Annotated in this window: 50 protein-coding genes and 1 tRNA gene (1 of these 51 running past the window's edge); 28 read left to right on the forward strand and 23 right to left on the reverse strand. The window is 41.0% G+C overall.

What is annotated here, in order from left to right; all coding sequences use genetic code 11:
• The 27 genes from HMPREF9193_RS11230 to HMPREF9193_RS00170 form a co-directional block, all read left to right on the forward strand.
• Nucleotides 1–840 (forward strand): hypothetical protein (locus tag HMPREF9193_RS11230; RefSeq protein ID WP_021685981.1); only part of this gene is annotated, 840 nt, incomplete at its 5' end.
• 14 nt (nucleotides 841–854) lie between these two features.
• Nucleotides 855–2,120, forward strand: coding sequence for an ABC transporter ATP-binding protein (locus HMPREF9193_RS10975; RefSeq protein ID WP_021685982.1), 1,266 nt, complete (start codon nucleotides 855–857; stop codon nucleotides 2,118–2,120).
• Between the two features lie 18 nt (nucleotides 2,121–2,138).
• Nucleotides 2,139–3,164: a polysaccharide biosynthesis protein gene (locus HMPREF9193_RS00050; RefSeq protein WP_021685983.1), complete on the forward strand. Its 1,026-nt coding sequence runs from the start codon at nucleotides 2,139–2,141 to the stop codon at nucleotides 3,162–3,164.
• Nucleotides 3,161–4,030 (forward strand): dTDP-4-dehydrorhamnose reductase family protein, encoded by an 870-nt coding sequence (locus tag HMPREF9193_RS00055; protein ID WP_021685984.1) that lies wholly within the window; start codon nucleotides 3,161–3,163, stop codon nucleotides 4,028–4,030. The genes HMPREF9193_RS00050 and HMPREF9193_RS00055 overlap by 4 nt, the downstream gene beginning before the upstream one ends.
• Nucleotides 4,027–5,169: a non-hydrolyzing UDP-N-acetylglucosamine 2-epimerase gene (gene wecB / locus HMPREF9193_RS00060; protein ID WP_021685985.1), complete on the forward strand. Its 1,143-nt coding sequence runs from the start codon at nucleotides 4,027–4,029 to the stop codon at nucleotides 5,167–5,169. The genes HMPREF9193_RS00055 and wecB overlap by 4 nt, the downstream gene beginning before the upstream one ends.
• Entirely contained in the window at nucleotides 5,151–6,086 is a 936-nt protein-coding gene (locus HMPREF9193_RS10610; protein ID WP_021685986.1) for a glycosyltransferase family 17 protein, read from the forward strand. The genes wecB and HMPREF9193_RS10610 overlap by 19 nt, the downstream gene beginning before the upstream one ends.
• On the forward strand, nucleotides 6,087–7,139 hold the full coding sequence (locus HMPREF9193_RS00070; protein WP_021685987.1) for a glycosyltransferase: 1,053 nt from the start codon (nucleotides 6,087–6,089) through the stop codon (nucleotides 7,137–7,139).
• A complete protein-coding gene (locus HMPREF9193_RS00075; protein ID WP_021685988.1) occupies nucleotides 7,120–8,379 on the forward strand; it encodes a glycosyltransferase in 1,260 nt (419 codons plus the stop codon). Before HMPREF9193_RS00070 ends, HMPREF9193_RS00075 begins: the two co-directional genes overlap by 20 nt.
• A 4-nt stretch (nucleotides 8,380–8,383) precedes the next feature.
• A complete protein-coding gene (locus tag HMPREF9193_RS00080) occupies nucleotides 8,384–9,715 on the forward strand; it encodes a UDP-glucose dehydrogenase family protein (protein WP_021685989.1) in 1,332 nt (443 codons plus the stop codon).
• A gap of 106 nt (nucleotides 9,716–9,821) precedes the next feature.
• Entirely contained in the window at nucleotides 9,822–10,691 is an 870-nt protein-coding gene (locus HMPREF9193_RS00085; RefSeq protein ID WP_169720440.1) for a glycosyltransferase family 10 domain-containing protein, read from the forward strand.
• A gap of 19 nt (nucleotides 10,692–10,710) precedes the next feature.
• Entirely contained in the window at nucleotides 10,711–11,661 is a 951-nt protein-coding gene (locus HMPREF9193_RS00090; RefSeq protein ID WP_040847106.1) for a UDP-glucuronic acid decarboxylase family protein, read from the forward strand.
• A 7-nt stretch (nucleotides 11,662–11,668) separates the two neighbouring features.
• Complete coding sequence (locus tag HMPREF9193_RS00095) at nucleotides 11,669–12,427, forward strand: glycosyltransferase family 2 protein (RefSeq protein ID WP_021685992.1); 759 nt, start codon at nucleotides 11,669–11,671, stop codon at nucleotides 12,425–12,427.
• Nucleotides 12,428–12,430: 3 nt separating this feature from the next.
• Nucleotides 12,431–13,510, forward strand: a complete 1,080-nt coding sequence (locus HMPREF9193_RS00100) for a glycosyltransferase family 2 protein (protein ID WP_021685993.1) — start codon at nucleotides 12,431–12,433, stop codon at nucleotides 13,508–13,510.
• Between the two features lie 22 nt (nucleotides 13,511–13,532).
• Entirely contained in the window at nucleotides 13,533–14,474 is a 942-nt protein-coding gene (locus HMPREF9193_RS00105) for a glycosyltransferase family 47 protein (RefSeq protein ID WP_021685994.1), read from the forward strand.
• Nucleotides 14,475–14,529: 55 nt separating this feature from the next.
• Nucleotides 14,530–15,405 carry a glycosyltransferase family 32 protein gene (locus HMPREF9193_RS00110; RefSeq protein WP_021685995.1) on the forward strand — a complete coding sequence of 292 codons (876 nt, stop codon included), beginning with the start codon at nucleotides 14,530–14,532 and terminating at the stop codon, nucleotides 15,403–15,405.
• Entirely contained in the window at nucleotides 15,402–16,208 is an 807-nt protein-coding gene (locus HMPREF9193_RS10615) for an alpha-1,2-fucosyltransferase (RefSeq protein WP_021685996.1), read from the forward strand. Before HMPREF9193_RS00110 ends, HMPREF9193_RS10615 begins: the two co-directional genes overlap by 4 nt.
• Nucleotides 16,209–16,217: 9 nt before the next feature.
• Entirely contained in the window at nucleotides 16,218–17,186 is a 969-nt protein-coding gene (locus HMPREF9193_RS00120) for a polysaccharide deacetylase family protein (RefSeq protein WP_021685997.1), read from the forward strand.
• Between the two features lie 19 nt (nucleotides 17,187–17,205).
• The gene (locus tag HMPREF9193_RS00125) at nucleotides 17,206–19,926 is read left to right on the forward strand and encodes a YidC/Oxa1 family membrane protein insertase (RefSeq protein WP_021685998.1); all 2,721 of its coding nucleotides are present in this window, start codon (nucleotides 17,206–17,208) and stop codon (nucleotides 19,924–19,926) included.
• Complete coding sequence (locus HMPREF9193_RS00130) at nucleotides 19,923–20,726, forward strand: glycosyltransferase family 25 protein (RefSeq protein WP_021685999.1); 804 nt, start codon at nucleotides 19,923–19,925, stop codon at nucleotides 20,724–20,726. The genes HMPREF9193_RS00125 and HMPREF9193_RS00130 overlap by 4 nt, the downstream gene beginning before the upstream one ends.
• A gap of 78 nt (nucleotides 20,727–20,804) precedes the next feature.
• Nucleotides 20,805–22,040 carry a CDP-glycerol glycerophosphotransferase family protein gene (locus HMPREF9193_RS00135; protein WP_021686000.1) on the forward strand — a complete coding sequence of 412 codons (1,236 nt, stop codon included), beginning with the start codon at nucleotides 20,805–20,807 and terminating at the stop codon, nucleotides 22,038–22,040.
• 13 nt (nucleotides 22,041–22,053) lie between these two features.
• Nucleotides 22,054–23,151 carry a glycosyltransferase gene (locus HMPREF9193_RS00140; RefSeq protein ID WP_040847107.1) on the forward strand — a complete coding sequence of 366 codons (1,098 nt, stop codon included), beginning with the start codon at nucleotides 22,054–22,056 and terminating at the stop codon, nucleotides 23,149–23,151.
• 21 nt (nucleotides 23,152–23,172) lie between these two features.
• Nucleotides 23,173–24,099: an alpha-1,2-fucosyltransferase gene (locus HMPREF9193_RS00145; RefSeq protein ID WP_021686002.1), complete on the forward strand. Its 927-nt coding sequence runs from the start codon at nucleotides 23,173–23,175 to the stop codon at nucleotides 24,097–24,099.
• Between the two features lies 1 nt (nucleotide 24,100).
• Nucleotides 24,101–25,006, forward strand: coding sequence for a LicD family protein (locus HMPREF9193_RS10620; RefSeq protein WP_021686003.1), 906 nt, complete (start codon nucleotides 24,101–24,103; stop codon nucleotides 25,004–25,006).
• On the forward strand, nucleotides 24,978–26,186 hold the full coding sequence (locus HMPREF9193_RS00155; RefSeq protein WP_021686004.1) for a glycosyltransferase family 1 protein: 1,209 nt from the start codon (nucleotides 24,978–24,980) through the stop codon (nucleotides 26,184–26,186). Before HMPREF9193_RS10620 ends, HMPREF9193_RS00155 begins: the two co-directional genes overlap by 29 nt.
• A gap of 81 nt (nucleotides 26,187–26,267) precedes the next feature.
• Complete coding sequence (gene wbaP, locus HMPREF9193_RS00160) at nucleotides 26,268–27,704, forward strand: undecaprenyl-phosphate galactose phosphotransferase WbaP (protein ID WP_021686005.1); 1,437 nt, start codon at nucleotides 26,268–26,270, stop codon at nucleotides 27,702–27,704.
• Between the two features lie 55 nt (nucleotides 27,705–27,759).
• A complete protein-coding gene (locus HMPREF9193_RS00165) occupies nucleotides 27,760–29,295 on the forward strand; it encodes a BamA/TamA family outer membrane protein (RefSeq protein WP_021686006.1) in 1,536 nt (511 codons plus the stop codon).
• A 23-nt stretch (nucleotides 29,296–29,318) separates the two neighbouring features.
• Complete coding sequence (locus tag HMPREF9193_RS00170; protein WP_040847110.1) at nucleotides 29,319–31,145, forward strand: hypothetical protein; 1,827 nt, start codon at nucleotides 29,319–29,321, stop codon at nucleotides 31,143–31,145.
• Between the two features lies 1 nt (nucleotide 31,146).
• Here the strand turns inward: HMPREF9193_RS00170 and HMPREF9193_RS00175 are convergent, their stop codons facing one another.
• The 10 genes from HMPREF9193_RS00175 to HMPREF9193_RS00220 all read right to left on the reverse strand — a co-directional run bounded on the left by HMPREF9193_RS00175 (nucleotide 31,147) and on the right by HMPREF9193_RS00220 (nucleotide 41,888).
• Nucleotides 31,147–32,268, reverse strand: a complete 1,122-nt coding sequence (locus HMPREF9193_RS00175; RefSeq protein ID WP_021686008.1) for a hypothetical protein — start codon at nucleotides 32,266–32,268, stop codon at nucleotides 31,147–31,149.
• Nucleotides 32,265–33,386, reverse strand: a complete 1,122-nt coding sequence (ispG, locus tag HMPREF9193_RS00180; RefSeq protein WP_021686009.1) for a flavodoxin-dependent (E)-4-hydroxy-3-methylbut-2-enyl-diphosphate synthase — start codon at nucleotides 33,384–33,386, stop codon at nucleotides 32,265–32,267. Before ispG ends, HMPREF9193_RS00175 begins: the two co-directional genes overlap by 4 nt.
• Before the next feature lie 13 nt (nucleotides 33,387–33,399).
• A complete protein-coding gene (locus HMPREF9193_RS00185) occupies nucleotides 33,400–33,819 on the reverse strand; it encodes an ATP synthase subunit C-like protein (protein ID WP_021686010.1) in 420 nt (139 codons plus the stop codon).
• Nucleotides 33,820–33,872: 53 nt separating this feature from the next.
• Complete coding sequence (locus tag HMPREF9193_RS00190; RefSeq protein ID WP_245565481.1) at nucleotides 33,873–35,777, reverse strand: V-type ATP synthase subunit I domain-containing protein; 1,905 nt, start codon at nucleotides 35,775–35,777, stop codon at nucleotides 33,873–33,875.
• Between the two features lie 8 nt (nucleotides 35,778–35,785).
• Complete coding sequence (locus HMPREF9193_RS00195) at nucleotides 35,786–36,409, reverse strand: V-type ATP synthase subunit D (RefSeq protein WP_021686012.1); 624 nt, start codon at nucleotides 36,407–36,409, stop codon at nucleotides 35,786–35,788.
• A 3-nt stretch (nucleotides 36,410–36,412) separates the two neighbouring features.
• Nucleotides 36,413–37,708, reverse strand: coding sequence for a V-type ATP synthase subunit B (locus HMPREF9193_RS00200; protein ID WP_021686013.1), 1,296 nt, complete (start codon nucleotides 37,706–37,708; stop codon nucleotides 36,413–36,415).
• Nucleotides 37,708–39,477, reverse strand: coding sequence for a V-type ATP synthase subunit A (locus HMPREF9193_RS00205; protein WP_021686014.1), 1,770 nt, complete (start codon nucleotides 39,475–39,477; stop codon nucleotides 37,708–37,710). Before HMPREF9193_RS00205 ends, HMPREF9193_RS00200 begins: the two co-directional genes overlap by 1 nt.
• Complete coding sequence (locus HMPREF9193_RS00210; RefSeq protein ID WP_021686015.1) at nucleotides 39,474–40,016, reverse strand: hypothetical protein; 543 nt, start codon at nucleotides 40,014–40,016, stop codon at nucleotides 39,474–39,476. The genes HMPREF9193_RS00205 and HMPREF9193_RS00210 overlap by 4 nt, the downstream gene beginning before the upstream one ends.
• Nucleotides 40,016–40,648 (reverse strand): V-type sodium ATPase subunit E, encoded by a 633-nt coding sequence (locus HMPREF9193_RS00215; protein ID WP_021686016.1) that lies wholly within the window; start codon nucleotides 40,646–40,648, stop codon nucleotides 40,016–40,018. The genes HMPREF9193_RS00210 and HMPREF9193_RS00215 overlap by 1 nt, the downstream gene beginning before the upstream one ends.
• Before the next feature lie 121 nt (nucleotides 40,649–40,769).
• Nucleotides 40,770–41,888 (reverse strand): aldose epimerase family protein, encoded by a 1,119-nt coding sequence (locus HMPREF9193_RS00220; protein WP_021686017.1) that lies wholly within the window; start codon nucleotides 41,886–41,888, stop codon nucleotides 40,770–40,772.
• A 191-nt stretch (nucleotides 41,889–42,079) separates the two neighbouring features.
• Between HMPREF9193_RS00220 and HMPREF9193_RS11115 the strand changes: the two genes are divergently transcribed.
• Nucleotides 42,080–42,250, forward strand: coding sequence for a hypothetical protein (locus HMPREF9193_RS11115; RefSeq protein ID WP_021686018.1), 171 nt, complete (start codon nucleotides 42,080–42,082; stop codon nucleotides 42,248–42,250).
• 4 nt (nucleotides 42,251–42,254) lie between these two features.
• Here the strand turns inward: HMPREF9193_RS11115 and HMPREF9193_RS00225 are convergent, their stop codons facing one another.
• The 13 genes from HMPREF9193_RS00225 to HMPREF9193_RS00285 all read right to left on the reverse strand — a co-directional run.
• A complete protein-coding gene (locus tag HMPREF9193_RS00225; protein WP_021686019.1) occupies nucleotides 42,255–44,360 on the reverse strand; it encodes an ATP-dependent DNA helicase in 2,106 nt (701 codons plus the stop codon).
• Between the two features lie 106 nt (nucleotides 44,361–44,466).
• Nucleotides 44,467–44,538, reverse strand: a tRNA-Glu gene (locus HMPREF9193_RS00230).
• A gap of 102 nt (nucleotides 44,539–44,640) precedes the next feature.
• On the reverse strand, nucleotides 44,641–45,921 hold the full coding sequence (locus HMPREF9193_RS00235; RefSeq protein ID WP_021686020.1) for a RelA/SpoT-related domain-containing protein: 1,281 nt from the start codon (nucleotides 45,919–45,921) through the stop codon (nucleotides 44,641–44,643).
• 87 nt (nucleotides 45,922–46,008) lie between these two features.
• Nucleotides 46,009–47,061, reverse strand: a complete 1,053-nt coding sequence (locus tag HMPREF9193_RS00240) for a flagellar filament outer layer protein FlaA (protein WP_021686021.1) — start codon at nucleotides 47,059–47,061, stop codon at nucleotides 46,009–46,011.
• 67 nt (nucleotides 47,062–47,128) lie between these two features.
• A complete protein-coding gene (locus HMPREF9193_RS00245) occupies nucleotides 47,129–47,629 on the reverse strand; it encodes a GerMN domain-containing protein (protein WP_021686022.1) in 501 nt (166 codons plus the stop codon).
• Nucleotides 47,626–48,705, reverse strand: coding sequence for an N-acetylmuramoyl-L-alanine amidase family protein (locus HMPREF9193_RS00250; protein ID WP_245565482.1), 1,080 nt, complete (start codon nucleotides 48,703–48,705; stop codon nucleotides 47,626–47,628). Before HMPREF9193_RS00250 ends, HMPREF9193_RS00245 begins: the two co-directional genes overlap by 4 nt.
• 11 nt (nucleotides 48,706–48,716) lie before the next feature.
• The gene (locus tag HMPREF9193_RS00255; RefSeq protein WP_021686024.1) at nucleotides 48,717–50,420 is read right to left on the reverse strand and encodes an ATP-grasp domain-containing protein; all 1,704 of its coding nucleotides are present in this window, start codon (nucleotides 50,418–50,420) and stop codon (nucleotides 48,717–48,719) included.
• A gap of 34 nt (nucleotides 50,421–50,454) precedes the next feature.
• Nucleotides 50,455–53,166 carry a cytidylyltransferase domain-containing protein gene (locus HMPREF9193_RS00260; RefSeq protein ID WP_084604329.1) on the reverse strand — a complete coding sequence of 904 codons (2,712 nt, stop codon included), beginning with the start codon at nucleotides 53,164–53,166 and terminating at the stop codon, nucleotides 50,455–50,457.
• The gene (locus tag HMPREF9193_RS00265) at nucleotides 53,139–54,119 is read right to left on the reverse strand and encodes a glycosyltransferase family 2 protein (RefSeq protein ID WP_021686026.1); all 981 of its coding nucleotides are present in this window, start codon (nucleotides 54,117–54,119) and stop codon (nucleotides 53,139–53,141) included. Before HMPREF9193_RS00265 ends, HMPREF9193_RS00260 begins: the two co-directional genes overlap by 28 nt.
• Nucleotides 54,094–55,677, reverse strand: a complete 1,584-nt coding sequence (locus HMPREF9193_RS00270) for a spiro-SPASM protein (protein ID WP_021686027.1) — start codon at nucleotides 55,675–55,677, stop codon at nucleotides 54,094–54,096. The genes HMPREF9193_RS00265 and HMPREF9193_RS00270 overlap by 26 nt, the downstream gene beginning before the upstream one ends.
• Nucleotides 55,678–55,755: 78 nt before the next feature.
• Complete coding sequence (locus tag HMPREF9193_RS00275) at nucleotides 55,756–56,610, reverse strand: methyl-accepting chemotaxis protein (protein WP_021686028.1); 855 nt, start codon at nucleotides 56,608–56,610, stop codon at nucleotides 55,756–55,758.
• A gap of 18 nt (nucleotides 56,611–56,628) precedes the next feature.
• Complete coding sequence (locus HMPREF9193_RS00280; protein ID WP_021686029.1) at nucleotides 56,629–57,399, reverse strand: oxygen-binding di-iron domain-containing protein; 771 nt, start codon at nucleotides 57,397–57,399, stop codon at nucleotides 56,629–56,631.
• A gap of 138 nt (nucleotides 57,400–57,537) precedes the next feature.
• On the reverse strand, nucleotides 57,538–57,671 hold the 3' end of the coding sequence (locus HMPREF9193_RS00285) for a formylglycine-generating enzyme family protein (protein ID WP_021686030.1). The gene runs 868 nt beyond the window's last position; only the last 134 of its 1,002 coding nucleotides appear in the window; the start codon falls outside the window, past its right edge; it ends in the stop codon at nucleotides 57,538–57,540.

A 57,671-nucleotide genomic window follows, 5' to 3' on the forward strand; every position in this document is an offset into this window, starting at 1 on the left:
TTTTTGTTATGTTTTTTTACAACTTTAAGCTATGTTTATTCTCCATCTGTAGGTAATAAGGTTGCAGCATATTCCCCCGGTGTAAGTAAACCTTACACTGTACAAAGATTTTCCAGTTGGCTTTATGATACTTTTTTTTATTTTATATGGAATTTTTTTGATTATTTTTCTTTTAAACGCTTACCGTTTATTATTACAGTATCACTTATTGCGGCAATTAAGTTAAACAAACAAAAGTATACCATACATGCTTTTTATCTTGTGCTTCCATATTTTATAGTCACGGTAATGAGTTTTTCCCTCTTTTTTGCAGGTGTTGTACATATAACCGGAAAGATAAGCAGTATTATGATATTCAATTTGATATTGGCAATAAACATGCTTTTTATCTTTACTTACATTTTTCAAAGACTTTTCGTTTTGTTTTCCCGTTTTACTGAAAAATATAATTTAACTGAAAATATAAAAAAAATAACAGATGCGTCTATTCATGAATTGCATACCTATAGCACAAAACTGTATATAATTGTTCCTGCAGTCATTATGCTTTATATTGGTTTTATAGGTATATATAACCAGGGGCTACCTACAAGGCACGCATGGAAAGATGTCGTAAAAGGAACCGCTGCAAGATACAATATTGATGTTTTGGATATATATAACAAGCTTTCACAATCATCTGAAAAAGATGTAACATTAACAAGTATTGAAAATATTCCCGAAACCTTAGTTGTAGATAATTTTTGGTCTGTCGAAAAATATACAATGGTTCCTCAAACTATCGATATGTGTGTTGCGCCTTTTTTTAATAAAAAAAACATTAGGATTATATCTAAATAACTAAAGGAACTACTATGCCAAAAACGATAATAAAGGCCGAACATCTTTCAAAATATTACCGGCTGGGTGTTATAAATAATGGTACCCTCTTCCGCGATATTCAAACATGGCTTGCCTTAAAGCGCGGTAAAGCAGATCCTCATTCGAGAATCGATGAAAATAAATATAGCGGTACCGCTGACGGATTTTGGGCTCTAAAAGATTTAAACTTTGAAATTAAGCAAGGTGACAGAGTCGGTATAATCGGTGCAAACGGTGCCGGAAAATCGACACTGCTTAAAATATTGAGCAGAATAACCGCTCCTACCGAAGGCAAAGTTAAGGTAAAAGGCAGAGTGGCAAGTTTACTAGAGGTCGGAACCGGATTTCACGGTGAACTTACAGGCCGCGAAAACATCTATCTTAACGGCGCAATCCTCGGTATGAAGAAAAAGGAAGTAGACCGCAAGATAGATGAAATTATAAATTTCAGCGGAATCGAAAAACATATCGACACTCCCGTAAAGCGATATTCAAGCGGTATGTATGTTCGCCTTGCATTTGCAGTTGCCGCATATTTGGATTCAGAGATCCTTATTGCAGACGAAGTACTTGCCGTAGGAGATGCAGCTTTTCAAAAAAAAGCCCTCGGTAAAATGAACGAATTGAGTAGAAGTGAAGGAAGAACCGTTTTGTTTGTTAGCCATAACATGGCAGCAGTAAAAGGCTTATGTAGCCAAGGCATCGTTTTAAACCAAGGAATTATAAGTTATAAAGCTGATATTGATTCATGTATAAAACAATATTTAGGCCTTAATTCGGAATCAGCAACGGCATGTTGGAAGGGAAAAAGCGGAGATGAACATTTAGCTATTTTGGAAACAAAGATACTGGATAAATCCGGGCAAGTTGCACAGATATTACACAGAGGAAAACATTACACTTTAGAAATCATATATGAAGTATACAAAAAAAGACTTGATTATGTTTTTTGCCTTGCATTCCACAATGCCTCAGGAACATTATTACTTGAGAGTTCCGCAGTAGAGGCTCTTGCAGATAACCTAGATGATATCTGTAGCACAGGAGTGCACAAGTTAACAGTTTCTCTTGATTCAACTTTATTTGCACAAGGTGAATATCTTGTAAAATATGATTTTGCAATTAGGAGTATTAAAAATATAACTACCGATACTCCTACATTACGATTTTCCGTCGAAAATATTGAGTCTGCAACAAGAACAATTATCCCCCGCCGTTCAAACATTATTTCACCCGAGTGGCAGTGGAAATTTTCATAATTATTAAGAGGAAAAGCTATGACAGTCCTTACAAACAAAACCCTATTGATTACAGGTGGCACCGGCTCATTCGGTCATGCCGTACTTAATCGTTTTTTAAATTCTGATATTAAAGAAATAAGAATATTCAGCCGCGATGAAAAAAAACAGGATGACATGCGGCATAAATTACAAAATGAAAAATTAAAATTTTATATAGGAGATGTAAGAGATAGGAATTCTGTTGATTCTGCAATGCAAGGAGTTGACTTTGTTTTTTCTGCGGCAGCATTAAAGCAAGTGCCTTCGTGTGAGTTTTTCCCTATGCAAGCTGTCTACACCAATATTGAGGGAACAAACAATGTTTTGGAATCAGCAATTTTTTACGGTGTAAAAAATGTAGTTGTATTATCAACAGATAAAGCTTGCTACCCTATTAATGCAATGGGTATGAGTAAGGCACTTATGGAAAAGGTTGCAATCGCAAAAGGACGTTCTCTCGGAAAAAATGCTGTAACAAGAATTTGTTGTACTCGATATGGCAATGTTATGGCAAGCAGAGGCTCTGTTATTCCGCTGTGGATCGAACAAATAAAAAGTAATAAACAAATAACAATAACAGACCCTGCAATGACCCGCTTTATGATGACTCTCGACGACGCTGTTGACTTGGTGCTATATGCATTTAAAAATGGAGAAAATGGCGATCTCTTTGTGCAAAAGGCTCCTGCAACTACTTTGGACGTATTGGCACAATCTTTAAAAGACTTATATAAATCAGATGTTCCAGTAAAAGTTATAGGAACCCGTCACGGTGAAAAACTCTATGAATCGTTAGTTACCCGTGAAGAAATGGCAAAGGCTATTGATATGGGTAATTATTACAGGATTCCATGTGATGAGCGGAACTTAAACTATGATAAATACTTTGTTGAAGGACAACTTGATATGTCTAAAGCTGAAGATTATCATTCTCATAATACATATAGATTATCTTATGAAGAAATGAAAAAATTATTATTAAAACTGGATTGCATAAAAAAGGACTTATCAGGTAATACATGAAAAAAGTGCTTATTTTAGGTGCCGGCGGTATGGCCGGTCACATGGTTTATTATTACCTTGATTCTTTACAAAAATACCGCTTATACACAGTTTGTCATAAAACATCTTTAACTGAACACAGTTATATACTTGATGTTTACAATACAAACAAACTAACCACCTTATTAGTTGATATACAACCGGATATAATTGTAAACTGTATCGGTGTGTTAATAAAAGGGGCAAAAGACTCAACAAAAAATGCCATATATATAAATGCGTATTATCCGCATTTATTATCCGATATTATCAACAAAAATTTACAATCTGCAAAATTAATTCATATCAGTACCGATTGTGTATTCTCTGGTAATAAAGGAGATTATACGATCAATGATAAAAAAGACGCTTTAGACATTTACGGCATAACAAAAAACTTAGGGGAAATTATTAATAAAAAAGATCTAACAATCAGAACATCAATTATAGGTCCAGAATTGAAAAAAAACGGCGAGGGACTTTTTCATTGGCTTTTTTCCAATAAAAAATCAAAAGAACTCACCGGTTATACAAAATCAGTTTGGAGCGGAGTTACAACGCTTGAGCTTGCCAAAGCGATCGATTTTGCAATCACAACGGATTTACGAGGTTTACAACAGCTTTCAAATAATACAAAAATTACAAAATACGAGCTTTTAAAGGTAATAACCGATACCTTTAATTTACAAGTAAAAATAAACCCCATAGACGGAGTCATTTCCGATAAATCGATTATTTCTTCAATATCGGATTATACCGTTCCACCCTATTCTATAATGATACAAGATTTGTACAGTTTTATGAGTAAAAATAAAAAATTGTACACACAATATAAGGAAACATTATGAATACAAAAAAACTTAAAGTTATCACTGTCGTCGGTACACGGCCCGAAATAATACGCTTATCAGTTATAATAAAAAAATTAGATAACTCAAAAAGTATTCAGCACATATTGGTGCATACGGGGCAAAACTATGATTATGAATTAAATGAAATATTTTTTACGGATCTTGATGTACGAAAGCCCGATTATTTTCTAAATGCGGCAAGTACAAATGCGGCAAAAACCATAGGACTTGTTATTGCAAACATTGATGACATTTTAGATAAAGAAAATCCTGATGCTTTTTTATTGCTCGGCGATACAAACAGTGCTCTATGTGCAATTCCTGCGAAAAAGAGGCATATTCCTATTTTTCATATGGAAGCAGGAAACAGAAGTTTTGATCAAAGAGTTCCTGAAGAGGTGAACCGAAAAATTATAGATCATATTAGCGATATTAATATGCCCTACAGTGATATAGCCCGTGAATCACTATTGGCGGAAGGTATTCCATCCGATAGAATAATCAAAACGGGAAGTCCGATGTATGAAGTATTGCAAACGTATAAACCTAAAATACAAAAATCGGATATATTATCAAAACTTCAATTAAAAAAAAATAATTATTTTATTGTATCGGCACACAGGGAAGAAAATATTTCATCCAAAATTCGTTTTAATAATCTATGCACCATTTTAAATCTTATTGCCGAAACATTTAACGTTCCCGTTATTGTTTCAACTCACCCGCGTACACGCAAAATGATTGAAAGTAAAAATACATGTTTTAATCCCCTTGTTCGCTTGGAAAAACCCTTTGCGTTGAGCGATTATTTACATTTGCAGCTTAACGCGAAAGCCGTTTTATCTGACAGCGGTACTATTTCAGAAGAGGCATCAATTTTAGGATTTCCGGCGCTAAATATCAGAGAAGCTCACGAGCGACCGGAGGCAATGGAAGAAGCCTCCGTTATGATGACAGGGCTTAATCCTGAACGGGTTTTACAATGTTTACAACAGCTTGAATATGAAAAAAATAACGGATTTGTATTTAATACCGTCAAAGATTACACGGCACAAAATGTGTCAGATAAGGTCGTACGGATTATTTTAAGCTATACCGATTATGTAAAGCGAACAGTATGGAAAGAATACGAATAAATATACGAAAACTGAAACAGGTTTTAAAACGTATAATGTATAAGGTAAAATCTCTAGCTTATATATATATATATATAAGAACACTTAATATAAAACTACGGAGCTTTTGTAGAAAACGTCAAATATTTGATTGCTTTACTTTTTTCCAAGAACTAGAGTTACTTGATCTAAGATTTTCGGAATACTATGATTGCGTTGACTATTTTGTCATTGTTGAAGCAAAAAAAACTTTTACCGGTAACCCACATGAACCTGTCTTTGAGAAGAATAAAGAGCGTTTTAAAAAATATTTGGATAAGGTTATATATGTACTACTGGATACACTGCCCGAAAACACTCCTGATAATATTTGGATAGCTGAAAGCTTTCAAAGAAATGCAATTTTACAAGGATTGCAAAACAAAGCTAAAATTGGTGATATTGTTTTATTATCGGATATAGATGAATTCTGGAATAAAAATAAGCTGTCCGATTTGCTCGTGGATTTTTACCCGAAAGTCTTTGAACAAAATTTATACTACTATTATGTTAATTTAAAAAGCTATATAAAATGGAGGGGTAGCTGTTATGCGCCTTACGGTCTATTTAAAACAATGCAAGATATGCGTAATTTTGCACGATTTGCCCCAATCGCTAACAACCACATTATAAAAAACGGCGGATGGCACTACACGTATCAAGGCGGCTTAAAAGCAATAAATGCAAAATTAAAAAATCTTAGCGATATTCATACCGTGTATAGTAAAATCGGCAGCGAAGAAGAAATTACAAAAAAGATTAAGGGCGGGAAATGCTTGTGGGATCCCAATACTGAATATCAATATATTGATTACGATAAAGAACGTGAGGGACCTGAATCTATTTCCGAGTTTATCAAAAAATATCCTGCTTTTTATTTACAAAATAAGGAGAGATAAATGTTACAGGATTTTCAACCTCTCGTTTCTATAGTAATACCCGTATATAATGGCAGTAATTATATGCGGGATGCTATAGATTCTGCATTGGCGCAAACTTATAAGAATATCGAAATCATAGTCGTCAATGACGGCTCTACCGACAACACTGATGAAATTGCAAAATCATACGGGGATAAGATACGATATTTTTCAAAAGAAAACGGTGGCGTTTCAACAGCGCTGAATCTTGCCATAGAAAATATGAATGGCGAATATTTTTCATGGCTTTCGCACGATGATATGTATTTGCCAAAAAAAATTGAAAGTCAAATCAATATACTGAAGACCTTAGAAGATAAAAAAACAATTATTTACGGTGGCTATAAATATATTGATGAAAAAGGAAAATCTTTAGACAAAGTATGTCTTGAAAATGAGTTTTCTTTAGACGACTTAAATAAACCTTTATTTGCATTGTTTTTACATAAAATATCGGGTTGTACACTTTTAATTAATCGAATACATTTTCAAAAAATAGGTTTATTTGATAAAAAACTAAAGACAACGCAAGATTATGACCTGTGGTTCAAAATTCTAAATCAAAATAAAATACAATATGACGCACACTGTTTAACGCTTTCTCGGATTCATAAAAATCAAACAGGAAAAATGGAAAGCCAACTGGTCTACAATGAAGAATCACAGCTTTGGAAATATATGATTGAATCGGTTTCTATTAAAAACCTTGTAGAAACCTTTACAGATTATACTGCTTTGTGCAAAATGTTATATGTGAGGTTTATGGATAAACCACTTGTTTTAACTGCACTTACTCATAAATATACTGAATGTGTCGGTTTTGCCAAAAACATCACATATGAAGAAGTTGTTCACCGTCTTGCAATACAATACTTTGATCTAGAAGAAACATACTCGCAACTTCTTAATCAAAGTATAAAAAAAAGAATTAAAAATTTGTTGACTGATATAATAAAAAAAATCATCACAAAAACTATTCTATTGAACAAAAGCAAAAACAAACGAAACAGCTATGAACATCCTTCTCCTTAACTATATGGACGCAGGCGGTGGTGCTGCTATTGCCGCATATCGTCTTGCCCATGCGCTTCACGATGCGGGGCATCAAGTTACCCTCGGTGTAGTAGATAAAAGAACAGATTCTTTTATCATAAAAGATTTATCTTTTGCAAAAAGTTTTTTTCAAAAAGTGCAAAAAAAACTCTGTTCAAAATATGAATATCTTTTAACTAAGCAGTTTAAAAGCTCAAATAAAATACAACATTCACTGAATTATTGTTCAAAAATAAAAATCGACGATATAAATAAAAGCGATTATGATATCGTACATTTGCATTGGATTAATGATAATATGATATCCATAAAAGATATTGCACGCATTAGCAAACCACTCGTATGGACAATGCATGATTCGTGGCCGTTTTGCGGAGCTGAACACCATCCGAATATTTTAGAAGGCGATGATCGTTTTATGGTAGGATATACGACCAAAAACAAACCGAAGACGACGCATGGTTTTGATCTGTGCAAAATGGTATATAACAGAAAAAAAAGATATTTGCAAAAACTTCCAATACATTTTATTGCACCCAGTCAATGGGAAGGCGTTTGTCTAAAAAAGAGTGCATTATTTAAACATCATAAGTGTACAGTCATTCCTAATATCATAGATAGGGAGATTTTTTATCCTAGAGATGATAAAAATATTATAAGAAAAGTCTTTAATATTCCACTTGATAAAAAAATAATCGGGTTTGGAGCTGCATACGATGTCGATAATCCTTTGTCATTAAAAGGGGGACAGTATCTTATTAAAGCCTTAAAAAAAATACAGAACCCTAAAGATTATTATCTTGTTATTTTCGGTCCTGCAAATCAAACTTTTACAACTGAAGTTAAAATACCTGCTTTTTACACCGGCTACATTGCTTCTCCCGTAATACTTGCAACTATTTATAATTGCTGTGATACTTTTGTATGCCCTTCGGTGATTGAAAGTTTCGGATACACATGCCTTGAATCTATTTGTTGTGGAGTCCCTGTTGTAGCTTTTAATACGGGCGGCATTCCCGATATAGTCGAGCACAAGTATAACGGCTATTTAGCGACACCTTTTAGCACAGATGATTTACATAGCGGAATAATGTATGCATTTTATAATTTAAAGAACTTATCGAAAAACTGCATAAAAAAAGTTGAAAATGATTTTGACATAAAAAATACCGTTCAAAAACATATTGAAGTATATAAAAAGACATTATGCAAGGAGTAACTATATGACTATCTCAATTATCGGAACCGGTTATGTCGGCTTGGTTACCGGAACTTGTTTTGCCGAAATGGGCAATACAGTCTATTGTATAGATATAGACAAAACAAAAATCGAAAACTTAAAAATGGGCATTCTTCCTATTTACGAGCCGGGATTGGAAGAAATGGTTGTCAAAAATTATAACGAAGGACGCCTGCACTTCACTACTGACTATGATCAAGCGGTACCTCAGTCAAAAATATGCTTTATCGCGGTCGGTACCCCTCCGGGCGAAGACGGTTCGGCAGATGTCAGCTATGTGCTTGCTGCTGCGCGCAGTATTGCACAACACATAAAAGAATACACGATCATAGTAGATAAATCGACTGTTCCGGTCGGTACCTCCGAAAAAGTTCGGAATGCAATACAAAAGGTACTTGACGAGCGCAATGTTAAAATTAACTTTGATGTTGTGTCTAACCCCGAATTCTTAAAAGAGGGCGTTGCCGTCGAAGACTTTTTGCGCCCGGATAGAGTGGTAATCGGAACGGATAATGAACAAGCGCGCAGCATTATGCAAGAACTGTATGAGCCTTTTGTGTCGAATGGACATCCGCTTTTAGTTATGGATATAAAATCGGCAGAAATTACAAAATATGCGGCAAATGCAATGCTTGCAACACGTATCAGTTTTATGAACGAAATAGCAAAACTGTGCGACACGCTCGGAGGAGACGTAAAAGCTGTTAGGCAGGGAATCGGAGCCGACAGTAGAATCGGTATGAGTTTTTTATATGCAGGATGCGGCTACGGCGGCTCGTGTTTTCCCAAAGATGTAAAAGAATTAATTGCCGTAGGCAGGCGCAACAGTATCGACATGAAAATCGCCCAAGCAGTTGAAGAAGTAAACGAAGCGCAAAAATATATTCTTGTACAACAGATTATCAAAAAATATGGAGAAGATTTAAGTGGAAAAACGTTTGCCTTATGGGGTCTTACCTTTAAACCGCAAACGGATGATATGCGGGAGGCACCGTCAATCATTATTATAAACGAGTTGGTTAAGCGCGGCGCACACATACGCGCTTACGACCCTGAAGCGTATCAAACGGCACAACATTATTTAAATCATATTGCCTCCTCATCTCTTTTTTACGAAAAGGACATGTGGACGCCGCTTGATAACTCCGATGCGCTTATTTTAGTTACCGAATGGAAACAATTCCGTCAGCCCGATTTTGGCAAAATCAAGCAATCTCTTAAAGCTCCCGTTATTTTTGACGGACGCAATCAGTACAGCATAACGATGATGAAAGAACTTGGAATAGAATATCACTGTATCGGAAGAAATGTATAATATGCTTAAAAGGCTGTGCAATTTTTTTTTATCATGTCTTTGTTATTTTAAAGAAGCATGCGTTTCCATCTTTGATAGACGTAAACGTTATAATTTTGTAAATTTTATGCATGAAGATAAAAAGTGGTATGAATCATTTTTATTTAATAAATGTCTACCGGATCCAGAAAATTGGAGACTTTCACAATTTAATCCACATTTGGAATATTATTCGGTTTTTGGCATTAGAAAGAAAATGCTGCGTTCAAAAGCCCCTTGTAAGGTATTTTGGACAGGAGAAGATACTCAATGTAATTTTCCGGAATACCGCGATAATTGCGTAAACGACTGTACTATTTCACTCGGCTTTGATTTTGATGACAGTCATAACTATCTGCGCTATCCGCTGTGGCTTTTATACTATTTTGGTTTTTCTTTAGATAAAGATAAAATAGCGGAACAAGTTACATCATTCAATAGACGTAATAGCGCCTTTGATGATAAAAAAAATAAATTTTGTGCAATGATTGCCCGGCATGACAGAAATGGTATACGAAAACAAATTATAGATGTGCTTTCTGTAGTCGATACGGTTTCTTGTCCGGGCGCGGCATATCACAATGATAATGAACTAATCGAAAATTATCATGATCAAAAAGTTGAATATCTTAAAGGTTTTAAATTCAATATTTGTCCCGAAAACACTTCCACAAAGGGTTATGTTACTGAAAAATTATTTCAAGCTTTTGATGCAGGCTGTATTCCCATTTATTGGGGAGGGGACTGTGTGCCGGAAAGTGAAGTCATCAATCCTAAATCGTATATACTTTACGACGGTACCTCCGATATAATATGCACCGTGAAACGGCTATATACCGATCCGCACGCATATTCGGAATTTAAAAAAGAAAAACCGTTATTGGATTCTGCGGTAGATTATATTTATAGTACGAATAAAAAACTCAAAGAATTATTTAATAGATATATATCGGTATAATAAATGGAGTTAAATTTATATGACTTATTCCTCTGATTCAAAAACAATACTTGTTACCGGCGGTGCAGGATTTATCGGTTCACACTTATGCGCGCGTTTGCTTGAACAAAACCACCGCGTTATTTGTATGGACAACTTTTTTACCGGTTCAATCGATAACGTAAAAAACTTGCTGGCAAATCCCAAGTTTTCGATCATAACGCATGATGTTACCCTGCCCTATAGCTTTTACGTGGATGAAATCTACAACCTTGCTTGCCCTGCTTCTCCGCCGCATTATCAGAGGGATCCCGTTGCAACATTTAAAACCGGAATTTTCGGTGCGTTAAACGCTTTGGACTTGGCAACAAAGTGGAATGCAAAAGTACTGCAAGCTTCTACCTCTGAAGTATACGGCGATGCGCTTGTGCACCCGCAAAACGAAGCATACTGGGGAAACGTAAATCCCTGCGGAATTCGCAGCTGTTATGACGAAAGTAAGCGCGGGGCAGAAACGCTTTTTTTTGATTATTTTCGCCGGTATAACACACGGATAAAGGTTATACGCATATTTAACACCTATGGACCGAATATGAATCCTGAAGACGGCCGTGTGGTCAGTAATTTTATTATGCAAGCATTGCGCGGCGAAGATATTACCGTTTATGGTGACGGCAAGCAAACGCGCTCTTTTTGTTACGTCGGCGATTTGGTAATGGGTATTATGTCGGTAATGAACAGTCCTGACAATTTTACCGGTCCCGTTAATTTGGGAAATCCGGGAGAATTTACTATGCTGGAATTAGCTGAAAAAGTGATAGCCCAAACAAAAAGTACATCGCGTATTGTATTTCGCCCTCTTCCGCAAGACGATCCCAAACAGCGACGACCAGATATAACAAAGGCAAAAACTGAGCTCAACTGGCAGCCACTGACACAACTGGATGAGGGTTTAAAGCTGACGATAGACTATTTTAGGAAATTTGTATAAAAGTTTTATGGCGATTCAAAACAAACAAAATAAAGATACACCGCTTCTTTCCATTGTAACAATAAACCGCAATAATGCAACAGGTTTGCGCAAAACAATTAAAAGCGTTGTAACTCAAACTGCTGCCGATTTTGAGTATATTATCATAGACGGCGCATCAACAGATGAAAGCGTCGCCGTTATAAAAGAATATGCGGAACATCCTATTTACGGAAAAAAAATTAGCTACTGGATAAGTGAACCTGATACGGGCATTTATAATGCCATGAACAAAGGTTTACGCAAAGCTCGTGGCAGTCTTACCGCTTTAGTAAACTCTGGTGATTGGTATTTACCGAATGCCCTTTCGATGATATACGAGTTGCATAAAAATAATCCCGATTCTATTTTATATGGCGCCTTAAAAGCTTATGAAAATGGAAAGTTCCAATCCGTTTGGGGAACGAGTGCCGACTTTTTACCGAAAGAAATGATTCCTCATCTATCAACCTTTGTTCCGAAAAATATCTATGAAAAATACGGTTACTATGATGAGTCGTATAAAATTGCAGGGGACTATGACGCGTTTTTAAGATTTTATACTCAAAATGTTGATTTTCAATTCATTGATAAAATAATATGCAATTTTAATTTGGAAGGAATCAGCCAAACAGATTCACTTGTGCGCTATGAAACGGCACAAATACAAAAAAAATATGGTTTTTATGTATGTCCGACATTCAAACAAAAAACTGTTAATTTAATAAAAAAAATTCTTCGCTGGTAACCTATGCACGATAAAATAACGGTTATTATAACTATCCGCAACAGAGATACCCTGCGTATAGAAAAACAAATTAACTCGATACGCAGTGCAGGTGCAACACCCGTTTTCCATATTGTAGATTACGGTTCAGATGAGTTTTACACAAAACAATATTCCGACCTTTGCACAAAACATAATTTGCAATATACACATATCTATGCTGAAGGTTTACCATGGAATAAGTGCAGGGCGTTAAATTACGGTGCAAAAATCGCAAAAACACCTTTTATTGTAACAACCGATGCCGATATGCTTTATGAAAGCAATCCTTTTCAATACTGCCTCGACAATTATCAAGACAAAGCAATGTACCACATGGAAACCTATTGGCTTCCTAAAAACGGCGATAAAAGGAAAAGCATTTATGCAGGTCACGGGAATTCCGGTGGCTTTCAGTTTATAGATCGCAGAGCTTTTGACGAAATTGGCGGGTACGATGAGCGAATGCTGTATTGGGGACTTGAAGATCTTGATTTTCCCGACCGATTAAAAAAAATCGGCTACACACAGCTGTGGCTTCCCGATACTTTTAAACTGTATCACCAATGGCATCCGGTAAGCGAAGCGAACTGCAAAAGACCCCAAACAGCTACAATCAACACATTGAAATGTGCATGGAAAAATCAATTAAACCCCGTCATAAACCAAGACTGGGGTAAAACACTTACCGAAAAAGATAGACCCATCCTTGCCGAATTAAAAAAAATAACTTCTACAAATACTGATACAGCGTGCTGTATGAATTTAGCGGTAAGCATACTTAATGATTGGCAAGCCGCAGATATTGTATTAAATACACGCCATAAAGGATTGGTAAAAATTGTACTCGGTCCGCGTTTAAAAAAACGGCCTCTTGATTGTCTTAGAAACCCTATGAAAGTAATGTTAAAGCCCTTTACCGCGTTAACCGGAAATACGGTTATTTCAAATATAAACGGCAACTTCGATATTTTATACGAAATGTTGCCTTTACTTTTGGACAACGGATTACTTGACTATTACATTGCAAATGATTTGTCATATGCATATTTATTGTGGAGTTAAATTTACATAAAACGGTAAAAAAATGTCTTTAAAATTTCATATTCAAAATATTCCGTTTGAAATCGAACATGAGTTCTTTTTTAGATGGAACAAACTTTTCAAGCGCAGACCTTCAAGTGCTCCATTTTTAAGCGGTGACACATATCGCGCATGGTGCGATGTCTTGTATGATGATACGTGCCTGTGCACGGCAGATGATATTTTTGAAAAAGCAAAAGTTTTTGTCAGTTCCTGGCTTTTAGATGATTTTGTACAAAAAATTTTACCTGTAGTAAAACATTCATTTATTCTGATTACTCATCAAGGAGATCCGAATATTACGGATTCCGATTTTCACCGCCGTATTGCCAATGACACAAAAATTATACATTGGTTCGCACAAAACTGTATGCTGGAACATCATAAAGTTACACCGCTTCCTATCGGACTGGAAGATAGATGGTGCCATAATGCCGGAGCTCTTACTGATTTTAAAAAGTTTATAAAAAATAAAAAAAAGAACGCTCAGCGCTCCTGTACGGCAGACAATACCGGCGAGCGAAAAGCTGAAATTCTCTTAGGTTTTTCATTGGGAACAAATCCCGACAGCCGTTTTAAATGCTACCGCGCTTTATGGGGTAAACCCTTTGTGCATGAAATATACAATGCCCTCAATGCGCACTTATACCGTAAGATGTTACAGCGCTCACTGTTTGTTGCCTCCCCTGCAGGCAACGGGTTGGACTGCCACCGTACATGGGAAGCTTTGTATTTACAAACAATTCCCATTGTTGAAGATAATTATATGAACCGCTTTTTTGCTTCTCTCGGGCTGCCGCTTTTATGCATAAAAGATTGGAATGAATGTAAAGATTGGACCGAAGATTTTCTTAAAGACACATACAAACGCATTATGCAAAAGGCGGACTTTTCTGCTTTATACAGCGCTTGGTGGAAGGATAAAATACAGGCTGAACGGCTGTAATCTTTTTACATTACCATGTAAATTACTAACCGGCTTATAACTGAGGAAAATATATATGACTTACGATGAATTTTCTCAAACAGATTTTTTTAAACATTGCGATTTTATTCCCAATTTTGAACAAAAAATGACAGAACCTGAAAACTGGAACTATCTTGCAAAACGCTTTGACGTATGGCGCACAAAATATGAAAACACAAAGATTGAACACGCTATTCCTCATAAAATTCATCAAATATGGATAGGCAGCGATTTACCCGAAAAATATTATGACTGGTGCAACAGCTGGAAAAAATTGAATCCAGAATGGGAGTATAAACTTTGGCAGGAGCAGGATATTCTTGACTTACTGGATGGACCGATAAAGTCGATATTTTTAAAGTCAAAAAATTTCGGTGCAAAAAGCGATATCGCACGATATGTAATCTTACAAAAAGAGGGAGGCGTGTACTGCGATACTGACTTTGAATGTATAAAGCCTTTGGAGAAAATTACCGAAACATGTACAATGTTTGCGGGAATTATTTTTTCAGAAAAACCGGAAATTGCAAACGGAATCATAGGAACAACTCCCGCTCATCCCTTCCTGTCAGTCATACTTGAAGAGCTCAAAAAACCGGTTTTATCCAAAGATACCGATACAATACTCAGTGTAACAGGGCCTGCTTTTTTGACACGAACTATATTAAAAAATAAAGGCAAGGTACTGGAAACGGATGTGGTTTTCCCGACGCATTATTTTTATCCTTTTCCTAACTTTTGCAGAGAAGAAAGAATCTATTTAAAAGAGCTTAAAAAAAAATATATTAAAGATTGTACATACGGTATACACTATTGGGAAATCAGCTGGTTTGATGATTCTTTTGGAGCATGGCTTGAACGCAAAATACTGCGCCTCATGCGTAGACTGGGATTAAAACGCAAGGTATGAAAAAAACAGTGTATATAAAGCTGTTTGCGGGTTTAGGCAATCAGCTTTTTCAATATGCATACGGACAATATTTAGTGCAACAAGGATATGCTGTTCGCTATATTTTAAATAGGAGTCCGTCCGATTTACTTTCCGTTTTTTGTGTAGATGATTCACGCCGCTCACTTATATGTGCCCCGCGAGGTGCTTCAAAAAAAGCGCTGCTTTTTATAAAAAAACTGATAGCAAAATTTGTAATAAGGGATTACCGTACAGGTTTTTATCAACAAGCTTTTTACAGCGATTGTTTTAAAGAAGAACCCTTAGGCAAACTGGGTCTTTCTTTTTTGCACGAAGCAGAGTATATGCATACCCCTGAATATAAAGATATACACTCCTGTACCGCCGTGTCCCTCCATATCAGAGGGGGAGACTATTTGCAAGAACCATCTTACGCAGGAGTTTGCACAGCAGAATATTATAAAAATGCCGTGCGCTATATAAAACGGCATATTCCGGATACAGTTTTTTTTATTTTTACAAACGACAAGCAATATGCACAAAACACTCTTCAGTGCTTACTAAAAACCGATTTAAAATCTGTACGCTTTATTTTTAACAGCGTTTTTGACGGTGATCCGGGCTTTGACCTTTTTTTAATGAAAAGTTGTAAACATCATATTATAGCAAATTCGACGTTCAGCTGGTGGGGCGCTTTTTTGAATAACAAAACGGACAAAATTGTTGTTGCCCCTAAAAACTGGACAAACAATGGTGATGAGGACACAATTAATATCTGTGCCGATAATTGGATAAGGATATAAACAATTCTAATGAATACCGTACAAAAAATCAAAAAACTTATAAAAAAAATTCCCGGCGTAAAACGGCTCTTGCACTTACGCTATCTTTTACTCTATGAAAAACCGGGATTTGGAACCGTATATATGCTGCACAGGGTTTGTCCGCACAATCCTAAAGCCCTGCATCCGAATGAAATCCTAAAAATAAGTCCTGAATTTCTTGAAAAATTTATTATAAAAAAACAAAAAAAATATGATTTTATAAGTCTTGATTGTCTTGCCGAAATCATTCACTCTGGTATAAAACCCGAACGCCCCTTTATTTGTTTTACGCTCGATGACGGTTATAAAGATAACCTTGAATACGCAGCCCCTATTTTTGAAAACTATAAGGTGCCCTATGCAATTTACGTTACAACTTGTTTTCCCGATAAAACCGCATTTTTATGGTGGTTTATACTGGAAGATATTATAATAAAAAATTCTTCAATAAAACTTTCAAATGGCACAGTGTTTTCCGCTAAAAATAAAGAGCAAAAAGAAGAGGCTTTTTTAGACATTAGAGCATTTCTATTAAGCAATTCACAAAAAGAATTTAAAAAAGATTTTTATTCACTTTTGTCAAATTATACAGCTGATATCCATATCGATTTGGATAAGTATCTACTTTCGTGGAGCGATATCCGCAAGATGTCAGATTCGCCTTTATGTACCATTGCAGCTCATACAAAAAATCATTCGGCATTGGCTCAACTTGATGAAAAGACGGCTCTTGATGAAATTATGCAGGGAAAAACTGAATTGGAAAACAAAATAGGCAAACCTGTTTTACATATGGCATATCCGTATGGTTCGCCCGCCGAAGTATCACAGCGCGAATACGCTTTGGCAAAAAAATGCGGTTTTAAAACCGCAGCGCTTTCTTATGGCGGAAATTTTAGACAGCTAAATAGCTGTAATCTTTTTACATTGCCGCGTAAATTATTGAGCGATTTATAATTGCAGGTCTTATATTAAGATGGATTTTTTTATGCTGTATCATCTGTTTATTTACCCTATAGAACTGATACTTCAAGGTTTCTATAGTTTTTTTGTTCTCTACTTTAACAATCACGGCTTTGCCGTTATAGGTGTGAGCTTAGCAGTCAGTATTTTTACTTTGCCCTTATACAATATTGCTGAAAGATGGCAAAAAATTGAACGGGATACGCAACTTGCCATGCAGCCCAAAATCAATAAAATTAAATCAGTTTTTAAAGGCGATGAACGGTACATGATATTGTCAACTTACTATCGTCAACAGCGCTATCATCCTGCCTTTGCTTTACGTTCTTCAATAAGCCTTTTAATTCAAGTACCATTTTTTATCGCCGCATACCATTTTTTATCCCACTATCGCTTTATAGAGCCGTTAACCAATTCAAACATTTGCCCTTTTTTGTTTATTCCGGATTTAAATAAACATGACACTCTTTTTTCAATCGGAAGTATCCCCATACATCTTTTGCCGATAATAATGACGCTTATAAATATTATTGCAGGAACTATATATACAAAGGGTTTCCCGGTTAAAGAAAAAATACAGTTGTATACAATGGCAGCGCTTTTTTTAGTCTTGCTGTATAATTCTCCCTCCGGACTTGTACTGTACTGGACGTGTAACAATATTTTTTCGCTTATAAAGCATTGCTTAAAAAAAACAAAACAACCGTCTTTTATTTTTTATATCATAAGTACTGCAGTATCAGTTACTGCTGCTTTTTGGATCCTGACTTTTACCAATAAAACAATAGTAAAAAAAATTATAATATGTTGTATTAGCATTATTATTGTATTAGTACCGTTTTGGAAATATTTGATTTTACGTTTTTTTTATCCGCGTTTAAAAGCCATTGAACAAAAACCTAAAAAAAGAACAGCTTTATTTATCATCTGTATGTGTGCACTCTTTTTACTCAGCGGCTTTTTTATTCCGTCTGCACTTGTTTCCACATCAGCGCAAGAATTTTCTTTTATTGACGAGTATACAAATCCACTACAATTAATGTTATTCCCTCTTATACAGGCAGCAGGATTTTTTTTACTGTGGGGAACTTTACTGTATGCACTTTTTTCCAACAAGGTAAAAACCGTGCTGACATACGCAGCAGCAGTTTTTTTATCTTGGGCATTAATCAATGTTTTTATTTTTACGGGAAACTACGGCACTGTTTTATCAAATCTACATTTTACATCCGGCATTTTAAAAATGCCACATCTACATATATTACTTATAGATACCGCAATTTTTACCCTCTGTGCTTTGTTGATTTTAGTACTGTTTAGATACATACCCTTAAAATTTATTATTCCGGTTTTTGCTATAGTGAATTTTTCGCTTTTATTTTCAGGCATGTACAATTACGGCAAAATCGAAAAAACGTATACGACATATGCAAAAGCAGTAGTTAAAGCAAATGGTTCTATTGCTCCCTCCAATAGTGTTACGCCGGTATTCCATCTTTCAAAAACAAAACAAAATGTTATTGTGCTGATGATTGACCGCGCCATCAGTTCTTTTGTTCCGTCTATTTTTAATGAGCTTCCTAAAACTGCTGCACAGTTTAAAGGCTTTGTATGGTACCCAAATACGGTAACAACAAACGGTCACACAATGATGGGATCCCCGCCCCTATACGGCGGTTACGAATACACACCTGAAAAAATAAACGCGCGCTCCGACGAACCTTTGGTCAAAAAACACAACGAAGCCTTGTGCGTTATGCCGCGCCTTTTTTCTGAACACGGTTTTAATACAGTTGTTACAGATGCTTCATGGGCGAATTACAGTTTGGTACCGGATAACAGTATATTTTCACAATGGCAAAATGTTACAGCACAAAACTTAAGCGGCGTATACACATATTTATGGAATAAAGAAAACGACATTGTTTTAGTAAAACAAAGCAGCATCTTAAAACGCAATTTTATCTTTTTTTCTTTTTTTAGAATGACCCCTCCGTTTTTGCGCGGCGGTGTATACGATGACGGTAAATGGTGGGACCCCGAAGCAGGAAATTCAGGACTCGAAAATATTATCAATTTATATTCCGTTTTAGATTATCTTCCCCGATTAACCGATTTTACTTCGGATACAAATACGTTTTGTTGTATTGTAAACGAACTGACACACGAAAACGAATACTTGCAATATCCGGAATACAAGCCGGTAACAACAATTACCAATGTCGGTATAAATCCGTTTTCGAATACAGTGCAACATCAAATATACCACGTAAATGCCGCCGCATTAAAACTGCTGGGAAAGTGGTTTGAGTATTTACAGCAAAACGGCGTATATGACAATACTAAAATAATTATTGTATCGGATCACGGAACAAATGAGCGCTTCCCGGCATTCGAGCATTTCCCGCAAACGGGAAACATGTATCCTGGGCAAGCAAATGCGCTCCTTATGGTAAAAGATTTTAATGCCGATTTCCCGCTTAAAACAGACACAACTTTTATGACTAATGCCGATGTTCCTTTTTTAGCCGCACAAGGCAGTATTCAAAATCCGATCAATCCGTTTACGCAACAGCCAATAACTGACGGCGGTAAAAAAGACGGCTTTGATTTTTATGTAACTCACCGGTATGTTCCCGAAGCCCATAATAAAAATACTTTTATTTTAGACGATGAACTGTGGCATGTAAAAAAAGATATTTTTAAACCTGAAAACTGGAGTCACATAAAATGAATGCACAGGTAAATAGAGATATTTCGATTTTTGTTATCAGTTTACCGCAAGCAAAAGAACGCCGTTCGTTTATGAAAAGGCAGCTTGAGAATTTACATTTACACTTTGAATTTATCGATGCCTTTATCGGAAAAGAGTATACCGATAATCCTGCTTATTATAACGAAAAAAAAGCGCTAAAAGCTGAAGGAAGAAAACTGACTGCCGGCGAAATCGGATGCGCTTTAAGCCACAATGCGGTATACCGTTTAATTGTTGAGCGCTCTCTTCCCTATGCATTGATATTGGAAGACGATGCAATTATTTCGTCCGACTTACCTGTTCTATTGCAAGCGCTTATCCCCCATTTATGCGGCAAAAATATTATAACACTTGAACGCTGCGATATATATAAAAAGTCGAGTGCTATTCCTTTGGTAAAAGGTTATTCGCTGGTCAGCCCGCGGTTTATAAAAGAGGGGTCTATTGCGCAAGCGGCAGGCTACCTGATAACTGGCGAAGCTGCCGCAGCTATTCAACATATAAATTGTCCCGTATACTTTCCGGCAGATAATTGGGGATATTACAAAAAGTATGTGTTCTTTTTCGGTCTTATTCCTTCACAAACATGTATACGGCAAAACACTGATTTTAAAAGCTCGACTTTAATGAATAATGGAAAGCGGAATTTCACTTCAAATGGTATATGCACTTACATAAAGCATGGCTTTTTTACTTATACTTTTATAGGACGCATAATATATAAAATACTTCATCCTTTATATATAAAATTAAAAGATTATAAAACTGCATCAAAATGATGTACAGTGCATAGGAGACACATATAAGTGAATATACAGTGTATATCACCCCTTTACATAGATCCGGGAACGGGCAGCATGCTTTTTTCGGTATTGTTGGGACTTTCTGCAACTTTATACTTTGTCGGCAAAGCGGCCCTTATCAAACTCAAATTTTTAATCGGCGGTAAAAAAAACGGTGCACAAGTTACAAATTCAAACGCAGGCATAGTTCTTTTTTGTGAAGGTCCTCAGTACATAAACTTGTTTTTGCCCGTGCTTGAAGCATGCGAAAAACAAAAAATTCCGATAACATATTACACCGGAGCCGAGCATGATCCGGCATTGCAAACGCCGTACACGTATGTAAAAAGCGAATATATCGGTCAAGGGAATACGGCTATTGCGCGCTTAAACTTTTTGCAAGCCGACGTTTGTCTTATGAGTACTCCGGGATTGGATGTGTACCAGCTTAAACGGTCAAAAGGCGTAAAGCACTATTCGCATATTTTACATGCCCCCAGCGATGCTACTATGTATCGAATGTTCGGCCTTGATTACTTCGATTCGGTACTGCTAACAGGAGACTATCAAAAAAAAGATATACGCTTACTCGAACAGCTTCGCCGCATACCGGAAAAAGAGTTAGTAACTGTCGGTTGTCCGTATTTGGACGTACTGCAGCAAAAGATTGAAGCGCTTAAGCAGCACAAAGCCGTTGCGCATGAGACCAAAAACAAAGCGCAAAACCTTACCGTCCTCGTATCACCCAGTTGGGGAAAAAGCGCGCTATTAAGCCGTTACGGAGAAAAACTGTTGGATCCGCTCGTTAAAACCGGTTTTCATATCATAGTGCGACCGCATCCGCAGTCTAAAAAGTCCGAAGCTGTCCTGCTGGAAGGTTTGGAAAAACGCTACAAGAATACGGCAAATCTTGAATGGAATTACCAAAGCGATAACATTAACGCCCTGTCGCGCGCCGATATAATGATTTCCGACTTTTCCGGCATTATTTTCGACTATGCGTTTTTGCGAGAAAAACCTTTTTTATACATAAATGAAGATATCGATATCCGCCCCTACGATGCCGGTGATTTAGCCGAAACGGAGCCTCCGATCGAAGCGTGGCAGTTTTCGGTGCTGCCGACAATCGGGAAAAAACTAAGTGAAGCAGATTTTACCGATATGGGCACGGTTATTTCGGACTGTGTAAATAACGCCGATTATAAGGCGGGACAAAAAAAAGCCAAAGAAACGGCATGGATGTATCAAGGAGAAGGCGGAAAACGTGTTGCCGAATTTTTAATAAATAAACAACGCGACATTCAAAAATAACGGGAGCCAAACAGTGCAACAAAACCGTCAAGTTAACACAACCGGTAAAGCAAACAACACCCCTCTTATTTCGATTATTGTTCCCGTCTATAAAACACCCGTAGAATTCTTATCAAAATGTATACAAAGTATTACAAATCAAACATATTCTTCTTTTGAAATGCTCTTAGTTGACGACGGTTCGCCTGCGCCTTACCAAAATGACTACCAAAAAATTGCCCAAAGCGACAATCGTATCAGTTTTATCCGACGGCAAAACGGCGGGGTAAGCGCGGCGCGCAATGACGGATTAAAAAAAGCAAGCGGAGATTGGTGTTTGTTTATCGATGCGGATGATTGGATAGAACATACGTTGTGCTGCGATGCTTTAACTGCTGCCGAAGATTTTTATTCGCAAAACGGCTTTCAAGCCGATTTGATTTTTTTCCCCTACCAAAAAGAATACGGGAAGCGCAACGAAAACGTAAGTTATTTCCAAAATGATTTTGTCGCCGTTACCGATCAAGCATGCAATAAGCTGCACAAGCAAGTGTTGTATTTGGAAAGCACGCTCGGTTCCGTATGGGCTAAAATGTACCGCACAGATTTTATAAAAAACAGTGGTGTCCTTTTTGACACTGCTCTTTCATTCGGCGAAGATATCGAATTTAATTTTCGTTTGTTTAAGCATTTAAAGTCTGTAGTATACATTCATAAATTTAACTATCATTATCGCTACGACGGTATAACGGTCAGCAATGCCTTTAATCCGCAGTTTGCCGATAAAGCCGAACGTTTTGCACAAAAACTGTATGCCGATGCCGTTGCATCAACACCGAGTGAACAAGCGGTATCGGTTGCGCTTACAAACGCGAGAATCATTCACAGTATATTGGGCATAGCGCTGCATTTTTGTTTTCACCGCGACAATCCGCGCAGTGCAAAAGAAAAATTGAACGACTTCAAAAAAATACGGCAGCGCGCTGTTTTTGCACGGGCGATAGAACAAGCCCGCTATTGCGATTTTTCACACGCACGGAAAATTGCATTGTTTTGTTTAAAGCATAAGTTTGACCCTTGCATACGTTTTATTGCCTATATGCGTCGCATTCAATATGCAGTAAAATCATAACGAAGCATTTAGTAACGGAGCATGGCTATTAAAATTGTAAAAATATCGGGCGGGCTGGGAAACCAAATGTTTTGCTATGCATTTGCCTGCGCATTGCAAAAATGCGGACACAAAGTATACGTCGACACTTCACTATACCGCAAAGCTACGGTGCACTCGGGCATAGACTTTTGCCACAACGGTTTGGAAACAGAGCGTTTGTTCGGCATAAAGTTTGACGAAGCGGATACAGCTGATGTGCGCCGTTTATCTACGAGCGCGGAAGGTTTGTTGAACCGCATACGGCGCAAGTACTTTACAAAAAAAACGCACTACATCGATACCGTCTTTAAATATACACCGGAACTTTTATCCGACAAAAACGATTGCTACCTTGAAGGCTATTGGCAAACGGAAAAATATTTTTTACCAATAGAAAAAGATATACGGCGTCTTTTTACCTTCCGTCCGACATTGAGCGAAAAATCCGCAGCCGTACAAAGCGCACTGCAAGCGCAACAGGCGGCTGTTTTATCCGCGTCGATTCACGTGCGCCGCGGAGACTTTTTAAACACAAAAACGCTGAACGTATGCACGGAAACATACTACAACAATGCAATCAAATATGCGGTAAAAAAGCATGCGGTATCACGATTTTACATTTTTTCGGATGACATACCCTGGTGTCGTGAACACTTATGCTTTTGCAACGCCCATGCCGTTTTTATCGATTGGAACACGGGAAACGACAGCTGGCAGGATATGGCATTGATGAGCATGTGCCGCTGCAATATCATTGCTAACAGTTCATTCAGCTGGTGGGCTGCATGGCTAAACAACGCTTCCGACAAAACCGTTTTAGCACCTGCGATTTGGAACCGCAGACAGCTTGAATATGTAGACCGGTATTACGGCTATGATTATTCCGACATAGTTCCTGAAAGCTGGATACGCATACCGATAGATTAAAATGAACGATTTTTTACATATACCCGATGAACGTTTAAAAGGCGACACCGTATTGCGCCAAGCACAGCTGGTAATGCTTCGCATACTGCGTGTATTCGATGCAATATGCACAAAACATTCGCTTACCTATTGGCTTGATGCGGGAACACTTTTAGGCGCGGCACGGCACTCAGGCTTTATTCCGTGGGATGACGACATCGACGTTATGATGCCACTTGCCGATTACGAAAAATTTTGTGCTCTTGCGGAAAAAGAACTTCCTTTTGATATGTTTTTTCAAACTGCGCAAACCGATCCGGAACACGACATTTGCTGGGCAAAAATCCGCGACCGCTTTAGCTATATGGACGATCCGGGAGGACCATACAATTACAATCAGGGCATTCCGATAGATATTTTTCCCGGCTATCTGCAAACGGAGCGTCAATTTAAGCACCGAAATCTTTTCGGCCTTTTACCGCCGTTTAACAATGCGCCGCTAAAACCTTCAAAGCGCAATTCGTGGAAACGCAATGCATACTTTGCCGTGTGGGGTTTTATTCAGTTTTTTTTGCGCCCCCTTGTGCGTATTCCGCCTATAGCAAAAACTTTGCAAAAATGGGGGGGGCGCGGCGGCATACAAGGGTTTTGTTATAATCCGAAGCTGCCGTGGTTTCAGTTTTTTCCGGAAAATGTTGTTTTTCCCGTATCGAAGATTCAATTTGAAGGGTATGAGTTTTCATCTCCCGCCGATACTGAGCGTTATTTAACAATTTATTTTGGCAACTGGAGGAAGCTGCCTCCTGTGAGCAAAAGGCACAGCCACAATATTCAAGGCATCCACATAACCGACGCAGGTCCGAAACCGCACAAAAGCAGTTTGCAATGGAGCGATTATTATGGAACAAATGCACGGATTAAAAAATAAAACGAACGGCAAAAACGGTGCAAACACAAACGGCAAGGTTACCGCAAGCACAAGCGAAGCTCCTTTTAGAGTTGCTCAAATTATCGGCAAAGCCGTTATCAGCGGCGTTGACTCGGTCGTCATGAATTATTACCGGCATATCGACCGCAGCCGCGTTCAGTTCGATTTTTTTATGGACGGCTACGATAAAACACTTATCGACGAAGAAATTCTCGATTTGGGCGGCCGCATCATAAAACTTGAACCCTACGAAAAATCCATGCTCACAAATATAAAACAGTGCCGTGCCGTGTTCGAAAAAAACGGGTATTCGATAGTTCATTCGCATTTGAATACGCTGAGCGTTTTTCCGTTGTATGCGGCATACCGCGCAAAAGTTCCGGTACGTATAGCGCACAACCACAGCACGACAAGCCGCGGCGAATTTAAACGTAATATGATAAAACAAATGCTGCGTCCTTTTTCAAAAACATTCGCGACGCACTACGCAGCCTGCGCCGAATACCCTGGTCGCTGGCTGTTCGGCGCTAAAGCTGTGCGTGCCGAAAAAGTGCGTTTAATAAAAAACGCGGTGGATACCGAGCGGTTTTATCCGAACCTTGCAGGAGCTGAGCGCATACGAAAAGAATTCGGCTTGGAAAACCGCTTTATTGTCGGGCACGTCGGACGCTTTGTATTTCCCAAAAATCACGAGTTTATCGTGCGCGTTTTTGCCGAAGCCTATCGGCAAAATAAAAACACCGCACTGCTTTTAGTCGGCACAGGCGAACTTGAAGCTGATATCCGCCGGCTTGTTAAAGAGCTAGGCATAGAAAATGCCGTTTTTTTTGCGGGTTTACGGCGCGATATTCCCGATTTTCTAAACGCATTCGATGTGTTTTTTTTACCAAGCCGTTACGAGGGAATGCCCGTTGTCGGCATAGAAGCCCAAGCCGTAGGTCTTCCCTGCCTTATGAGCGATGCAGTGCCGCAAGACACAGCGATTACGCCGCTTGTTTCGTTTTTTCCGCTGAACGTCGGCATTAACGAATGGGCACAAAAACTGCTTTCTTATGAGCATAAGCAAAAAAAAGCCTATCCCGATCTTATACGCAATTCCGGGTTCGACATTGTTTCTGCTGCAGAAAACCTGTGCACGTGGTACGAAAAGCTTCAAATTACAGCCGGCGCTGCAAGATAAAACTCCCGCGAACACATGCGAACCGGCCGCATCCGTAAAACGCGTTTGCTTTTTAAAAAAAAGTGTGCTATACTCTAGCACATGACGGCACAGGATTTTCCGCAGTGGTTTAAATCGCGTTTTACACATACCAGTTCGTTTGCCTCAGGTATAACTTTTATGATATTTGACTGTATCGGAGTTATGCTTTGTGTAGGAGCGGGCTTTTTTACAGTTAACGCCATAGATCGCACACTCATTGTATTCCGCGATTTCGTTCACTATTGGGTTTACCTTCCCGCCTTTGCCGCAGCTTTTTTTGCCGCACGGTTGTACCCGGGCATTATGCTACAACCGTCAGAAGAAGTTCGGCGCTTTTCCCTCACCTCTTTTTTTTGTTTTACAGGCATAGCACTTTCCATTGCCGTTGAAACCGATGACAGAAACGCGCTCAGCGTTGCCCTCCTTTTAGCTGTTCCCTTTGCAACTTTTATACTGCCTCTTATACGCGAAGCAGTGCGCCATGCGGTGTCTTTTTCACGCTGGTGGGGCATTCCGGTCGTTGTGTATAGTTCGAACCGCGACAAACAATTAGTTGTAGACCGCTTATTAAAAAAACCTACACTTGGCTACAAACCTGCAGCAATTATCGCCGATGACACCGCTTTTTATTCCGAGTACTGCGGCATTCCCGTATTTCCATATTCGGCAGAAATAGAACAGCGCATACACGAATGTAAAATTACCACAGCAATTGTAGTGGAGCGTAACAGTATTACGCAAAAAGGACCGCACAATTTGCTTTTATCTGCATACCGCTATGTTATAACCATTCCTTTTCAACAAGGACTTAAATCCGTATCGCTTTCGGTACGCGATTTTGGCGGAGTTCTCGGATTTTCTGCAGCAAACCGCCTTACCCGCCCCATAAACCTTGTTATCAAACGTTTAATTGATTTAGCTTTACTCCTCTTATCTGCACCGCTTGTACTGCCGCTGGTAGGATTGCTTTCGCTACTGGTAAAGTGGACTTCGCCGGGACCAATCTTTTACGGGCATAAACGCATAGGTAAAAACGGCAGGCAAATCACTACATGGAAATTCCGTTCAATGGTAGTTGATGCTGACCGGCGTTTGGAAGAATTGCTCGAAAACAATCCGGAATTACGACGCCAGTGGAATGAAAACCAAAAACTCGAAAACGATCCGCGTGTAACGCCTATCGGTAAATTTTTACGCAAAACCAGCCTTGACGAACTGCCGCAATTTTTTAATATCCTTACCGGACAAATGAGCTTTGTAGGTCCTCGTCCCATAGTTGAAGCCGAAAAAGCAAAATATGGCGATAAATTCGACTATATTTTTTCCGTTACGCCAGGGCTGTCGGGAATGTGGCAAATCTCCGGCCGCTCGGATACCGGATACGAAGAGCGTATTATGCTGGATACGTACTATACGCAAAACTGGTCTATTTGGCTCGATATTTGGATAATTTTACAAACAGCGCTCGTTGTCGTTACCGGAAAAGGTGCGTATTAATCATATTGTTATTTTTTTAGATCTATGTTACTATTGCAACGTTATGCATTTTCGTATGCCGTACCGATCAGCTATAACACTTTGTTTTCTTTTTATACCGTTGTTTTTTTTGCATGCCGAGCAATACCGTATTGCTTCGGTATCATACGACAGAACGGGTATAACAAGGGAATACCCGCTTCGCCAAGCCGTTTCTATAGATACCAAACGAATTTTTGAAGATAAAGCTGAATTGGAAGCATATCTTGCGGATAAATTAATCCGGTTGCGCAATCATCGTATTTTTCAAGAAGCTCATATTATACCGGAATACGAACAGCCCAATGAAAACGATATCGTCAATGTAAAAATAACCGTTAAAACAAAAGACTCGTGGAACATTCTCGGTCTTCCATACCCAAAATACGATTCAAACAGCGGTTTTGTTTTTAAATTAAAAGTAAAAGACCACAATTTTTTTGGCAGTATGCGCACGCTAAACGGCGATGTCAGCTATGAATACGATACCAAAAAAGAAGGTGAAGATCCAAAACATAAAATCGGCGCATCCCTGTCGTTTGATGTCCCTTTTAAAGCCGGACCTTTAAACTCAAATTGGAACAACGACTTTTCTTCAAAATATACAATCGGCTCGCACATGCCGAATATAAAATTTACAAGCGGTGTCGGTTTTAACTTACCGATACTTAGAACTTTAGCTTTGAATTTTGGCGTTTCGCAAGCTATAACACACGACCCCGACTATAAAGATGATAATGACATGCTTTACCTTACAGAAACGGCATCGCTCAGTCTTCCGGTAACTTTAGCACAAACCGAAAAATGGGGAGACATTTCGTGGGTACCGTCAACTTCAGTCAGTTTTAATTGGGATCCTACCGAAGCAAGCACTTTTGCAGACGGTATAAAACATGCTGATTTAAAAGGTCCAGTTATAAATGCCGCACACAGAATAGGCATGGGGCAAGTTAACTGGATAGGCAATTACCGAAACGGCTACAGTATATCGGCTGCTCAAAATTTTTCGTATAATTTTTTTGCACGCACTTATAAAACTTCTATCAGTGTTGACGGCGAATATTACCGTGCATTTAAACATGTAGGTTTTGCTTCCCGCTGCCGCTTATACGAAAGTTTTGGCGAAGCAACAGAAGTCGGTGGTTATATACGCGGTGTGCGCGATAGCCTTATAAAAACGGATTCAGCTTTTTTGCTAAATATGGACATTCCGATAAAGGTATTGCAAACAAATTGGACTCGATGGCATTTTCCGCAATGGATGAGTTGGTTTGATTTTGAAATGCAGCTTTCCCCCTTTATCGACATAGCTTTGGGAAATAATACAAAAGCCGGAACAAGTTATAATTTAAAAGACGGATGGTATGGCGCAGGGCTTGAAATTATCGGCTACCCCAGTAAAATGCGAAGCATTCAAGGCAGAATCAGTGCAGGTTTTGATGTAATACGCGTTGCAGAAAAAGCAGGCAAAAGAATCGGGATAATAGATAAAGTCGTAAATAAATTCTTTAATACCGATTGGAGAACCGGAGAATGGTATGAAATATCGATCGGTATCGGATTGCATTATTGATAATTTTAAATAAAGGAATGCAAATGTATACAAGCATAAAAAAAGATAGGGTTAAAAAAGTTATATGTGTATGCCTGTTGTGCGTATGCATTTATACCGGAAAAAAAGTTTTTGCACAAGGTAATATTTCCGTACCGCTTGAAGATCCGGTGTATAATTTATTGGAATACGCACTGATACGCGGCTATTGCTCGCCGCTTCACAACGCACGACCTTATACGCTTAATACTGTTTTACGCAGTTTAGATCAAATAGTAAACAGCAGCGATGCCGGCATAAAAGAAAAGATTATAGCGCGCGATACGATTGAACGTTTAAAAGGCGCAAGCCCTACAATATTCGATAAAGATAAAACAGATATTGCAAATGCGGCAGCTCTTTTTAAAACAGGTTCGTACGTATACGAAAACAACAATAAAGTACCCATCCGTTTGGAAATTGGAGCTTCGTGGCAGTCCGACTTTAACTTTAATTTTAACGAACCGAATATCTCCACCATCCACTGGTTTGATATGTACATACGCGGCGATATTACAAAGTATTTTTCATACAATGTAAATGCCGGCATGGGGATTATGAAACTGGATACTGCAGGGATTGCATCCACAGGAGCGCAAACGGGATCGCACGCCCCCTTTACATTTACGCAAAGCTGGGACGGTTATCAATACCGCTTAAAAAAGCTTTCGGAATTCGACGGGTTATCGAACGATCCTGCTGCAGGCATACGGTTGCTTCCCGAATTCGGCGTTCACTTTTGGGACGGTAAAGCCGGTATTTCTTTTTCGCGCGTACGGCGCGATTGGGGAACGGGAAACGGTAATTTAATGCTTTCAAAAACGGCTCGGCCGTTTACCGCAATCGATATGTATTTGCGTCCGGTAGAATGGCTGAATCTTTCCGTACTTACCGGATCTTTGGAGTTTTTCCGTTCCACAGGTATAAAAGAATCGGCTGCAACCTTTCAAAATAATATCAGCGCCCTTATGGCTGAAATTTTTATTAAAGACATAGCCTATATCGGCTTTAATTCATCTTCGGTATGGGCAAAGCGTTTTGAACCGGGCTATTTGAACCCGGGAATGATTCCGTTTTTTTACCAAAACATGGTCGGCGATTTTGACAATTTGCAGCTCGGTTTTTCGTTAGGCTTTAACGTCCCCAAATACGCTAAAATATACTATAATTTATTTATTGACGAAGCCGATTTGGGTGCTTCCGACTTTTTTCATCAAGCCGGGGCAAGTATGTGCGCATGGCAAGCGGGCGCTAAAATTGCAATACCCGATACGCCGTTTATGAGCTTTGTACTGCAATACACAAAACTGGAACCCTATGTATACACTCACCCCCTTGAAGAAATTCCCGGTTATACCGGAAAAATGAATACTTCGTATCTTAACCACGGAGAGCCTATCGGCTACAAATTAAAACCGAATTCCGACGAAATAAAAATCGGCTTGTACGCGTTTCCTACGTGGTTTGCAAGTGCACATGCCTTTTATTCAATGGTACACCACGGAGCGGATTACGGATCCGGTATTGTACACGGCAGTTCTTTTGGGGATTTAATGGTATACGGACAAGGCGCTTCTTCGGCAAAACCGGGTGACTATTACTATAAAGATTTTCTTAAAGACGGTGTGTATGAGTGGATTCATTCTCTAGGGGCAAATGCCGAAGTTGATATGCGCTTTGTAAAAAATATTCCGCTAAAATTAAAGTTGGGTTATACGTTAAGCTATACACACCACACCGAATTTACAAACGGAGTTTTTAAGCAAGCCCAAAGCGATGAATATATAAATCGTTTTGGAAATTACCTAAGCTTGTCTATAAAAGTGTACTAAGTCACTTTCGTAACTCTTTTTCCGCTAATATTTTCCACGTGCGATCGGGGCTTTCCGAAGCTAAAGCCGAAAAAATGTCGTAAGCAAACGAAACAAATCCTTGCTTTTCGCACAAAACGCCCAATGTATAAAAGCCTTCCCACATATTGTTTTGTGATGCCCAATCGGTAATATCGGAATACATTTTTATTTTTTTAAATAGCGCTGCTACTTTAGTGTAAGTGTAATCCATATCCCTGGATTTTATTATACCGTCTGCACGGCTGACTGCCGTTACGCAAAATAAAAGCGCTGTTTGTAAAGCCCTATCCGTTAAACCATACGAATTGTAATATTCAGTGAGCAAAAACCACACGCGCAATGTTTTGTATGTATCGTTTCTATACAGCAAAAACAGTTTATCCGCGCTCATGCCCTTTGTAAGGGCTGCATAAACGGCTGAACCAAAAGAACTTTGACTTTGACCGTCTTTGCTGTTTTGCACTCCGTATACATCGTCTTGTGAACCGAGTAAAAGCAAAGCGCTTTCATACTTTTCGTTATTTCCTTGTAATTTATACAATTCCGCCATACCGTACAAAATATCGGACTGCATTTCGGGAACGTCGAGGTAACTGCGGTTAAGATAGGCAAAAGAAAAAAAGGTTTCGGCAGTATTGTATTCTCCTTCAAGCGTATACAGTTTACCTAATAAAAAATCAGCTTCAGGATATACAAAAGAGCTTTTTACATAGTCGCTAAGTTTTTGAATGGAATAATCGAAGTATTCGATACCGAAACGATTTATTAAAGCTTCTATTATGCGCACTGCGTCCACACTTCCGCGTTCTTTCAATAACTGTAAAACGGTTTGTATGTCATTTCCAGCTTTAAGCAATGCAGGCGCCGAAAGCGCTTGGACTAAAATTGCAGAAGAATCGGCAGTTTCCTGTTTTCGCTTTTCTTTTGCGTTTTCGGCAAAATGAAAAGCGCTGCCGTAATCCCGCTTTTCAAATGCAATGTTTGCCCGCTCAAGTATACGCCAAGATGAGTTGTCGAATTCATCTTGTCCGTATCGATTAAACGCACAAAGCGGAAACGTAAAAAATATACAAACAATACAAACGGCGGAAAAATATTTCACAAAGATTTTATTTCCTCACTAAAAGCAATATCGGCATTTTTGCTGAGGATATTTAGGTCATCGTTTTGAAGAGTTCTAACAACTTTTCCTTTTTTAAATATCAAAACCGAATTTCCGGCTCCGGTAATTCCTATATCCGCATGCTTTCCTTCGCCCGGTCCATTTACTACACAGCCCATAACGGCAACTGTTATGTTTTTGTTCATCGAAAGCAATTTGTTTTGCCAGCGTTTTACAAAGCCGTGAACGTCAAAGCCGTTGCGCCCGCACCGGGGACAAGACACAATTTTTACCCCGCCGGTATACAAACCGCATGCGGCAAGTATTTCTCGGGCAGCTATTACTTCGTTTTCAACATCGGAAGAAAGGCTCACCCGTATCGTAGAGCCTATACCCTCTTTTAAAAGATGGGTAAACGCTACGGTACTTTTTACGATGCCGCCGATTAAAGGACCTGCTTCGGTAACTCCGATATGCAGCGGTACTGCTGGGCATTGTTTTGCAAAAGCTTCGTTTGCCTGTATTGTTTCTTCTATTGAAGAGGCTTTAAGCGAAACAACGTATTGGTCGAAGTTAAGTTTTTCGAACACTGCAGCTTCGCGCACTGCAGTTTCGCAAAGCCCTTGAAAGCGGCTCATTTTTCCTTTTTCAACGGCACTAGCTATATCTGATGGAAAACTTCCGGCGTTTACTCCTATCCTCACGGCAACGCCTTTGTCTTTGCATGCATTTACCACTTCGCTAACGCGTTCGGCAGATCCTATGTTGCCGGGGTTTATGCGTATTTTAGCAACATTGCCTTTTAAACAACGCAGAGCAAGACGCCAATCAAAGTGGATATCGGCTACCAAGGGCATACGGACGTGCTCTGCAAGACGGCACAATGCATCGGCACTTTGCATATCGGGTACGGCAAAGCGCAATATGCGGCAGCCGAGAGCACCAAGCTGTTCTATTTTATCGGCTAAAGAAAAAAGGGCACTGTTGTCGGTTAAAACCGGAACAATGCCTTCTTTCCACATAGTTTGAATGCTTATCGGAGCATTTCCTCCGATTTCCGTGCGCTCCGTTTTACCCGAACCGCCGATGCAGACGGTACGGGTTTGAGCTTTTTTCATATAATACTTAAAATTACAGTACGATAAAAGAAAATACCATTGCAAAAAGCGCAACACTTTCTGCAAGACCTACAACCGTAAGGTACTGTACAAAGCCTTTGCCCGTTTCACCCAACGCGTCGGAACCGGCAGCACCGGCTTTTCCCTGATATACTGCGGAAGCTGCCATAGCAAGACCCGAAAAAAGACCGAGCGCCAAAAGAAACATACCGTCTTTTGTAGAGTTAATCATAGACTGCATAAGCAAAAAGCCGTAAATGGTTTGTGTCAGCGGAGCACCGGCAAAAGCAACTAAAATAAAGGGGGCAGGTTTATTGTTTACATAACAGCGCTTCCATGCACCTACCGCCGCTTGACCGGCTATACCGATACCTATTGCAGAACCGGTTGCTGCAAGACCGAGAACACATGCTGCTCCGAACATTCCAATCATACACATCTCCTGTTGTCCGTCCGTTTCGACGGTAAAATCAAAATAGCTTCAGCTTATTCGCTGAACGGTTTATATTTGAACCCCGACCACGACATTCCCAAGTGTCCGGAAAATTCCAATGTATTTAAACGCACGCCGTGCACGATAACCGAAAGCATATTTAATATGATATTCAAACCGTGCCCGAATGCTAAAATCAATACTGCGGCAAACATTAAAAAACCGCCTAAAAACGGTCCTGCCATACTGTTTACCGTAGACGAAATAGCCGCTCCTGCCAAACCTACCGCCCACAAACGTATGTAAGAAACGATATCCGAAAATACGTTTACTACTCCGAGTAAAACGGAAATAATATTTTTTAAGCTTGCTAAAACCGACTCTTTTACGCTTCCTTCGTAATTGGAAAACACAAAGCTGAGTATAAAACCGCCTGCCACAAAAGCACCGACCGGATATGCTATAGGATAGGCTGAAAAAATATCGAGCGGAATGCTTGCATCAAAGGGAAAGCGCACTTTGTCCACCACCATATTCAATACAACGTAAAACATTCCCCACAGCATAAAAAGAGAACCTGTATCTCCCAAAGCTTTAAGCGAACGCTCTGCAATGCTGCGCACAATGCTTTTAAAGTGAGCGATACTCAACTGCAACAATGCGAGGCAAAAGCAAAAGATTTGCAAATTTTGTACAACTCGGCGGTTGTTTTCCGGCGATTGGGCGGCGTATGCGCTCGATAAAGGTTCAAACGAAAGCGACACTAAAAAAGCGGGTAATTTATCGACGGGAATACCGAACCAGCTACACGTTACACTGCCCCATACTACGGTAGACAAGCCCAAAATAAACAACAAGCCTATTTCAGGCTTTACCTTTTTGCGCTTAAGTATCGAAAATAAAGCTGCACACAAAGCCAGTATAAGCATTAAAGAACCGTAGCCAGCATCGCCGAAAATCATACCAAAAAAGATCGCAAAAAATAGCAAAAACCAACCGGATATATCGTGTTCACGGTAGCCGGGAACCGTATCCAAAAAGTCGGAAAGCGGATAAATTAAGCTGATCAGTTTATTGTTTTTAAGTTTAGTTGGTACTTCTTCATCCGGCGCAGGTTCTGCGGAAAGCAAAGCCCAATTTTCTTTTTTTGCACACTCTGCAAGGCGCGGTAAGTCTGTAGCAGGCACAAAGCCCGAAAGCCATGCCAAAGCGTGCTTTCCTTCTTCTTCGTGCCCCATTCCCGAATATAAGTTTTCGAATTCGGCAGCTTTTTCCGCTTCGCATGCAGCTTTTTTAATACTTTGCGCATATACGGCGTCAGCGGTTATTTGTCCGCTTAAGCGCGCACGCAATTCGGCATATTCCTTTATTTTTTGTTCAAGCTGCACGGTCGGCATTTCGGGAAGTGGCACTGCATACGCTTCCGGCGGCAGTGTTTCTTTAAGCGAAGTTTTTCCGATACGAACGCCGCCTTCTCTTTCTATAAGCAAAAAACGGGTAGTATTTTTATCGCGGTTTAGAAAAACCGTTTCAACATCTTCACCCAGTTCGTCATATTTATCATTGGGTATTTCGTACAAACAAAGTCCGATTCCCTTACCGGCAAGAAAAGCAAGATCGTCAGTGTTTACCGCACCCCAGCCTCTTAAACGCTCAAGTTCCGCTTTTGCTGCAGCTGCTTTGTCATCGGCGTCTTTAAGCAAAGCATAACGCTCGACGATTTCATTGGCTTTTGCAAGCGCTTGTTCTGTGCCGATGTCTTTTTGCTTTTTTTTAGCTTGCTTTACATCGGCTGTCAGTGCATAAGCGCTGTGCAGTTTTTCGCAATCGCTTTTGCAGCGGCTGAGCGCTTCGCTTTTGCCTTCAATATGTTCGACGTGTACCAAACCTAAAGTACGCAGTTTTTTAAGCGCCGTTTTACGCTCGCTGTCCAAAAGCACAAGGGATATTTTTTTCATAGGTACAATCATAGTTCATTCTCCCTGTTTTTTTCGGCAACTTTTTCCAAGTTTTTTTTAGAAATTTTTCCGCGCACAACGGCAGCGACTTGCTGGTCGCCCAAATATACACTGATCGATTTTATGTTCATTTTTGTTTCAGGAATCTTTACTTTTTCAAACAAATTAACGCGTTGGGTTGTCGTACGCAATTCTCTGGTTAAAAGACGCACTTGTTCTTCCAAAACTTCGGCTTCCAAATCCAAAGACAAAGCTTGTTCCAATTTAACTGCCGCTAAGTCAACCCACAACGGCAGTTTGTACAAATCGTAATCGCCGCGCGTAAAGTCCGCACCTTCATATACGGGAATAACCACACCGGCAATATTTCCCGTTCCTTTACGGATATTGTGAACTTGTACCATATCGTCGGTAAATACATCAGCTTCCCCAAAAACGGCAATCCACGCTTTAAATTCCGTGTCGAGCGCCTTTCGCTTTGCCCTCACTTCCTTTGCCCGCTCGTCTATGGTACGGATTTCCGTTTGCAGCTGTTGTTTTTTTAGCGTCAATGTAGGCAAATAGCGCCGGTACATTTTAAGCGCGTCTTTTTGAGCTTTTAATTCGTTTTTTGTCAGCTTAACGGCAGCCATCGCTTACGCCTCGCGCCAATATTTTGTCGTCAATTCGGACTTTATACCCGTTTCTTCTTTATTAAAGCAAGAAGCAAGAATTTTCCATCCCATATCCAAAGCACTTTCCAGCGGAATGTTTATGGATAAGTCCATCATTTCTTTTTCGAACATTGCACCGTATTTAAGTAATTTTTCATCCCACTCGGACATCATAAAACCCATTGCCTTTTTTTCGAGGGTATCTTTGTACGAAGCGTACAAGCGGATCATACTGTCCATGAGGGTACGGTGATCATCGCGCGTTTTGTTGTTTACGTTTTGCTTTAAGCGCGACAAACTTCCGAACGGTTCAATGCGCCCGCCCTTTAAGTAATACTGACCTTCGGTAATGTAGCCTGTATTGTCGGGAACGGGGTGCGTTACGTCGTCTCCGGGCATAGTGGTAACCGCCAAAACGGTTACCGAACCGGCATCGTCGAAGTCTACGGCTTTTTCGTAGCGTGCGGCAAGCTGGCTGTACAAATCTCCCGGATAACCGCGGTTCGACGGAACTTGTTCTTGCGTAATGGCAATTTCTTTCATTGAATCGGCAAAGTTTGTCATATCGGTAAGCAATACGAGTACGTCTTTACCCTGCAAAGCAAATTGCTCTGCAACGGCAAGCGACATATCCGGAATTTTAAGACATTCGACAGTCGGGTCGGCTGCGGTATGAACAAACATTACCGTGCGGCTTAAAGCGCCGCCGTTTTCAAGTTCACTCTTAAAGTACAGATAATCGTCATACTTTAAGCCCATGCCGCCCAAAACAATAACGTCTACTTCGGCTTGCATAGCTATGCGCGCCAAAAGCTGATTGTACGGCTCGCCGGAAATACTGAATATCGGCAGTTTTTGCGAAACAACCAGCGAATTGAATACATCGATCATGGGAATACCGGTGCGGATCATGCGGCGCGCCATAATGCGTTTTGACGGGTTTACCGAAGGTCCTCCGATTTCCACAAGGTTTTCGTGCAGCGCAGGACCTTTATCCCGCGGCTCGCCGGAACCGTTAAAAATGCGTCCCAAAAGGTTTTCGGAAAAACTGATTTGCATTTCGTGTCCCAAAAACCGTATTTGATCTCCCGTAGAAACGCCGCGACCTCCTGCAAATACTTGCAAAGAAACGGTATCGCCCGTTATACGGGTAACTTCGGCAAGCGATGTGCCAAAAACGGTTTCGATTTCTGCCAATTCGCCGTTTTTAACGTTTTCGGCACGGACGGTAATAACGCTTCCGTTTATCGATTCTATTTTACTGTATACCTTTTTCATTATTCACCGTCCTTCAGTAAATCGGCTGCTTGTGCGTTCAATGTTCCCGACATAGCTATGTACAATCCATCTATATCTCTTTCTTTTTGTTTAAACTCTTCGCTTGTGCGCACGGTATAATTCCAGTCTATAAACTTTTGGCGCATACGGTTAAAAAACGAACGCGCTTCATCTTTTCCGGGAAGTTCAAAATCCGAGCCGAGTACTTGCAAAAGCCGTTTAAACACATAGGTTTGGCGCTCAACTTCCGGAGAAGAATCGACTTCGTCGAATGAGTTTTGCTGAAAGTACACAGCATCGAGGAATTCGCCTTTTAAGTATACGATAAAGTCGGCAAGACTGGTACCTTCTTCTCCGACAACTTTCATCATGGATTCAACATCAGTTGCATGGCGGAATAAAGCGCGCGCATAGTTTACCCAATCCTCACGAATAACGCTTTTATACTTCGACCACGAATCCAAAGGATTGATTGCGGGGTATTTTCGCGCATCGGATCGTTCACGCGAAAGCCCGTGAAAAGCACCGACTACTTTTAGCGTAGCTTGGGTTACCGGCTCTTCAAAGTTGCCGCCCGCAGGAGAAACCGTACCGCCGATGGTAACCGAACCTAAAGAACCGTCGCTCAAGCGCACAATGCCTGCGCGCTCATAAAAAGCTGCGATATACGATTCCAAATATGCAGGAAATGCTTCTTCTCCGGGGATTTCTTCCAAACGGCCGGACATTTCGCGCAGCGCTTGAGCCCAGCGGCTGGTAGAGTCTGCTAAAAGCAAAACGTGAAGCCCCATTTGACGATAATATTCGGCTAAAGTAACCCCGGTATACACCGACGCTTCGCGGGCGGCAACCGGCATGGAAGACGTATTGCAAATGATGATTGTACGTTCCATAAGAGAACGTCCCGTTCTCGGATCGGTTAATTCGGGAAATTCTTTAAGGATTTCCACAACTTCACCTGCACGCTCGCCGCATGCGGCTACAATAACGACATCAACGTCGGCGTTGCGGCTGGTTGTGTGCTGCAATACCGTTTTCCCCGCTCCGAACGGACCGGGGATACAGTAGGTTCCGCCCTTGGCAACGGGAAAAAAGGTGTCTATAAGGCGGATTTTTGTTACCATTGTTTCTTCGGGCTTTAAGCGCTCTGCATAACAGTCGATAGCGCGTTTTACCGGCCAATTAAAACTCATAGTAACGTTATGTTCTTTTCCCTTGCTGTCGCTCAGCACAGCGATTGTGTCTTTAAGTTTTTTATGACCTGCATCGCTTATCGATTTTACCGTATACGTGTCGTTAAAATAAAAGGGAACCATAATTTTATGGGTAAACGGTCCTTCGGGCACGGAACCGAGCACATCGCCTTTTTTTACTTGAGAGCCGGTTTTTGCTATGGGTGTAAAATCCCATTGTGAATTGTCGTTTAACGCGTCGATGTATACGCCGCGTTCCAAAAAGTATCCGGCTTGTTCTGCAAGCTGCGGCAGCGGGTTTTGCAAACCGTCGAATACTTGCCCTAAAAGTCCCGGCCCCAACTCGACGGAAAGCATATCACCGGTAAAATTCACTTCGTCGCCGGTTTGAATGCCTTTAGTCATTTCAAAAACCTGCATTTGCGCTTGATCGCCGCGTATGCGGATAACTTCGCTTTTAAGGCTTTTTCCGGCAACTTTTACGTAGCCCACTTCGTTTAACGATACGACGCCGTCAAACTGAACGTTTATCATGTTTCCGTTGACGCCGACAACTTTTCCTTTCGTATCCGTCATGTTGATTCTCCAAGTATTCTGTCGTAAATTGTCCGGTACGATTCCATACCGGTTTCCGTATTGAATTTTCTCATACGCAATGCAAGTTTTAATTTAAGTGCATAATAAAAAACCGCATCGAGCGAAAACGCATCGATGGGGCGCATAGCTTCAAGCGCCGCACAGCGCTGTTCATTTAAAAAATCTTCGGCTTCAAGCGGCGTATTCATACCGACTGCAGTGCGGGCAATTTGTACAATATCCGCAGAAAGACTGTAGGTATGCAAAATAAATTCTTTTTTTAGTTTTGCCGCCCTGATTTGCGCCAGTGCAAAGCGGAGCATACGTTCCCAATCGTACCATGCGTTTACAAAAGCGCACACCGTTTGCACTTGTTCTTTAGGCGGCTCAAGAGAAAAGGTGCGCGCAAGATTTGCCTCTTTTGTGTCCAAAAAACGGGTACATAAATCGGTAAAATGAGCTTCCGTAATCGGCAGCGGAGTATTGCCCTTAAGCGAAAAAGACGGAAGCTGCGACACCAGATAGTAATACGAGCTCACTATCGGTTTTCCTCCCGCAAAGACGCTGCAGCACTTTTAAGGATTTGTGCAGTACGCGGATTAAGATACGAAGCAAACATTTGTGCAACCGCTTCAGCTGAAAAGTCGTAGTATGCGGCTCCGTTTTCCGTTCCGATACGGAAACCTGCAGACAAATTTTTATCCGCTTTAATTTCAATACCGCCGGCAATGTGCTGTTTAAGAGCGGCATGAAAATTTTGTTCAAGCGCTTTTAAATCTTTTTCGTTCAACAGCACTGACAGATTTTGAGCATCCGGGTTGGAAGCAAGCAGTTTAACCGTTTCCGGAACCAGCGATTTTAACAATTCGGCAGAATACGCTTTTTCCGTTTCCGTTTTTATAAAAGCCGCAAGTTGAGCGTTAATTCCGTCTCTAAAAGAAATAAGCAGGTTTCTGCCTGCTTGACTTACGGCATCGATACTGGCTTTTTCGAGCCGCTCGGTTTCCGCTTTTGCCGATTTTATAATGTCGGCAGCTTTTGTGTGTGCTTCTTCAACAAGCGCTGCAGCTTTTTTTTCAGCTTCGGCAATTATCTCCGCCGCAGCCGTTTCGGCGGAAGCAACACCGTCTTTTTTAATTTTGTCGATTAACTCTTGTAACTGGACGTCCATAACACCCCTCGCAAAAATAACTTCACATAGAATAACGTTTTAGAAAAAATAAATCAACTATCACCGGTAAAACTATCAGGGTAAAAAAATCACTAAAATCGTTAAATTTTCCGCCGGTACATCAATTGCCGCCGCTATCCGTGTCGAATGCGTACACCGTTACCGCCGTATATGTGTGCCCTGCTTTTAAAACAGCTGAAGGAAAGTCCGGTCGATTGGGAGCATCCGGATAATCTTCGGTTTCCAAACAAAAACCCGCGTGTTTTTTATACGGCACACCGTCTTTTCCGTGTGCAACATCCAAAAAGTTTCCCGTATAAAACTGCACACCCGGTCTATCCGTGTACACGCTCATCTTACGGCCGCTTTGCTTTTCGTACACTTCAGCACACAACGGCAAGGACGAACAATTGCCGTCTTTGGGAATGCCGGCATTAGCGCTGCCGCCCATTTTATCACAGCCGTCCTTATCGGCATAAATGCCGTCCTTTATACAAAAGCAATGGTCGTAGCCGCCGACTTTTTCAATATCCTTCCCTATCGGCTTTGCTTTTCTAAAATCAAACGGCGTTTTATCAACCGTCGACGGTTGTCCCTGCGGAATTAAATTTTCATCAACGGGAAGATAGCATTCAGCGTTCAGGCGCAGTTCATGCGATAAAATATCGCTGCCGCTTTTTCCCGTTAAATTAAAATATGAATGATTGGTTAAATTGACAATCGTATCTGTATTTGACAAAGCGCGGTAGCGGAAAATCAATTCATTGTGCGTGGTTAAAACGTACTCTGCGTGTATTTTCAGTTTTCCGGGAAAACCCTGTTCTCCGTCTGGACTAACACGGGAAAAGCGTATTCCTGTTTCGTTAGCCCTGCGCAGGATTTTTGCTTTCCATACCATGCGGTTATAGCCGTTAAAACCGCCGTGCAAGCAAGACGGACCATTGTTTGCATCCAAACAGTATTCAGTGCCGTTTAAGCTAAAGCGTGCATTTGCAATTCTGTTTGCAAAACGTCCTACCAAAGAGCCGAAATAAGTTTGCCGATCGTTTATATACCCTTCGAGGGTGGAATATCCGAGCGCAACATCTTCGAGTACGCCGTTTTTATCGGGCACTTTAATTGAAGTAACGATACAGCCATAGTCCATTACCGAAAACGACATAGCATCGTTATCTATTGTATATAATTTAACTTTTGTTCCGTCGGAAAGCACTCCGAAACGGCATTTTTTTACACCCATGTTTTAAGTATATCATAGGGCGCAAAAATGGAAAAGCCCGGTTGTGCAAACATTTACACAAATGACTCAACATACTTTTCTTCTAAATATAGTAACATTTTGTCAAGAAAAAAAAATATATTTATATTGCGGATTGACTAACCGGACAAAAAATACTATATTTGTAAAATATTCACACTCCGGAGGTTAGTATGGCTGGTGCAAGTAAAAACTCCCGTACAACGGTTTCAACACATAAATTCTTTTGCACATGCGGCGGAGAAGTCGTTATGAAAACCATGTGCGAAAACGGAAAAGTAAAAAATATTGCCGAATGCACAAAGTGCAAGCGTGTTGAACGCCGCCCCAAAGATTTTAAATAAGTTTTTAACTATCCAAAAAACGCTGAACGGAAGCACATACATTTTGTGCGGTGTCGAACATCCGTTTTGTTTCGGGTACGCTTTGTAAAAACAAAGCTCCGTAGCGTTTTTCAATTAAACGGCGGTCTAAAACGGTAACGGCACCTCGATCCGCACACCGTCTAAGTAAACGTCCGAACCCTTGCCGGAAGCGTATGACCGCTTCCGGTACGCTTAATTCCATAAAAGACGAACCGCCTCTTTTGTCGATATCTTCGCTTCTCGCAGCAAAAACGGGATTTGACGGAACGGTAAACGGCAGTTTGGCAATAATAACGTGCGACAAACTTTCACCGGGTATATCCACCCCTTCCCAAAAAGAATCGGTTGCAAAAAGAACGCTTTCTTTTTGTGTTTTAAATTGCTCAAGCAGCCTAAAACGGTCGTCGTCTCCCTGGCGATATATGCAAAAACTCTCGCCGGAAAGCATGTTCCGCGCATAATCGCAAGCTGAACGCATGGATTCGTACGAAGTAAACAAAACTAAAGCACGCCCGCTTGATGAACGGATCAAATTAACGATTGCCTGTTCCAAATGCTGTTGAAAATCCGAAGACGAAGGCAGCGGCATATCCGAAACAACCGATAACAATACATTGTTTTTATAATCAAAGGGAGAAGCAAAACTGTCGTTTAAAAGACGGTCTTTATCTACAAAAAACGCACCGCTTCGTTTCATCCAAAAATAAAAATTTCCTGCAACCGTAAGCGTTGCCGATGTACATACAACCGTGTCTAAAGGCTCAAACAATCCGTTGTGCATAAGAGGCGCAATGTCGAGCGGTGTTTGGTAACACACCGGATACGCTTGCGTTTTTTCCAAAAAGCGTTTTTCAAGCCAAAATACTTTATCGGCGTTTTCGTTCCACAAACCGAAGTTTTTGCCCAATTGAGCATAGGCTTCAAGGCGCTTCATAATTTGCTTGGATTCCCACACTGCAGGCGCTGAAATATTTTCATCGTCGATACTGTCTATAAGCGTGCGAAGCTGCGAACACAGCAGGCTAAGACCGCTGGCAAGAGTATCCATAGCGGTAATAAAACCTTGTGCTTGCACTGCAGTACTTTCGCACAGCCGCCACACTGAATTTTCGCCGAACAGCGAAAGAGCTTGTTCTTCCATAGTTTGAATGTACGTTTTTAATTTTATAAGAGACGTCAATACTTCCTGCACAGCAGTTTCATCACTTGCAAAGGTTTGTAAATCGTATAAAAAACCTGCGGACGCACTTTTCCGTGTGCGGTGAAGTTTATTTAACTGTTTTAAAAGTGAAAAACGGCTCAGCGATTCGGAAAAGAATCCAGTGGCGGCTTTTTCCGCGTCGTGCGCTTCATCCAAAATTAAACGTTTATAAGCCGGTAAAATACCGTTGTCGTCAAAAGAAGCCGAAACAGAGCGCGTTTCCATATCGGCAAACAACAAGTGATGGTTAACGATTAAAACCGAAGCGCACGACGCTTCTTTGCGCATTTTCATGACAAAGCAATTTTCGTAAAAACGGCAGCGGCTGCCCATGCACGCGTCGCTTTCCGAATTAATGCGCTGCCATAAAGACTGCGACGGCATAAAGGACAAATCGGAATTACTTCCCGATTCGGATTGCGAAGCCCACGCGCTTATCCGCTGCAGTTCTTCTTTTTCGTCGTCAAATAAATCGATTTCATTTAACGCATCGTTTAAGCGCCGCCGGCATATATAATTTTGCCTGCCTTTCATCAGCACGGCTTTAAAATCCTCGTTTAATATCCGCCGGGCTGCAGGTACGTCTTTTTCGAACAACTGCTGCTGTAAGTTGATGGTACCGGTGGAAATAACAACGCGTTCTTTATTTTTAAGCGCCCACAGCACGGCAGGAAGCAAATAGGCAAAAGATTTGCCTATACCCGTCCCCGCTTCAAACACGCCGACTTTATTTTTGTTAAATGTTTCGCAAATACGTTCAAGCAAAGCGATTTGCCCGGGACGCTCTTCAAAATCGTCAAACAGTTTTTCAAGCGGCCCGCCGGAAGAAATCCATGCAGAACAAGCGTGCGTATCCAAAATTTGCGGGGAAAAGCTGTTTTGTTCCACCAAAAAAGAACTCCGGCATAAAAAAAGAGGTGCCTTAAAAGTCTTCTGCTTTTAGACACCCCGTTTTTCAAAAAACATCCAAAACCGCAGCTTCGGACTTAGCGAACATCTCCTAGGGGAATTGAACCCCTGTTGTCGGGATGAAAACCCGATGTCCTAACCACTAGACGAAGGAGACATTTTGTATCAAACGACTTTACATACCATATCAAAATTTTATTTTTGTGTCAAGCGGGATGCTTACAGCATGTTTACAGCTCAAGCATTAAAATGAAGACTTTTACGTATTCAAGCGGTTTACAAGCGATAAGCGCAAACGTTGCGCTTCAGCGTCGGAAAGCCCCAAAGCAAAAGCGATATTCAAATTATCCAGCGATTGTTCAAAACGGCTTAAATGAAAAAGTGCTAAAGCTTTGCGATAATACACATGCGATTGATATTTGTTTATTTCCAATGAACGGTCAAAGTATTCAAGCGCTTTTTCTTCTTCATTTAAAACGCTGTATACAATACCTACATAATACAGCGACATATAGTTGTTAGCGTTTTTTTCAACACTCGTTAAAAAGTCTTTTTTAGCTTCTTCGTAGCGGTTTTGTGCAAAATAAGCCATTCCGCGGTGTTTGTATATTACCGAAAGCACCACGGGTTTTGCTGCAGCTTTTGCTTGTAATATGCGGCTGTAAATATCGATAGCGCTGTCCAAATTGCCTATATTATGCGCGTGAATTGCTTCCAAAAGCATATCGTCAACGGTACCCTGCACATAAGGTGAAGAAGAAGCAAACTCCTTTAGCGAAGACGACATTTTATTGATTTCTCCATCGGCATCAAGTTTATCGGCAGAAAGAATATCGGCTTGTTCATAAAAACTGGTACGGCGCATATCTATTTCAGAATTCAATTTATTTTGGTAATCGCGGATTTCTTGAAACACAATGTCTGCAAGACTGAGCATAGCGTTCATAGACGCAAGCTTTCGGCGCAGCGGAAGGTCGAAAGGAGAAAACTCCGATTTATACACTAACTCGTGTTCAACTTCCGCCCACGCATCTTGTAAAATAGTACGTATTTGAATTTCGCACACTAAGCCGTCCGGAATCAGTTTTTTTTGTTCTTTGCTCAAAACGCTGTCGTAAATATACTGCGGAATTTTAAGCAATATATGAACCGATTCGTAGCCGAATTCGCTGAACGTGCGTTCCGAACCTTTGCGTTCAAGCTCGCATACGTCAAAGCGTTCAAGTATTTGTTTTTCCGCGCTTCCGATATCTTCCAAAAAAGAGCAAATAACCCGTACGCCGAGTAAATCGGTTAAAACGGGCAGTTTATTGCTTTCAAGCACAGAGGGAGCGGACGGAGCGATTTTTAAAAGTTTACGGTAATAACTGTTAAAATCTTTTATCCGGTATTTAAACGAAGGCATTGAAACACAGGATATGCTTTTTTTTAATTCTTTAAGAAGTTCTTCTAAAAGTAAAACAAAAATATTTTTACATTCATCGTACAAACGGTGCAGTTCGTCTTTTGAGCGAAACGAAAGAATGTTTTGTGCGGGCATTACAATATCCCTATAAAAAAACAAGGCTGCCCAAAAACTTCCGTTCTTAGACAGCCCCCGTTTTTATAAACTTAAGCTAAAACAGTTTTACTGTTGTTCAGTAGAAGACGTTACAGCAGCACTGAAACCTTCTTCTTTAGCCATGTTGTTCTTTTCGATAAAACGGTTAACTTGCTGAGAACCGAACATCCGCATTTCGATAGATTGGCGGTATTGTTCTTTTTCGGTAACGATACCCCACAAGTCTTCGTCTGCAATGTCGCGTTCGGTTTGTGCAACCGCTTTGTCGTAGATAACATCGATTTGCTTAAAGTAACCTATAAAATCTCCGCCGTCGTGAGCCGCATCGCGGGTAACATAAATACCGGACAATTTGGCATAGGGAAGTCCGCGCGGATACAAAGGATATACACGGATTTCGCGGTTGCGGATATCGGTAACGTAATCGGGGTTGTTCCAAATAAGATTTTTCCAACCGTCGAAGTTAAGCGTACCCATAAAATAGCGGCGTTCCACGTTGTCGTTATCTTTAAGCAATACGTATACAGCGTGAGGATAGTTGTATCCGTACGTTGTCAACGAAATCGCTTTAATCGTTCCTACGTTGTCCAACACACCGTAACCGGTAGTATCGTCACCGTTTTTGCGGAAACGGTATGCGTTAGCTTGTTTTGAACCTTCAACAACTTGACCGTTTTCGTCGATTTGAGCCATCGGTTCAAATGCGGGAATGTCAAAGGGAGGTTCAATGCGCGCATTGGCATTTACCGGCGCCGTGGGGAATACAATGCGTACGCCCATAATGTTTTTACCGGCAAAGGGTCCGCCTACAACGGGAGCCGATTTAACAATAGAACGCTGCATGTTAGCCACAATCTGAGCGGAAGAATTTAAGTGAACTTCCCAATCGGTTAAAACCAGCGAAGTACGCATCAGGGCTTTTTGAGTATCATCAAACGGAATTGACGACACTTTTGAAAAATCCATTACGGTTCTGCTGTGTACAGTGGGATTGCCGTTTTCGTCAGCGACGATATCCGGCTCAAGATTTGAAAAGTCAATAAGAACTGCTTTTTCACCAAAAGCAAAGCTTCCTATCAAAAGGAATGCCATTGCCACTAAAACGAAAGACCTCTTCATTCAAAGCTCCTTTTATACAAGATGATGTAGCCTTGTATATATAAAATATACTTTCTGTGGGTTTTTGTCAACGGTTTTTTTCGTAAAACCGCGATTTTCCGCCCTCGTATACATATATTTCATGCCCCATCATAGTAATTTCTATAGCATGTACATTATAATTCTTCCTCAGGTTTTGTGCAAGCAGTTTGCACGCCGTATGCGTTGCCGATGACGAGCCGTTTTGCAACACGGCTTTTTCGTTTAAATTAACGTACAAAACGCCGTCAGCTCCTTTAAAAAAATCAAGGGCGCGCGTTCCCTGAGCAAACAGCGGACGGTAACGGTCGCTTTGCGGTCCGAGCAAAAGTTCATCCGTAAAAAAACGCATACTCGAACGGAAGTGTTTTCTGGGAATATAGCGCGCTTCGGCATAAACTGCGGATTTATCCAAAGATTCAAATAAAAACAGCTTTCGGCTTCCCGGATAAAAAATAATATACAAAGCAAGCGAAAATACAAAAAGAGCGGCAATAGCAATAAAAAGTTTTTTGTGTAATGTGCTTATAGTCAATTTAAAATCGATCATCTGCCGCCGGTAAATCCTCTTGACTGTTCAAAATGGGTAACGAACGCAGTCAAACCATTATATATCCCGAGCGACATTTTGTGCAAGTAGCTTTCGTCTAAAAGCAGCGGTCCTTCTTCGGGGTTGGTAACAAAGCCCAATTCAATTAATACGCTGGGCATATTCGCATTGCGCACGACAAACCACTCTTCTTCTTTTATGCCGCGGTCGACGGTTATATTCCCCACTTGGGCTTTTAAGCCGTCTTGAATATATTTTGCAATTAAAATACTTTCGGTAGTGAATTCTTCTTCCATCATTGAATTGAGGATGGGAAGCACTTCTTTATCTTTAACCGCTCCGGTATTTTTAATAAGTGTGCGCCGGTAACCGGGACTTAAATACCATACTTCAAAACCTTTTGCTTTTGAATAAAAAGCCGAATTGGCGTGTATGGAAACGTAGATTATAGCTTCGTGTTCTTCAAGCTTTACGGTATTAGCAATATCGGTACGCTGATTAAGCGTTAAAAAAGTGTCGGTGTTGCGGGTAAGCATAATTTTTTTATCGGGATAGGTTTGCACAAGACGCCGGTACAAATCCTTTGCAGTCGTCAATACCACGTCTTTTTCCCGCACATTCACCTTTTTGCCTTTAACCGTGTGCTCGGCAACCGCTCCCGGATCGCTTCCGCCGTGCCCCGGATCGATTAAAATAGCTCCTATGCGGAAATGTACTTCCGGCGGAAGTTTTTCAAACGTTTTTTTTACGGCATCGGAAAATTCTTTATCAGCATACACAGTGCCGTTTTTGTTAACGGGGACTGAACACAGCGACATGTTTGTATAGTCGGCTATCAATACACCGTTGTGAACTGAAAAGCTGACCGTATGTCCGTTTTTTTCGAACATTCCGGTGCCGCTCATACCGTCCCAATATAAAGCCGATTGAGTTTGCTTTGCAATGTCCGCAAGTGATATTAACGCTGAAGAGTTTGTTGCGTTTTTGTTTACTGCTTTTTGCGCCGGTACATTTTGCACAATACCAAATGCACATACAACCAAAGCGCACAAAAAGCCGTATGTATTTTTTTTCACTGACTTTTTCCTCAACAGTGTTCTCCGATTTTACTGTCGGTATAAAAAACGGCACCCTGTAAGCCGCCGCGGATAAAATAATGCCACAACTTTTTTACGGACAAGCGTACCGCTTTACCCTGCTCTTTATAAAACAAATCGTTGTATAAATCAAGCGTTTTTTGCAGCGTTTTTCCGTTCCAATCTTTTAGCTGCGCATATTTTTCCAAAAACGGTAAAAGAGCGACAGATTTTACCGTATCGGTGTATTCGTTTTCATCCAGCGAGTCGATTTTTCGTATAACGTCATCCGGCATCACAAAGGCCGACGGCGGAAACGAGGTATTAAGCGGTGCGTTTAAAAAATCGTGCGTATCTTTGCAGTTTTGTCCGCTGCCGTCTTTTGCGCCGTACAACACGGCAGTTCCGTCATTCGCGGCACTTGTACTCATTGCGCCGGTCGCGCTATCGGCTTGCAAGCGCAAAAAAACGGTTTGTACCGCCGTTTGCGCAGCTTCAATTGCTTTATTCCGCTCAAGCGCACGGGAAATAACGTTTCCCGCTTTTTCCACATTGTTAACGGGGAATACGGCTGTTTGACCGCTTTGTATGCGCGGAAAAAAGTCTACTACATTTTCAGTATTTGCGGCTTTTTTAAAAAACATTGTTTGTGCGATTTTACCCGGAATTGAAATCCATGCGCGTTCGGCGCTGCAATGACTGCAGGGGACGTCAAAAATGTCAGAAGTACCGCCAACAAGGCGGCGGCGCTGCAGCAGTTCTGCAGGTTTTTCGCCCAAAGCTAAAAGAAGCGCTTGTTCGGTAAGGTTCATTTGAGAAGCATAAGGATATGTCCAGCCGGACATATAACCGCCGGAAAGGCGGGCGGCAATTTCGCCAATCATAGGACCTTTTGACATCATTTTTATGTCAGCTTTTGCAGCGCCGCAGCTTAAACCGAGCGCTTTTACACCCGACCAAAAAGCGCCGAGCAAACGCTCTTTATCCGTTTTATCTATAAGAGCGGGCATAGTGTGCCCCATTTCTATAAAATACGGCGGAAAGTAAATGTGCCGCTCGGCGAAACCGGTAACGGTAAGCTGTCCGTCAAACACTAAAGAGTCTATGGAGAATTCGCTTCCGTCCATATATTCTTCTATTATTACCCTAAATGTCCGCGAATAGCGCAAAGCATCTTTTACCGCTTCCGCCAAAGATTCTGCGCCGCGCACTAAACGGCATCCCCGTGCGCCCATATTGTCGCAGGGTTTTACCACAAGCGGAAAATCCAGTTTGTTCTTGTGTATAAAATCTTCGGCTTGTTTTTGGTTAAAAGCGGCAAAAGAACTGTCGGCTTGAACAAAATGCGGCGACGGTACCCCCGCTTTATCAAAACAGTTTCTCATCAGCACTTTATCGCTTGCGTTCTTTGCCGCTTGGCTTGTGTGGGCGCTTAAATTGCATTCGTGCGCGGCGCAAGCAACTGCATAAGAAAAATCTGTTCCGGCGGTAAACACCGCATCCAAGCCTTCGCTTTTTTTAAGAGAACGGGCAAAATCGCAAATTTGCTCGGTGTTTTTTAAGTCGATTTGCTCAAATTTTTCCGCCAAAGTGCGGCACACGGCTTGCGGATTTGCGTCGATAAGGGTAACGCGGCAGCCCAGTTTATGGGCGGCTTCTACAGCCGGTTTTTGCATAAGTCCCGCACCGAGTATCAATACGTGTTTTTTTTCCATTTATTTCACCTGTATTTACCTTATTTATCTGTGTTTACCGAATTTTTTTACAGTATACTTCAAAACTGTCGCCGAGCGCAAATAATTTGCTTATCGCCAGCGCAATGCGGTTTGTTTGTTTTAATTTAAGATAGGGAAAACGTTCAGGATGGTGCCCTATCGATACGATTTTGCACACTTTAAAACCGTACTTTTTTAATACGGCGCGGCAATATTTTATATCCCAAATTATAAAATGATCGGATGGGCTATTTTTTAAAAAGCTTTTTTTTGCAAAACGTGCCGACAGCCCGGAAGCAGAGGGTGTGGAAAATGCAAAAACACCGCCTTTTTTTACCGATTCGCTTACTTTTAAAAGCACCGCATGCAAATCTTCAAAATGTTCTATAACAAACCACATTGTAAGCGCATCGAATGTTTTTTTTGTACCGTTAAAATAAGCTTTTTCGGCAGGGAATGCGGCGCACACGGCAAAAAAGCCGAGTGTGTTTACAACATAATCGACGGCATCGGAGCAAATATCCAAGCCGAACGGCTGCCATAAAAAATCCGCAGCGGCAGACAAAAAAGCGCCGTATGCACAACCGATATCGAGCACTGCCACCTCGTTTTGTGCAGGTTTTTGTAGCGATTTTTGCGCCGACTTTTGTGCCGGCTGCCGCACAGCTTTTGTACGGCACAAACGGTTTATAAGCGCCATACGGCGCAATCCTTGTGTTTTTATTGAAGCAAAGTCTTCAAGATAGGTTTTGCCGTACTGTTTTTTATATTCTTCAAAAAAATAAGCTTTTGAATATTCTTTTTTGGGAACGCACAGCCAGCTTATATACAGCATACCGCATGAGCGGCAGCGCCTGACGGTTTTAACTTCGTCGCGCGCAACAACCGGGTTAAGTTCGGCTTGCAAACCGTTTAAGTTTGAACACAGCGGGCAATTTCGGCGTTTTCCTCCGGTTAAAGAGGCAATAAACGGCGCCAAATCGCGCGCTTCGCCAGTTCCGGCCGTACAGGCAACACTGACAGTTCCGGCAGCTTCAGCAGTGTTTAAAAGCGAGCATAAAGTTTTCGGCTGCAAACATTCCGGCTTTGATAAAAGTGAATGTATTTTTTTTTCGCTTAACTGCTTTTTTTCAATACAAACGCAGCCGTATTTTTGGGCAAGTTTTTTATGCAGCGTACTGGTAGCAAGCAAAAGCAGCAAACAGCCGGCAGAAGCAGCTTCAAAAGCCGTAAAACCGTAGTGCGTAACTACAAGATCGTATTCGCCGATACGCTCCGGTAAGCCGGGAATAAAGGGAACATAAGAAATGTTCGGTTCTTTTGCCGCAGCCCTTGCAGTTTCGGCGGCGCTTGTAACAACGGTTATATGCACATGCGTTCCCCGCAGCACGCGGGCAAAACAACGGGCGGCAGGAAGTGCAAGGTTTGAGGGGTCTTCTCCGCCTAAACAAATAAGTATACGGGTAACCGTTTTTTTAAGCGCCGGTTCTAATTTATTGCGGGTAACAGAAAGCGGAATAAAATAGGGGGCATATTTATTTAATACGGTTTTATTTTTTAGCGGCGGGATTATATCGATAAGAAAATCCGCCCAATCGCTTCGGCGCGAACCTTCGTCTATAGCGATAACGGGCGCACATTCGTGCAGCGCACTGCCGAGTGCAGCATCGGTACAAAAACCGTCGGTTACGATAAGAGCATACTCGCCTTTTTTCGGAAGCGTGTGTACTATGCGGTTTTGAGGCAAACCGTTTTGTGTTACCGCTTTTTTAATCATCTCAGCGGCGGCGCCGGACAGGGCGGCGGTTTTGAGCGCAGCTTCTCCGCACGACGGTAATGTTACACCGCAAGCAAACGACGAAGATGCATCGTCTGCGGATAACAGTTCGGCAGGAACATACACGTCGGCGTACAAAGCATCCGATAACGCAAGAGACAAACAGCGTTTTACGTGCCCTGTGCCGCATCCTGAACGCACGGCAGGAACCGTCAAAACGGGATGCATGTACGGGTGCTGCAGTGCCCAAATTATACGTTCGGCACTATACGGAGCTGCTGCGGCATACCCTTTTTGTAAGTTTTGCTGCGCTAAAGTTTCCGAACTTTCCAAAAAGCGGCACAAACGGCACGCTTTATGGTAATCGGCAAGCGTATCCACTGTTGTTCTTAATAAAGGATAATTCCAGCGCTCATCGGAGTTTTCGTTGATACATACAAAACGATCGGTATGGTTGTATAAAGCAGGTCCTACGTGTTCTTTTTCAAATGCACTCGGATTTTCCTTGCGCGCTTTTAAAAGAGCGGCGGCAGAAAGGATTTCCACTCCGCTTCCGTGCGGCAATCCGCTATAGGTAAAATAATCGCAAGCTCTTTTTTTAAATTCGTCTAAAGAAGCTTGAGCGGCTTCAAAAAACAAAAACGGATTATCCGCCGTTGCACGCACGATAATATCTGCTTTAACTTTTTGCACTAAAAGACAAAAGCGTTCCAAAACATCGTTTTCCGGTCCGGCAAAACAATTCCACCCTTCTTTTTGTGCAAGCGGATTCAAACGCTCATACGAAGCATAATCGCAAGCAAGCCAGTATTGGTCGGCTTGTACTTTTTTCATCGCACGCAAAGTCCATATAAAAAGCGGTTTTTTTTCCGCTCCTAACGGTAAAAATGCTTTTTCCGGCAAACGCGAAGAAGAAAGCCGGCACTGTACGACAACGATTGTCACGGCTGTGTGTCCCAATTTTGACAAAACTGCACCACATCCGTTTTAAAACGGAAGCGGTTTTCGTGTACCCATTTTCGGGCATCCGCAAACAGCGAATATGCTTTAAACATCCCGCCCGGATAGCGCCGGGCAAAATCAAAATAGCGGATTTTCGGTATATATGCGTGATCGGCATAAAATACGGGTGCGCAGTTTTTTAAATAAAAACGCAGCTGAGCATAGTCTGCAGTTGTATTTTCAGAAGGTATGTCTTCTTCGTACACTAAACGGAAATGCTGGTCCAATTCTATACGTTCACCCCACAGCCAAGCGCGAAGCGAAAAATCCAAATTTTGCCAATAGGGGCTTACAATAGTATAATCGTAGCCGCCTAACTGCATAAATTTTTGTCTGTCGTATATCCCCATAAAATCAAACGGGTACACCGTTTTTAAACCGGCGTTTGAACGCATAGCGGAAAAATCGGGCGGCACAACGGAAAAGGTGTTTTTTTCTATTTTTGGCTGCATACGTACGGGAATATACTGCAAGTGGGCGCTTTGCAAAACCGGTGCACTGCACAAATGTCCGCTTTGTACCAGGCTGCGCAGCGTTTCTTTTGATACAAAGGGGGGAACGGTTCTTACATCGTCCCAAATTACCAAAACAAAAGCACTTTCGGTTTCCGCCATACCGATGTTAATCATATCACCGGGAGTAACGTTTTCCAGCGGAACGACGAATTTTACTTGCTCGTAGCGTTGGGCAAACTCTTCAACGCTGTAACTGTGAGAAGAATTTTCAACCGCAATAATTTCGGTAAATCCGCAATTTAAAAGATTTTCGATATTGCGCCTGCAATAGTGGCTGCCGTTACGGTTTAAAAGCATAACGGCAACGGATTCTAAAAAAGAAGACGAGTGTGCGGATAGTTTTTTTTGCCCCAGTACGGTCCGCTTTATTTGCCGTTCGTTAAAAATTAAAGGTATAGTATTCATCGCTTGTTCCGCACTGATCGCTGTATATGCCGTCCAATTGTTCTTGTAATTTAAAAGTTCCCCTCTCCCATAAAGTTTGAAGTTCTTCGGTAAACACATTGCCGTAAAACCCGCTTGTTTCGGATCCGACAGCGCAGTGCGAGCCGCTTCCGGCAGCAAAAACAGCCGCTTTGCAGCGCGGAACGCTCCCGTCTGAAAGCACGCATACATCGCGCTTGATATGCCAGCACGGCGTACGCACAGCAGGAGATAAATCCGCAGTCCGTTCATCCTTTAAAAATCCGGAAACAGAGTCGTATTTTTGGACGATAAGATTTCCGCTGCCGTCGGCTTTCCACTGCCTAAAAAAATGTTCCAATTGATTTTCGTTACACTTCATGCGTACCAATTGGGGGTATACCGCACGCGGAAACAAAGTTTGTAAAAATTCTACCGTGTGCACGGCACGCTCAAAACTTTTTCCCGGATGCAGCTTTTCATACCCGTCTTTGTCGGCAGCGTCAAGTTTTATTATCCAATTTACCGCAGGATATCCTGTTATGCGCAGCGGATTTTCAGGCGCAAAAGATAATATCGTGCGTGCGGTATGTTCATCAAGGGTTTGACCGTCGGTTTCTATTAAAAGCGAAAAATTCGGGTGCCTTAAAACCGCTCGCGCAAAATCCGTAAATTGCGGATGATACACCGGATCGCCTAAAAACGATAAACCGATTACCGCATCATCGGAAAAATCAAAGGCTTTATCGATAAAGCGTTCAAAGTCTTTTATATCCATGAATTCGGGAAGCGACAGTTTTTTAGGTACAATAGGCTCGTATATACAAGACATACCGTTTTGCGCCTTTTTATCGGATGCGGCATAAGAGGTGCATATTTGCACATTGTAAAATGCGGGAAACGTGCGCTGCACTTCAGCCGATTTTGCCGCTAAATCGCACACGGCGTCCGCATCGATTCCGCCATCTGCATGCACATTTGCAGCGTTTTGCATTAAAGAAAACAAACGGGTGCAAGCAAGCGTGTCCCGTTTGGAACTGCAGCTTAAATTCAAGCGCAAATAACGGTAATCACGGGCAGAAATAAAAGTTTCTATTTCAAACGAATTGATATCGGTTTTTATAAGTTCAAAAATCGATTCGCGTCCCACACTTACGTTTCCCGCATCCGGTTTGGAATCGGCAAGAGCTGCCAATATGCGTACGGTTCCTGCAGCAAGCACTTCAGGCGCAAAACCGTAGGGATAACCGTCGGCAAATGTGTATTCTGCTGCATAGCGTGTATGAAGCGAAACCAAGCGTTCGCTTATACCGGCGTTTAAAAACGGACAATCAGCCCATGCAAACACTGCGTGATCGGCGTGTTTTTCGCTTAAAACCGCGTCCATTTTATGTAAAAGTTCGCTTACCGTAAGCGGCGTATCCAGAATTTCAACTCCGGCACAGTGTGCAAGGTTTTGTGCCCACAACCGAGTTTTTTCCCGTGCGCTCAAACCGTCAAAAAGTTTTTTATCCGCAAAAGACGACAAAGCGCCGGCATATAAAAATGCATAGGTGTTCATACTTTTTGAGTATCGGCACAAAAACCGCGTTTATAAAGCGCTGTTGTTTTTTCAGCACGCTGTTGTTTTTGCGGTTTTTCAGTCTGCCTTTTCCAACAATCTGTTTAAGAACGAATGGCTTATTTGCACTACATCCAAAATAGCGCGGGTATCGATTAACGAACCGTTTACTTTGTCCAAAGAAGCAACGCCGTCTTGAATTGCGTTAGCTTGCTCTTGGATGGAAGCGGTAATTTCGGCAAGCGAATCGCCGGCTTGCGACATCGTGATGGAGTTTTCGTCAAAATTGTTCAAAACGCCGGTAAAGGATTTTTGGAATTTTGAAAACAGCTGAATAAATACGCTCATATTGCCGTTGATTTCGTCAACCGCTTCTCTAAACTCGTTTAACTTTGCTTCGATTTTTTTTGTAAAATCGCCGGTTTGAGTTGCAAGCGAACGCACTTCGTTGGCTATAATTCTAAAACCGCTTCCCACTTTACCCGCACGGGCGGCTTCAATCGACGCATTGATGGCAAGAATACCGGTTTTAACCGATACGTCTTGAATACCTGCAAGCATATCTTCCACATCCGAAGTTCTTTCTTTAAGGATTTCAAAAGCGGAGGCAGCGTTTTGCGCATTTTGCGAAGCCGTTTCGATTTCACCGACGCGTTTATGAATTTCTATTTGCAGTTTTTTTCTGTTTTCAAGAATTTCGCTCATCATTTGGTTTACACGGCTTGCATTTGTAGCCGAGCTTCCGCTTCCCGCCCGTATTTCTTCAAAAGCCGCAAGAATTGTATTAAAGCCGTCCTGTAAACTGTCCATAGCTTCGTCTATAATTTCCAAAGAATGGACCGTTACAAAGTCAAGTACAACACTTTTATTGTACCGGATATTCATTTTATGAATGGCATCGGAAAAATTATCGTTTATTTCGTTTTGGTTCATAGGGTGCCGCCTTGTGCATTAAAAAAGCTGTTCTATACGGTCGCAGCCGCACTGAAGTTCGCTCAGCCAGTTTAAAAAATTGTCGACCTGTTCGCCTTTATATATTGCACCGTGCTGCGGTACTATCATAGTAGGATTCAAACGCCGCACCATTTCCGTCCAGCGGCGCACGATTTTATTGCATGCCATGTAGCGCACGTGAAATCCTTCAATAAGCGGAAGGTGTTTTTCAAAGTCTTCCACAAAGGCAACTTCATCGTCTTCTCCGAAAACGGCAGCTCCTATATCGCCGCTAAAGAAAATACGGGAGCGCTCATCGTACAAACTGAATTGACCGGGAGAGTGCATAAAGTGCGAGGGCATACAGCGCATTTTAGAGCCTGAAGGCAAACCTATCTCCATTCCCTTATCCGGTATGGGAACAATACGCGAAACATCCACTATACCGAAGTGCGGCATAAAACGTACCCAAAGTGAAGAAATATATACCTTAGCATCGGTAATCCCCAGCCATAACGCTATTCCCGATGAAACGTCGGGATCTTGGTGCGAAAAGAAAATAGTATCGATTTTATCTACCGAAATATAGCGGCTGACTGCCGTCACGACACGGGAAAACAAGTGCACTCCGCCCGGATCAAGCAAAACGCCGCGTCCGTTATCTATAATAAGGTACTGCATTGTTTGCACCGCCCCTTTACGGTACCGGCTTTCCGAACCGAGCCAAATAAATTTATGGTTGTCGTCTTCGTATAAAACTATTCCATGTGCGCTTTCGGCATCAATCATTTTTTTCTCCTGTGTTTACTACAAAATTAACTTATCTGCATTATATCTCTAATTGATTAAAAACACAAGTATCGAAAAAAAGATTTTAAACATTTTGAAGTTCTTGTTAACCGCACAACCCGTCCGTGTAAAAAATAGTTATCGGCGCACTATCCGCAAGCCTAAATCGAAAAACTGATTTCCCGGTCCTAAAATAAGCCGATAAGAACAGGTAGTAAAATCGGCAAGGCTGTTCCACCCTCCGCCGCGCACTACACGATATGTACCGTCGG

It is taken from the genome of Treponema lecithinolyticum ATCC 700332, from assembly GCA_000468055.1.
In the GTDB taxonomy this organism is placed as follows: Bacteria; Spirochaetota; Spirochaetia; order Treponematales; family Treponemataceae; genus Treponema_C; species Treponema_C lecithinolyticum.

Excerpts from the sequence above, each read along its gene's own strand:
- HMPREF9193_RS00205 (WP_021686014.1), bottom strand. The coding sequence starts at position 39,477 with ATGACGGATACGAAAGGAAAAGTTGTCGGCGTCAACGGAAACATGATA.
- HMPREF9193_RS00275 (WP_021686028.1), bottom strand. The coding sequence starts at position 56,610 with ATGAACCAAAACGAAATAAACGATAATTTTTCCGATGCCATTCATAAA.
- HMPREF9193_RS00120 (WP_021685997.1), top strand. The coding sequence starts at position 16,218 with ATGAATACCGTACAAAAAATCAAAAAACTTATAAAAAAAATTCCCGGC.
- HMPREF9193_RS00255 (WP_021686024.1), bottom strand. The coding sequence starts at position 50,420 with ATGGAAAAAAAACACGTATTGATACTCGGTGCGGGACTTATGCAAAAA.
- HMPREF9193_RS00235 (WP_021686020.1), bottom strand. The coding sequence starts at position 45,921 with ATGCCCGCACAAAACATTCTTTCGTTTCGCTCAAAAGACGAACTGCAC.
- ispG (WP_021686009.1), bottom strand. The coding sequence starts at position 33,386 with ATGAAAAAAGCTCAAACCCGTACCGTCTGCATCGGCGGTTCGGGTAAA.
- wbaP (WP_021686005.1), top strand. The coding sequence starts at position 26,268 with ATGACGGCACAGGATTTTCCGCAGTGGTTTAAATCGCGTTTTACACAT.
- HMPREF9193_RS00185 (WP_021686010.1), bottom strand. The coding sequence starts at position 33,819 with ATGATTGGAATGTTCGGAGCAGCATGTGTTCTCGGTCTTGCAGCAACC.
- HMPREF9193_RS00070 (WP_021685987.1), top strand. The coding sequence starts at position 6,087 with ATGTTACAGGATTTTCAACCTCTCGTTTCTATAGTAATACCCGTATAT.
- HMPREF9193_RS00095 (WP_021685992.1), top strand. The coding sequence starts at position 11,669 with ATGGCGATTCAAAACAAACAAAATAAAGATACACCGCTTCTTTCCATT.
- HMPREF9193_RS00145 (WP_021686002.1), top strand. The coding sequence starts at position 23,173 with ATGGCTATTAAAATTGTAAAAATATCGGGCGGGCTGGGAAACCAAATG.
- HMPREF9193_RS00075 (WP_021685988.1), top strand. The coding sequence starts at position 7,120 with ATGAACATCCTTCTCCTTAACTATATGGACGCAGGCGGTGGTGCTGCT.
- HMPREF9193_RS10620 (WP_021686003.1), top strand. The coding sequence starts at position 24,101 with ATGAACGATTTTTTACATATACCCGATGAACGTTTAAAAGGCGACACC.
- HMPREF9193_RS00270 (WP_021686027.1), bottom strand. The coding sequence starts at position 55,677 with ATGAACACCTATGCATTTTTATATGCCGGCGCTTTGTCGTCTTTTGCG.
- HMPREF9193_RS00220 (WP_021686017.1), bottom strand. The coding sequence starts at position 41,888 with ATGGGTGTAAAAAAATGCCGTTTCGGAGTGCTTTCCGACGGAACAAAA.
- HMPREF9193_RS00055 (WP_021685984.1), top strand. The coding sequence starts at position 3,161 with ATGAAAAAAGTGCTTATTTTAGGTGCCGGCGGTATGGCCGGTCACATG.
- HMPREF9193_RS10615 (WP_021685996.1), top strand. The coding sequence starts at position 15,402 with ATGAAAAAAACAGTGTATATAAAGCTGTTTGCGGGTTTAGGCAATCAG.
- HMPREF9193_RS00135 (WP_021686000.1), top strand. The coding sequence starts at position 20,805 with ATGCTTTTTTCGGTATTGTTGGGACTTTCTGCAACTTTATACTTTGTC.
- wecB (WP_021685985.1), top strand. The coding sequence starts at position 4,027 with ATGAATACAAAAAAACTTAAAGTTATCACTGTCGTCGGTACACGGCCC.
- HMPREF9193_RS00050 (WP_021685983.1), top strand. The coding sequence starts at position 2,139 with ATGACAGTCCTTACAAACAAAACCCTATTGATTACAGGTGGCACCGGC.
- HMPREF9193_RS00200 (WP_021686013.1), bottom strand. The coding sequence starts at position 37,708 with ATGAAAAAGGTATACAGTAAAATAGAATCGATAAACGGAAGCGTTATT.
- HMPREF9193_RS00090 (WP_040847106.1), top strand. The coding sequence starts at position 10,711 with ATGACTTATTCCTCTGATTCAAAAACAATACTTGTTACCGGCGGTGCA.
- HMPREF9193_RS00195 (WP_021686012.1), bottom strand. The coding sequence starts at position 36,409 with ATGGCTGCCGTTAAGCTGACAAAAAACGAATTAAAAGCTCAAAAAGAC.
- HMPREF9193_RS00170 (WP_040847110.1), top strand. The coding sequence starts at position 29,319 with ATGTATACAAGCATAAAAAAAGATAGGGTTAAAAAAGTTATATGTGTA.
- HMPREF9193_RS00110 (WP_021685995.1), top strand. The coding sequence starts at position 14,530 with ATGACTTACGATGAATTTTCTCAAACAGATTTTTTTAAACATTGCGAT.
- HMPREF9193_RS00125 (WP_021685998.1), top strand. The coding sequence starts at position 17,206 with ATGGATTTTTTTATGCTGTATCATCTGTTTATTTACCCTATAGAACTG.
- HMPREF9193_RS00215 (WP_021686016.1), bottom strand. The coding sequence starts at position 40,648 with ATGGACGTCCAGTTACAAGAGTTAATCGACAAAATTAAAAAAGACGGT.
- HMPREF9193_RS00085 (WP_169720440.1), top strand. The coding sequence starts at position 9,822 with ATGCATGAAGATAAAAAGTGGTATGAATCATTTTTATTTAATAAATGT.
- HMPREF9193_RS10975 (WP_021685982.1), top strand. The coding sequence starts at position 855 with ATGCCAAAAACGATAATAAAGGCCGAACATCTTTCAAAATATTACCGG.
- HMPREF9193_RS00165 (WP_021686006.1), top strand. The coding sequence starts at position 27,760 with ATGCCGTACCGATCAGCTATAACACTTTGTTTTCTTTTTATACCGTTG.
- HMPREF9193_RS00155 (WP_021686004.1), top strand. The coding sequence starts at position 24,978 with ATGGAACAAATGCACGGATTAAAAAATAAAACGAACGGCAAAAACGGT.
- HMPREF9193_RS00280 (WP_021686029.1), bottom strand. The coding sequence starts at position 57,399 with ATGATTGATGCCGAAAGCGCACATGGAATAGTTTTATACGAAGACGAC.
- HMPREF9193_RS00080 (WP_021685989.1), top strand. The coding sequence starts at position 8,384 with ATGACTATCTCAATTATCGGAACCGGTTATGTCGGCTTGGTTACCGGA.
- HMPREF9193_RS00105 (WP_021685994.1), top strand. The coding sequence starts at position 13,533 with ATGTCTTTAAAATTTCATATTCAAAATATTCCGTTTGAAATCGAACAT.
- HMPREF9193_RS00265 (WP_021686026.1), bottom strand. The coding sequence starts at position 54,119 with ATGAATACTATACCTTTAATTTTTAACGAACGGCAAATAAAGCGGACC.
- HMPREF9193_RS10610 (WP_021685986.1), top strand. The coding sequence starts at position 5,151 with ATGGAAAGAATACGAATAAATATACGAAAACTGAAACAGGTTTTAAAA.
- HMPREF9193_RS11115 (WP_021686018.1), top strand. The coding sequence starts at position 42,080 with ATGGCTGGTGCAAGTAAAAACTCCCGTACAACGGTTTCAACACATAAA.
- HMPREF9193_RS00240 (WP_021686021.1), bottom strand. The coding sequence starts at position 47,061 with ATGAAGAGGTCTTTCGTTTTAGTGGCAATGGCATTCCTTTTGATAGGA.
- HMPREF9193_RS00100 (WP_021685993.1), top strand. The coding sequence starts at position 12,431 with ATGCACGATAAAATAACGGTTATTATAACTATCCGCAACAGAGATACC.
- HMPREF9193_RS00190 (WP_245565481.1), bottom strand. The coding sequence starts at position 35,777 with ATGAAAAAAATATCCCTTGTGCTTTTGGACAGCGAGCGTAAAACGGCG.
- HMPREF9193_RS00130 (WP_021685999.1), top strand. The coding sequence starts at position 19,923 with ATGAATGCACAGGTAAATAGAGATATTTCGATTTTTGTTATCAGTTTA.
- HMPREF9193_RS00245 (WP_021686022.1), bottom strand. The coding sequence starts at position 47,629 with ATGATCGATTTTAAATTGACTATAAGCACATTACACAAAAAACTTTTT.